The organism is Marinobacter sp. L-80, from assembly GCF_056859395.1.
In genome coordinates this window covers 173,015-229,144 of sequence record NZ_JBSXOI010000067.1, presented here as the reverse complement: position 1 = coordinate 229,144, position 56,130 = coordinate 173,015, and the positions used below count along the sequence as shown (strand labels likewise).

General features: G+C 57.5%; 59 protein-coding genes (2 of these 59 only partly in view). 31 read left to right on the top strand and 28 right to left on the bottom strand.

Annotated features, from left to right (window positions below; all coding sequences use genetic code 11):
• Positions 1-732: the 5' portion of a (Fe-S)-binding protein gene (locus AC13E3_RS11975; protein ID WP_405418045.1), read on the bottom strand. Its footprint begins 108 nt before the window's first position; only the first 732 of its 840 coding nucleotides appear in the window; it begins with the start codon at positions 730-732; its stop codon lies off the left edge, out of view.
• Between the two features lie 220 nt (positions 733-952).
• Here AC13E3_RS11975 and AC13E3_RS11970 point away from each other — a divergent pair, with 220 nt between their 5' ends.
• Entirely contained in the window at positions 953-1,729 is a 777-nt protein-coding gene (locus tag AC13E3_RS11970) for a GntR family transcriptional regulator (RefSeq protein ID WP_069182721.1), read from the top strand.
• Positions 1,730-1,747: 18 nt separating this feature from the next.
• On the opposite strand, the gene AC13E3_RS11965 is transcribed toward AC13E3_RS11970, so the two are convergent.
• From AC13E3_RS11965 to AC13E3_RS11950, 4 genes are all read right to left on the bottom strand, one after another.
• The gene (locus AC13E3_RS11965) at positions 1,748-2,488 is read right to left on the bottom strand and encodes a ParA family protein (protein WP_209399169.1); all 741 of its coding nucleotides are present in this window, start codon (positions 2,486-2,488) and stop codon (positions 1,748-1,750) included.
• Positions 2,489-2,653: 165 nt separating this feature from the next.
• The gene (locus AC13E3_RS11960; protein WP_405418041.1) at positions 2,654-3,409 is read right to left on the bottom strand and encodes a putative 4-mercaptohistidine N1-methyltransferase; all 756 of its coding nucleotides are present in this window, start codon (positions 3,407-3,409) and stop codon (positions 2,654-2,656) included.
• 37 nt (positions 3,410-3,446) lie between these two features.
• Positions 3,447-4,277, bottom strand: a complete 831-nt coding sequence (eutC, locus tag AC13E3_RS11955) for an ethanolamine ammonia-lyase subunit EutC (RefSeq protein ID WP_405418039.1) — start codon at positions 4,275-4,277, stop codon at positions 3,447-3,449.
• On the bottom strand, positions 4,270-5,673 hold the full coding sequence (locus AC13E3_RS11950; RefSeq protein ID WP_405418036.1) for an ethanolamine ammonia-lyase subunit EutB: 1,404 nt from the start codon (positions 5,671-5,673) through the stop codon (positions 4,270-4,272). Before AC13E3_RS11950 ends, eutC begins: the two co-directional genes overlap by 8 nt.
• A 76-nt stretch (positions 5,674-5,749) precedes the next feature.
• Here AC13E3_RS11950 and AC13E3_RS11945 point away from each other — a divergent pair, with 76 nt between their 5' ends.
• Positions 5,750-6,526 carry a crotonase/enoyl-CoA hydratase family protein gene (locus tag AC13E3_RS11945; RefSeq protein WP_405418034.1) on the top strand — a complete coding sequence of 259 codons (777 nt, stop codon included), beginning with the start codon at positions 5,750-5,752 and terminating at the stop codon, positions 6,524-6,526.
• Here AC13E3_RS11945 and AC13E3_RS11940 read toward each other — a convergent pair.
• Complete coding sequence (locus AC13E3_RS11940; RefSeq protein ID WP_405418031.1) at positions 6,492-7,364, bottom strand: Nmad3 family putative nucleotide modification protein; 873 nt, start codon at positions 7,362-7,364, stop codon at positions 6,492-6,494. The genes AC13E3_RS11945 and AC13E3_RS11940 overlap by 35 nt on opposite strands.
• Positions 7,365-7,461: 97 nt before the next feature.
• Between AC13E3_RS11940 and AC13E3_RS11935 the strand changes: the two genes are divergently transcribed.
• Positions 7,462-8,091, top strand: coding sequence for a metallophosphatase domain-containing protein (locus AC13E3_RS11935; RefSeq protein ID WP_194838955.1), 630 nt, complete (start codon positions 7,462-7,464; stop codon positions 8,089-8,091).
• An 85-nt stretch (positions 8,092-8,176) separates the two neighbouring features.
• Positions 8,177-9,184 (top strand): LLM class flavin-dependent oxidoreductase, encoded by a 1,008-nt coding sequence (locus AC13E3_RS11930; protein ID WP_136630720.1) that lies wholly within the window; start codon positions 8,177-8,179, stop codon positions 9,182-9,184.
• Here AC13E3_RS11930 and AC13E3_RS11925 read toward each other — a convergent pair.
• A complete protein-coding gene (locus tag AC13E3_RS11925; protein ID WP_405418027.1) occupies positions 9,181-9,732 on the bottom strand; it encodes a glutathione peroxidase in 552 nt (183 codons plus the stop codon). The two genes, AC13E3_RS11930 and AC13E3_RS11925, sit on opposite strands and share 4 nt — an antisense overlap.
• Before the next feature lie 141 nt (positions 9,733-9,873).
• On the opposite strand from AC13E3_RS11925, the gene AC13E3_RS11920 reads away from it, so the two are divergent.
• The 5 genes from AC13E3_RS11920 to AC13E3_RS11900 all read left to right on the top strand — a co-directional run bounded on the left by AC13E3_RS11920 (position 9,874) and on the right by AC13E3_RS11900 (position 14,083).
• A complete protein-coding gene (locus AC13E3_RS11920) occupies positions 9,874-10,413 on the top strand; it encodes a YqiA/YcfP family alpha/beta fold hydrolase (protein WP_136630719.1) in 540 nt (179 codons plus the stop codon).
• Positions 10,414-10,554: 141 nt separating this feature from the next.
• A complete protein-coding gene (locus AC13E3_RS11915) occupies positions 10,555-11,583 on the top strand; it encodes a TRAP transporter substrate-binding protein (protein WP_136630718.1) in 1,029 nt (342 codons plus the stop codon).
• A gap of 108 nt (positions 11,584-11,691) precedes the next feature.
• A complete protein-coding gene (locus tag AC13E3_RS11910; RefSeq protein ID WP_069182710.1) occupies positions 11,692-12,285 on the top strand; it encodes a TRAP transporter small permease in 594 nt (197 codons plus the stop codon).
• A 35-nt stretch (positions 12,286-12,320) separates the two neighbouring features.
• The gene (locus tag AC13E3_RS11905) at positions 12,321-13,604 is read left to right on the top strand and encodes a TRAP transporter large permease (protein ID WP_069182709.1); all 1,284 of its coding nucleotides are present in this window, start codon (positions 12,321-12,323) and stop codon (positions 13,602-13,604) included.
• 38 nt (positions 13,605-13,642) lie between these two features.
• Positions 13,643-14,083 (top strand): universal stress protein, encoded by a 441-nt coding sequence (locus AC13E3_RS11900; protein WP_405418021.1) that lies wholly within the window; start codon positions 13,643-13,645, stop codon positions 14,081-14,083.
• Between the two features lie 4 nt (positions 14,084-14,087).
• Here AC13E3_RS11900 and AC13E3_RS11895 read toward each other — a convergent pair whose 3' ends face one another.
• The 11 genes from AC13E3_RS11895 to AC13E3_RS11845 form a co-directional block, all read right to left on the bottom strand.
• Positions 14,088-16,349: a sensor domain-containing diguanylate cyclase gene (locus AC13E3_RS11895; RefSeq protein ID WP_405418018.1), complete on the bottom strand. Its 2,262-nt coding sequence runs from the start codon at positions 16,347-16,349 to the stop codon at positions 14,088-14,090.
• Positions 16,350-16,445: 96 nt separating this feature from the next.
• Complete coding sequence (locus tag AC13E3_RS11890) at positions 16,446-16,781, bottom strand: antibiotic biosynthesis monooxygenase family protein (protein WP_069182706.1); 336 nt, start codon at positions 16,779-16,781, stop codon at positions 16,446-16,448.
• Between the two features lie 62 nt (positions 16,782-16,843).
• A complete protein-coding gene (locus tag AC13E3_RS11885; RefSeq protein WP_273018144.1) occupies positions 16,844-17,695 on the bottom strand; it encodes an ABC transporter permease in 852 nt (283 codons plus the stop codon).
• Positions 17,696-17,711: 16 nt separating this feature from the next.
• Positions 17,712-18,572 (bottom strand): ABC transporter permease, encoded by an 861-nt coding sequence (locus tag AC13E3_RS11880; RefSeq protein WP_482902061.1) that lies wholly within the window; start codon positions 18,570-18,572, stop codon positions 17,712-17,714.
• Positions 18,569-19,663, bottom strand: coding sequence for an ABC transporter ATP-binding protein (locus tag AC13E3_RS11875; RefSeq protein WP_273085319.1), 1,095 nt, complete (start codon positions 19,661-19,663; stop codon positions 18,569-18,571). The genes AC13E3_RS11880 and AC13E3_RS11875 overlap by 4 nt, the downstream gene beginning before the upstream one ends.
• A 5-nt stretch (positions 19,664-19,668) precedes the next feature.
• The gene (locus AC13E3_RS11870; RefSeq protein ID WP_414673512.1) at positions 19,669-20,748 is read right to left on the bottom strand and encodes an extracellular solute-binding protein; all 1,080 of its coding nucleotides are present in this window, start codon (positions 20,746-20,748) and stop codon (positions 19,669-19,671) included.
• A 156-nt stretch (positions 20,749-20,904) separates the two neighbouring features.
• On the bottom strand, positions 20,905-21,945 hold the full coding sequence (locus AC13E3_RS11865) for an extracellular solute-binding protein (RefSeq protein ID WP_482902060.1): 1,041 nt from the start codon (positions 21,943-21,945) through the stop codon (positions 20,905-20,907).
• The gene (gene potC / locus AC13E3_RS11860) at positions 21,942-22,712 is read right to left on the bottom strand and encodes a spermidine/putrescine ABC transporter permease PotC (RefSeq protein WP_482902059.1); all 771 of its coding nucleotides are present in this window, start codon (positions 22,710-22,712) and stop codon (positions 21,942-21,944) included. Before potC ends, AC13E3_RS11865 begins: the two co-directional genes overlap by 4 nt.
• Positions 22,712-23,569 (bottom strand): spermidine/putrescine ABC transporter permease PotB, encoded by an 858-nt coding sequence (potB, locus tag AC13E3_RS11855; protein ID WP_053113782.1) that lies wholly within the window; start codon positions 23,567-23,569, stop codon positions 22,712-22,714. Before potB ends, potC begins: the two co-directional genes overlap by 1 nt.
• Positions 23,562-24,683: a spermidine/putrescine ABC transporter ATP-binding protein PotA gene (gene potA / locus AC13E3_RS11850; protein WP_053113780.1), complete on the bottom strand. Its 1,122-nt coding sequence runs from the start codon at positions 24,681-24,683 to the stop codon at positions 23,562-23,564. The genes potB and potA overlap by 8 nt, the downstream gene beginning before the upstream one ends.
• 141 nt (positions 24,684-24,824) lie before the next feature.
• On the bottom strand, positions 24,825-25,889 hold the full coding sequence (locus AC13E3_RS11845; protein WP_482902058.1) for a TRAP transporter substrate-binding protein: 1,065 nt from the start codon (positions 25,887-25,889) through the stop codon (positions 24,825-24,827).
• Positions 25,890-26,049: 160 nt separating this feature from the next.
• On the opposite strand from AC13E3_RS11845, the gene AC13E3_RS11840 reads away from it, so the two are divergent.
• The gene (locus tag AC13E3_RS11840; protein ID WP_069182697.1) at positions 26,050-27,228 is read left to right on the top strand and encodes a response regulator; all 1,179 of its coding nucleotides are present in this window, start codon (positions 26,050-26,052) and stop codon (positions 27,226-27,228) included.
• Here AC13E3_RS11840 and AC13E3_RS11835 read toward each other — a convergent pair whose 3' ends face one another.
• Complete coding sequence (locus tag AC13E3_RS11835) at positions 27,229-28,905, bottom strand: methyl-accepting chemotaxis protein (protein WP_405418004.1); 1,677 nt, start codon at positions 28,903-28,905, stop codon at positions 27,229-27,231. It abuts the gene before it with no gap.
• Between the two features lie 225 nt (positions 28,906-29,130).
• Between AC13E3_RS11835 and AC13E3_RS11830 the strand changes: the two genes are divergently transcribed.
• From AC13E3_RS11830 to AC13E3_RS11820, 3 genes are all read left to right on the top strand, one after another.
• Entirely contained in the window at positions 29,131-30,483 is a 1,353-nt protein-coding gene (locus tag AC13E3_RS11830) for a CHAD domain-containing protein (protein ID WP_405418001.1), read from the top strand.
• Positions 30,467-30,841: a thiol-disulfide oxidoreductase DCC family protein gene (locus AC13E3_RS11825; protein WP_405417998.1), complete on the top strand. Its 375-nt coding sequence runs from the start codon at positions 30,467-30,469 to the stop codon at positions 30,839-30,841. Before AC13E3_RS11830 ends, AC13E3_RS11825 begins: the two co-directional genes overlap by 17 nt.
• Positions 30,842-30,924: 83 nt before the next feature.
• Entirely contained in the window at positions 30,925-31,305 is a 381-nt protein-coding gene (locus AC13E3_RS11820; RefSeq protein WP_349343977.1) for a rhodanese-like domain-containing protein, read from the top strand.
• A 7-nt stretch (positions 31,306-31,312) separates the two neighbouring features.
• On the opposite strand, the gene AC13E3_RS11815 is transcribed toward AC13E3_RS11820, so the two are convergent.
• Positions 31,313-31,771, bottom strand: coding sequence for a YchJ family protein (locus AC13E3_RS11815; RefSeq protein ID WP_482902057.1), 459 nt, complete (start codon positions 31,769-31,771; stop codon positions 31,313-31,315).
• Positions 31,772-31,870: 99 nt separating this feature from the next.
• Between AC13E3_RS11815 and AC13E3_RS11810 the strand changes: the two genes are divergently transcribed.
• Positions 31,871-32,602 (top strand): sulfite exporter TauE/SafE family protein, encoded by a 732-nt coding sequence (locus AC13E3_RS11810; RefSeq protein ID WP_136630705.1) that lies wholly within the window; start codon positions 31,871-31,873, stop codon positions 32,600-32,602.
• Here the strand turns inward: AC13E3_RS11810 and AC13E3_RS11805 are convergent.
• Positions 32,599-33,279, bottom strand: coding sequence for a hypothetical protein (locus AC13E3_RS11805; protein WP_136630704.1), 681 nt, complete (start codon positions 33,277-33,279; stop codon positions 32,599-32,601). The genes AC13E3_RS11810 and AC13E3_RS11805 overlap by 4 nt on opposite strands.
• A 163-nt stretch (positions 33,280-33,442) precedes the next feature.
• On the opposite strand from AC13E3_RS11805, the gene AC13E3_RS11800 reads away from it, so the two are divergent.
• Both AC13E3_RS11800 and AC13E3_RS11795 read left to right on the top strand, forming a co-directional pair.
• The gene (locus AC13E3_RS11800) at positions 33,443-34,780 is read left to right on the top strand and encodes a cyclic di-GMP phosphodiesterase (RefSeq protein ID WP_405417993.1); all 1,338 of its coding nucleotides are present in this window, start codon (positions 33,443-33,445) and stop codon (positions 34,778-34,780) included.
• Between the two features lie 76 nt (positions 34,781-34,856).
• Positions 34,857-35,810, top strand: a complete 954-nt coding sequence (locus tag AC13E3_RS11795; RefSeq protein WP_405417990.1) for a GGDEF domain-containing protein — start codon at positions 34,857-34,859, stop codon at positions 35,808-35,810.
• Positions 35,811-35,825: 15 nt separating this feature from the next.
• Here AC13E3_RS11795 and AC13E3_RS11790 read toward each other — a convergent pair whose 3' ends face one another.
• From AC13E3_RS11790 to AC13E3_RS11770, 5 genes are all read right to left on the bottom strand, one after another.
• Entirely contained in the window at positions 35,826-36,254 is a 429-nt protein-coding gene (locus AC13E3_RS11790; protein ID WP_405417987.1) for a hotdog fold thioesterase, read from the bottom strand.
• A gap of 70 nt (positions 36,255-36,324) precedes the next feature.
• Positions 36,325-38,592: a putative bifunctional diguanylate cyclase/phosphodiesterase gene (locus AC13E3_RS11785; protein WP_405417984.1), complete on the bottom strand. Its 2,268-nt coding sequence runs from the start codon at positions 38,590-38,592 to the stop codon at positions 36,325-36,327.
• Between the two features lie 119 nt (positions 38,593-38,711).
• Positions 38,712-39,467: a substrate-binding periplasmic protein gene (locus tag AC13E3_RS11780; protein WP_153634306.1), complete on the bottom strand. Its 756-nt coding sequence runs from the start codon at positions 39,465-39,467 to the stop codon at positions 38,712-38,714.
• 49 nt (positions 39,468-39,516) lie between these two features.
• Positions 39,517-40,899 carry a ribonuclease J gene (locus AC13E3_RS11775; RefSeq protein WP_405417979.1) on the bottom strand — a complete coding sequence of 461 codons (1,383 nt, stop codon included), beginning with the start codon at positions 40,897-40,899 and terminating at the stop codon, positions 39,517-39,519.
• Positions 40,896-41,699 carry a substrate-binding periplasmic protein gene (locus AC13E3_RS11770; RefSeq protein WP_482902056.1) on the bottom strand — a complete coding sequence of 268 codons (804 nt, stop codon included), beginning with the start codon at positions 41,697-41,699 and terminating at the stop codon, positions 40,896-40,898. The genes AC13E3_RS11775 and AC13E3_RS11770 overlap by 4 nt, the downstream gene beginning before the upstream one ends.
• Before the next feature lie 188 nt (positions 41,700-41,887).
• Between AC13E3_RS11770 and AC13E3_RS11765 the strand changes: the two genes are divergently transcribed.
• Positions 41,888-42,571: a type 1 glutamine amidotransferase domain-containing protein gene (locus AC13E3_RS11765; RefSeq protein ID WP_405417975.1), complete on the top strand. Its 684-nt coding sequence runs from the start codon at positions 41,888-41,890 to the stop codon at positions 42,569-42,571.
• 72 nt (positions 42,572-42,643) lie between these two features.
• Here AC13E3_RS11765 and AC13E3_RS11760 read toward each other — a convergent pair whose 3' ends face one another.
• Complete coding sequence (locus AC13E3_RS11760; protein ID WP_405417973.1) at positions 42,644-43,090, bottom strand: acyl-CoA thioesterase; 447 nt, start codon at positions 43,088-43,090, stop codon at positions 42,644-42,646.
• 95 nt (positions 43,091-43,185) lie between these two features.
• On the opposite strand from AC13E3_RS11760, the gene AC13E3_RS11755 reads away from it, so the two are divergent.
• Together AC13E3_RS11755 and AC13E3_RS11750 are read left to right on the top strand one after the other, a co-directional pair.
• Positions 43,186-43,914: a MotA/TolQ/ExbB proton channel family protein gene (locus AC13E3_RS11755; RefSeq protein ID WP_064229170.1), complete on the top strand. Its 729-nt coding sequence runs from the start codon at positions 43,186-43,188 to the stop codon at positions 43,912-43,914.
• Positions 43,911-44,936 carry a peptidoglycan -binding protein gene (locus AC13E3_RS11750; RefSeq protein WP_069182680.1) on the top strand — a complete coding sequence of 342 codons (1,026 nt, stop codon included), beginning with the start codon at positions 43,911-43,913 and terminating at the stop codon, positions 44,934-44,936. The genes AC13E3_RS11755 and AC13E3_RS11750 overlap by 4 nt, the downstream gene beginning before the upstream one ends.
• Before the next feature lie 44 nt (positions 44,937-44,980).
• Here AC13E3_RS11750 and AC13E3_RS11745 read toward each other — a convergent pair whose 3' ends face one another.
• Positions 44,981-46,093: an S-(hydroxymethyl)glutathione dehydrogenase/class III alcohol dehydrogenase gene (locus tag AC13E3_RS11745; protein ID WP_405417970.1), complete on the bottom strand. Its 1,113-nt coding sequence runs from the start codon at positions 46,091-46,093 to the stop codon at positions 44,981-44,983.
• A gap of 115 nt (positions 46,094-46,208) precedes the next feature.
• On the opposite strand from AC13E3_RS11745, the gene AC13E3_RS11740 reads away from it, so the two are divergent.
• From AC13E3_RS11740 to AC13E3_RS11685, 12 genes are all read left to right on the top strand, one after another.
• A complete protein-coding gene (locus tag AC13E3_RS11740) occupies positions 46,209-46,796 on the top strand; it encodes a TetR/AcrR family transcriptional regulator (RefSeq protein ID WP_405417968.1) in 588 nt (195 codons plus the stop codon).
• 69 nt (positions 46,797-46,865) lie between these two features.
• Positions 46,866-47,987, top strand: coding sequence for an alkene reductase (locus tag AC13E3_RS11735; RefSeq protein WP_305965552.1), 1,122 nt, complete (start codon positions 46,866-46,868; stop codon positions 47,985-47,987).
• 31 nt (positions 47,988-48,018) lie between these two features.
• Positions 48,019-48,768, top strand: a complete 750-nt coding sequence (locus AC13E3_RS11730; RefSeq protein ID WP_069182655.1) for an SDR family oxidoreductase — start codon at positions 48,019-48,021, stop codon at positions 48,766-48,768.
• A gap of 215 nt (positions 48,769-48,983) precedes the next feature.
• Positions 48,984-50,306 (top strand): DASH family cryptochrome, encoded by a 1,323-nt coding sequence (locus AC13E3_RS11725; RefSeq protein WP_405417965.1) that lies wholly within the window; start codon positions 48,984-48,986, stop codon positions 50,304-50,306.
• 17 nt (positions 50,307-50,323) lie between these two features.
• On the top strand, positions 50,324-50,824 hold the full coding sequence (locus tag AC13E3_RS11720) for a DUF6231 family protein (protein ID WP_222465925.1): 501 nt from the start codon (positions 50,324-50,326) through the stop codon (positions 50,822-50,824).
• Complete coding sequence (locus AC13E3_RS11715) at positions 50,815-52,476, top strand: phytoene desaturase family protein (RefSeq protein WP_153634292.1); 1,662 nt, start codon at positions 50,815-50,817, stop codon at positions 52,474-52,476. The genes AC13E3_RS11720 and AC13E3_RS11715 overlap by 10 nt, the downstream gene beginning before the upstream one ends.
• A 6-nt stretch (positions 52,477-52,482) precedes the next feature.
• Complete coding sequence (locus AC13E3_RS11710) at positions 52,483-53,076, top strand: tRNA-uridine aminocarboxypropyltransferase (protein ID WP_227514451.1); 594 nt, start codon at positions 52,483-52,485, stop codon at positions 53,074-53,076.
• Positions 53,077-53,148: 72 nt separating this feature from the next.
• Positions 53,149-53,406 (top strand): TIGR03643 family protein, encoded by a 258-nt coding sequence (locus AC13E3_RS11705; RefSeq protein ID WP_482902055.1) that lies wholly within the window; start codon positions 53,149-53,151, stop codon positions 53,404-53,406.
• A gap of 74 nt (positions 53,407-53,480) precedes the next feature.
• Complete coding sequence (locus AC13E3_RS11700) at positions 53,481-53,900, top strand: YkvA family protein (RefSeq protein WP_069182650.1); 420 nt, start codon at positions 53,481-53,483, stop codon at positions 53,898-53,900.
• 69 nt (positions 53,901-53,969) lie between these two features.
• Entirely contained in the window at positions 53,970-54,740 is a 771-nt protein-coding gene (pomA, locus tag AC13E3_RS11695; protein WP_069182649.1) for a flagellar motor protein PomA, read from the top strand.
• Between the two features lie 2 nt (positions 54,741-54,742).
• The gene (locus tag AC13E3_RS11690) at positions 54,743-55,660 is read left to right on the top strand and encodes a flagellar motor protein MotB (RefSeq protein ID WP_069182648.1); all 918 of its coding nucleotides are present in this window, start codon (positions 54,743-54,745) and stop codon (positions 55,658-55,660) included.
• 223 nt (positions 55,661-55,883) lie between these two features.
• Positions 55,884-56,130 carry the beginning of an ammonium transporter gene (locus tag AC13E3_RS11685; RefSeq protein WP_405417961.1) on the top strand. The gene runs 962 nt beyond the window's last position, so 247 of the gene's 1,209 nt are visible here — the first part of the coding sequence; its start codon is at positions 55,884-55,886; its stop codon lies off the right edge, out of view.

The following is a 56,130-nucleotide window of genomic DNA, read 5'->3' as shown; positions in this document are numbered from 1 at the left end:
CATCAGGCAGCCGCCATCGGCGGTGACCATTTCCACCGCGCCGGAATCCATCAACGAGCGCGTCTTATCCTTGACCATGGCTCCTGACACTTCCGGCATCCGCACCGAGAAAGTGCCGCCGAACCCGCAGCATTCGCTTTCATGGTCGTGATCGACGCGCTCAACACTCTCGAGCTGCCTCAACAGTTCACGGGCGTGGAGATGAGTGTTCATTTCCCGCCGCGCAGAGCAGGAGGTGTGCAGGGCAATCTTGCTGGGTGCACCTCGGTCCGACAGCTGCACCTTGCAAACCTTCAGGAGAAACTCGGTCAGCTCATAGGTGCGCTCGGCCAGCGCTTCCACCCGCTTGAGCGTGTCCGGCTCGTCGGCAAACAGCGCCCGGTAATGATGTCGGAACATGCCGGCACAGGAGCCGGATGGCACCACCACTGGCAGACCTGATCGATCGAGTAAATCCAGCTGGGCACGGGCCACGGCTTTGGCCTCATCCCGGTATCCCGAAGTCCAGGCAGGCTGTCCGCAGCAGCTCTGCTCCTGAGGGAAATGCACGCGGACGCCTTCACGTTCCAGCAGGCGAATGGCGTCCAGCCCGGCTTCCGGGAAAAACAGATCCACCACGCAGGTGCCAAACAGGGTGACGGCCTCGGGCTTTTCCGGGTAATGCCTTTCGGGTTCCCGCTCCGGGGCTACACGGGTGGCATTGGGGGCGGCATCGTAAAACAGGTCGCTCATTGACTGGTGCCTCAATACACTCTCAAACTGACCAATTTATAAATTGGTAATACCAATTGACATCGATAGTTAACCAAGGTATGGGAAAAAGACCGCCAATGTCAAAGGTTTTTGATGCAGAAGGCACACTTTACAGGTCTTATTCAGGCTAACCCTTGGCCGAGAGAGACCTATGTGATATTGGTATTACCAATAAATTTTTGATACGGGTACATCAGGAATGGCCATCGGACAGATCGCGCCGAAAAGACTCGCAGACACCATTGTTGAACAGCTGGAAACCATGATTCTGGAGGGCACCTTGCAGCCTGGCGAGCGACTGCCGCCAGAACGGGTGTTGTCGGAGCAATTCGGAGTGTCACGCCCTTCGCTGCGCGAGGCTATCCAGCGACTGACGGCCAGGGGCCTGCTGGTGAGCCGCCAGGGCGGCGGTAACTACGTCACCGAGTCCCTGGGTGGCAGCTTTAGTGACCCGCTGATTCCATTGCTGGAAAACCGGCCGGATGCCCAACGGGATTTGCTGGAGTTCCGACGCACCCTGGAAGCGGACTGCGCCTACTACGCGGCATTGCGGGCCACCGAGGTGGACCGCGCCCACCTGAAAACCGCCTATGAGGCGCTGCAAGCCTGCTACAGCACCGAAAAGGAGCGGGATCTGGAAGCCGAAGGCGCGGCGGACGCACGCTTTCACCTGGCCATTGCCGAGGCCAGCCACAACGTGATCCTTCTGCATACCATTCGCAACCTCTTCAACATGCTGAAGAGCAATGTGGTGACCAACATTGGCGGCATGTACCAGAGGGAGGCGGAGACCCGTCAGGGCCTGGTGGAGCAGCATCGAATGCTATACGAGGCCATCACGGAAGGTAGGGCCGACGAAGCCCGGGAACTGGCCGGCAAGCACATTCTGTACGTTCAGCAGGTGCTCTCGGAACGAAGCGAGAATAACCGTCGACTGGAGCGGTCCCTGCGGCGGGACAAACTGGCGCGAACCTGAACAAGCCCTGGCCGGTGCTCAGAGCATTCGATTGATCTCTTTCCAGAGCCTGCGATAGGCATCGGCAGCCACGGAGCTGGGCGCGAGCAGTTCCACAGGTGTGCCCTCCTCGCCCATTTTCTCCACCACACTGGCGTTCGGGATGATGGTTTTCAGGCCTTTGGGCAGGATCTCATCCTGGGCATTGATCAGTTCCCGATGCAGACCTTTGCGCCGATCGGCCATGGAATAAAACGGGTGCAGCTTACCCGGCTTCAGCTTTTTATCCTTCGCAAACTCCGCCAGCTGCTTCCAGCTGTTCAGGGACAGCCAGGTGGGAATGACCGGCACAAACACCTCGTCCGCCGCTTTCAGCACCTGTTCGGAAAGCCGGGACAGCGAGGGCGGGCAATCCAGTATTACCAGGCTGGTTTCCTCCGATAGCGGCGCCAGCCACTGTTTGATCAGGTTACTGCCATCCTCCTGGTCCAGTTTGACGTCGAGATTACGGAAACTCGTGTGGGACGGGATGAAATCCAGGTTTTCATAGTCGCTCTCGTGAATGAACTCGGCGATGGGCGTCTTCCCCTTGAGCAACTGCGACAACTTGTGCCCTTTGATCTTGTCGGCACCGGCCAGGTACCAGCTGGAGGCGCCCTGGGGGTCCAGATCCCACAAAAGCGTCGAATACCCGGCCTGGCTGGCCAGATAAGCGATGTTCACGGCAGCGGCGGTTTTGCCAACACCGCCCTTAAGACTGTAAAACGCAATGGTCCTCATCCTGTCAGATCCTTTTATCCAGGCATAAAAAAACCGGGGAAGTCCCCGGTTAAAGCATTCACACGATGCACAACACAATGCATGTCGTCCTGATGAGCTCTCAGGTTAGGCTTTTCCGGTGACAGTTTGATGACAGCGTGCGGGCCATCGTCAAACTTTCCCTGTTCACTGACTTACCTTCTCCCAGACGGTCAGCTCGGAGAAGCTGTGCTGAAACTTGTTTCTCGTCTCCCGTATAACAAAGGGCAGACTCCAGGGCTCGAACAGCAGGCGGAAATGTGGCGCCAGCATTTCCCTCAGACCGTCGAACGTCGAGAAGTCCTCACCATCCTTTTTGAAACCACCGACCCAGTGTTCCCTGGGCGTGTATTCCTCCAGCCAGGTGTAGGGTGAGGCAATCACCAGAAGCCCGAGCTCGTTAATCCGTTCGTGGATGGTCTCCAGAAACAGCGATGGCTGGTACAGCCGATCGATCAGGTTGCCCGCGAGCACCAGATCATACCCCTTGAACTGCGATGGAAGATCGCAGGCATCGCCCTGGTGAAAAGCCACACGGTCGGCGGCCTCCTCCAGCCCGAGGGATGCCAGGCTCTGATCCTGAAAACTCACCAGCTCACCTTCTTCCGGACGGGCATAGCGCACTCGTTTATCCCGGGCCACTTCCTGACCTTTGTTAAGGAAGGAGTTGGAGAAATCAATGCCGTCCACGTGCCGGAAATGCCGGGCCAACTCGAAGCTGGTGCGACCAACGGCGCAGCCAATATCCAGTGCGCGCTCAAGCGGCCGGCCATCCATCGCATGCATAGCAGCATCGGCCAGGGCCTTGGGAAAGTTGGCCTCACCATGCCACCGTTCGCCAAAGTGAAACTCCAGGTATTGGGCGAGAGTGGTGTCGTTTTCATAGTACGCGGCTTGCTGCAAGGGAATTCTCCTACCCTGAATGGTTGAACGGTTATCGCTAGCCTAACAGGAAGTTGCCAATACCCTGATCAATAACCGCTTCTTCCGAGCGGTCCTTTAGGGGCACCCCGGAAATCTTATGACGGCGAGCCTCCCTGAGGAGATACATCAGCCGCCTGCTCGCCTCTGCGCACGACAGCCCCGCCGGCCTAATGTTCGATATACAGTTCCGGCTGGCATCGGTCAGCCCGGGCTCAGGCGCCCAGGTCAGGTAAAGCCCGAGGCTGTCCGGAGAACTCAGGCCGGGGCGTTCGCCAATCAACACCACCACACAGCGGGCGTTGAGCCGGTGACCCACATCGTCCCCGATCGCAACCCGTCCTTGAGAGACAACCGTCAGGGGCGCCAGTTCCCAGGTCTGATCGTCGGCTTCAAGGTCAGTCAGTAGCGCATCGAGAAGGCCGAGGACGCTTTGCTGCACACCGAAGGAAGACAGGCCGTCTGCTATCACCAGTGCCAGGTCGACGGGCGAGTCGCCGGTGTGGCCCAACCGATCCAACTGCTCACAGGACTGAGCGCTGAGCCTGCGACCAAGGTCCGGGCGCTGAAGGTAGGTTACCCGGTCGTCGGCCTGACTGTGCAGATGAACCGGCTTATGTGGCAGCAGTGTTTTTCCTGGCTCGCTCAGTTCCCCCAGCCCCGCCATTAACGCAGCGGTGTCCAATGGCAAATGCACCGCGTCCCTGGCCTGGGCATGGGCCAACTGAAACTCCAGCATCTCTCGGGTGGGCAGGCTCACACCTGCGCGCCCCAGACCAATCCGGGCATCGGTCCAGGCTGACAGCCGGCGCCACGGGTTCTCAATAACAACCGGTTTGCGCTCAGTCATGGCCCTGCCCCTCCGGCAACCGGCCCAGGCTCTCCCGAAAGGCTTCCGGCAGAGCGTCTGCGGGCACCTTACCTTCGGCATCGCGGAAGATCTGCATCCTGGTCAGCCACTGTTCGAACTCCGGCGCCGGTCGCTTGTCCAGAACCCGTCGCAGATACAGGGCATCGTGAAACGACGTGGTCTGATAGTTCAGCATGATATCGTCCGAGCCGGGTATGCCCATGATGAAATTGCAGCCGGCTACGCCCAGAAGTGTGAGCAGGTTGTCCATGTCGTTCTGGTCGGCCTCGGCATGATTGGTGTAACAGATATCACACCCCATGGGCAGGCCCAGCAACTTGCCACAGAAGTGATCTTCCAGACCGGCCCGGGTAATCTCCTTGCCGTCAAACAGGTATTCGGGGCCGATGAATCCAACCACCGTGTTCACCAGAAGCGGCTGGAATTTGCGGGCCACGGCGTACGCCCGGGCTTCACAGGTCTGCTGGTCCACACCGTGATGGGCATCAGCGGACAGCGCACTGCCCTGGCCGGTCTCGAAATACATCACATTGTTGCCCACGGTGCCTCGGTTCAGCGAGAGCGCCGCATCCCGGGCCTCGGCCAGAGTTGCCAGATCAAATCCGAAGCTGCGGTTAGTCGCCTCGGTACCGCCGATGGACTGGAATACCAGATCCACAGGCGCCTTCTGTTCGATGGCTTCCAGGGTGTTGGTAACATGGGTCAGGACGCAGGACTGAGTCGGAATCTCGTATTGTCGGATCACCTCATCCATCATCTGCAACAGCCGGACACTCTGGGACACGCTGTCAGTCGCGGGATTGATCCCGATAACGGCATCGCCACTGCCGTAAAGCAATCCATCCAGGATGCTGGCGGCGATGCCGGTCATGTCGTCGGTTGGATGGTTGGGTTGGAGCCGTGTCGACATTCGCCCCGGCAAGCCGATGGTGCTGCGAAAGGCAGTCTGCACCTGGCACTTTGCCGCCACCAGGATCAGGTCCTGGTTGCGCATGATCTTGGAGACCGCCGCTGCCATCTCCGGTGTGATACCCGCCCGGATGCTTGCGAGCATCTCCGGAGTGGCGTGGTCGCTGAGAAGCCAGTTGCGGAAATCGCCGACGGTCAGATGCGACACCGGCTCGAACGCCACAGGATCATGATCGTCGAAAATCAGTCGGGTGACTTCATCCTGCTCATAGGGAATAAGCGCTTCGCTCAGGAAGGTTTTCAGAGGCAGGTCCGCCAGGGCCATCTGGGCCACCACCCTTTCCTCCGCCGTATGCGCGATGACACCTGCCAGGCGATCACCAGAGCGCGCTGGCGTGGCCCTGGCCATCAACTCCGCCAGCGTTGCGAACTGCCAGCGCCGGTCACCCAGACTGTACCGATACATATCCCTCTCCCTGAGACGCGTTGTTCTACTATCTTAGGTGAATATCACCTAGACAGATCAACTGCAGGGTAAAGCAATGACCGAGCACGCGGTTCTGACCAGTATCAATGACGGCATCTGCACCATCACGCTCAACCGGCCCGACAAACGCAACGCCGTGGACGGCCCGACAGCCGATGCCCTGCGCAGGGCATTCATCGAGTTTGAGGAAAACGATGCCCTGAAGGTTGCGGTGCTGTGCGGCACCGGGGGAAATTTCTGCTCCGGCGCCGACCTGGAAGCGATCGGCGATGAGCGGCGGCGCAACCGGATTGCCCCCCACGGCACCGGCCATGGCCCCATGGGCCCGACCCGTATGCACTTTTCCAAACCGGTGATCGCTGCCGTCTCCGGCTATGCCGTGGCCGGAGGTCTGGAGCTGGCCCTGATGTGCGACCTGCGGGTTGTGGAAGCCTCTTCGGTATTTGGCGTTTTCTGCCGGCGCTGGGGCGTTCCCCTGATTGATGGTGGCACCGTCCGGCTGCCCCGCATTGTCGGCCATGGGCGAGCCATGGACATGATACTGACCGGGCGCCCCGTCAAGGCGGAGGAGGCCCTGGAAATGGGACTCGCAAACCGCGTCGTTCCGGACGGGACGGCACTGCAAGCGGCCCAGGAACTGGCAGCAACCATTGCCGGATTCCCGCAACGCTGCATGCGGGCAGACAGGGCGTCTGCCATTCATCAATGGGATCTGGATACCCGGGAAGCCCTGGAAGCCGAGGGGGCCGCGGGCTACCCGGTGGTTTTCGAAGAGGCCATTGCCGGGGCCCGGAAATTCAAAGAGGGGGCTGGCCGCCACGGCCAGTTCTGAGCAGGCTCGCAAGCCAGTCAATCAGATCCGGATAGGCATCCAGATCCAGCACAAATTCCTGTCCGCGGGCCGCGCAAGTCAGGTAGCACCAGGGTGAATCGAGCTGCCAGCGGTCCGCTCTGGTGTGGTAGCTCAGGGGCGGGCGGTCCTCGCCCGGAAAAAATGCAGCCGGCAGACGCCATCGGGTCGGCAGCCGGCTTTGCGGATCAGTAAGGACAAGATCATCCCGCAACTCCGGGAACACGCCACTGCCGGGAAAGACCTCCGTCCCGGTTGCCAACTGGCAGGCATCAGAAGACTCATAGAGTGTGTTGCCAGCGTCCGGCTGGCCGTGGAAATGCGGATGATATCGGGCCCAGGGCGACGCATCCGGTGCCAGTTCATCAATGGCATGTATCTGGCCAATCTGCAGCCACCCCCAGATGGCATGAAACGGACGTGAACCGGGCACAAAGCGCCAGCGACGGTTATGCAGTTCAGCGTGCCGGAAGACCCCGAAGAATAGGAACAGGTCTCCGGGCTCAACCCCCTGATTACGCAAATGCCCCTGGGCAGAACCGGTTTGCCCCAATAAAGGTCGCCAGCCATTCTCACGTGGGTAGGCATCGGCCACCAGGTCCGGGTCCAGGTGGGCGCCATGCCCTCCTCGAATTCTGCCGCCGGTGAGATCCCGGGCAATTTTGCCCAGACGGCGCTCTTCGAAAACGACTTCGCTATAACGGATTCGGGACTGGGCATCCGGAATGGGCAGCACACACAGGGAACCGTCCGGTAAAACCGGGCTGGGACAACCTCCGGCAGAAGAATCGAACCCCTTCCGGCTCAGAATCAATCGCATGGCATCACAGGAAAAGCATGAGGGCTGAACGGGTCGTAAATGCTATCTTAGTTTCAACAATAATGCGCGAATGCCACCGATCGGAACCTTCAATACCATGAGAATAGTCTGCATCTCCGACACCCACAGCATGCATCGCCAGATCCAGGTGCCTGACGGCGACCTGCTGATTCACGCCGGCGACTGCCTCGGCGTCGGGACCCTGGATGAACTGGAGGATCTCGACCGGTGGTTTTCCGAGTTACCCCACAGAAACAAAATCCTGATTGCCGGCAATCACGACTGGTGTTTCCAGGATGAGCCGGCCGAAGCTCGCGAACTGATACGCCATGCTCATTATTTGCAGGACAGCCCGGTGGAACTGGAAGGCCTGAAGTTCTGGGGAAGCCCATGGACGCCAGTGTTCTTCAACTGGGCGTTCAACCTTGAACGGGGCGATGCTCTTGCCGAGCGCTGGGCCCGTATTCCCGAAGACACCGACGTGTTGATCACCCACGGTCCTCCGGCGGGTATCCGGGACAAAATCGATTCGCCCACGGGTATTATTCGTCCCGGCTGCGAGGCACTGGCCGAACGCGTAGCCAGCTTGACTCTGAAACTGCACATTTTCGGCCATATTCACGAAGACCACGGTCGGGAACAGATCGGTGACTGCCTCTACGTGAACGCCAGCACCTGTAACGGGAGCTTCAAGCCTCTGAACCCGCCGATTGTGATCGATCTGTAGCACCTATTGGGGCTAATCTTGAAACAAGCGCCCACAGGCACCATGGTTGCAAGCTCGCGAATGACTTTTCTGCAACGGGAGCTCCATGCCTGACTGTCCTGAATACTCACTGCTCGAACTGGCCTCCGTCCGCGAAGGCGATTCGGTCGGCACCACGCTTGCCAACAGTGTGGCCTATGCCCAACGGGCTGAGAAACTCGGCTTCAAGCGCTTCTGGCTGGCCGAACATCACAACATGGAGGGCATCAGCAGCTCCGCTACTTCAGTGTTGATCGGGCACATCGCGGGCAAGACGGAAGCTATCCGGGTCGGTTCTGGCGGCGTCATGCTCCCAAACCATCCCCCATTGGTGATCGCCGAGCAGTTCGGAACGCTGGAAAGTCTGTATCCGGGCCGGATTGATCTCGGACTCGGCCGCGCACCTGGCACTGACCCGGTAACCGCACGGGCTCTCAGGCGTGATGGCCTGGGGGCAGAACAGTTTCCGGAGGATGTCGCACGGCTTCAGTCGCTGCTTGGCCCTCTGCAGCCTGGCCAGCCCGTGAAGGCGATACCGGGGGCCGGCACCAACGTGCCTCTGTGGCTGCTGGGTTCAAGTCTTTACAGTGCCCAGCTTGCCGCCATGCGAGGCTTGCCCTATGCCTTCGCCGGGCATTTTGCCCCCAGACTGTATCGGGAAGCCCTGCGAGTCTACCGCGACAACTTCCAACCTTCGGAGCGGCTCGAAAAGCCCTACGCCATGCTCGCACTGCCGGCCATTCCGGCGGACTCGGTGCAGGAAGCCGAGCATCTGGCCACAACCAGCTACCAGCGTATTCTCGCGCTGTTCCGGGGCCAGCCACTCTGGATGAAGCCTCCCGTGGACACCATGGAGGGATTGTGGAACGCCGGCGAAAAAGCCAGCGTAAAGGATTTTCTCGGGCTCCAGCTGCTCGGCGATGCCAACATCATCCAGCGCCAGCTTGAACAGATCCTTTCAGGCATTGAGGTCGATGAATTGATGTTTACCGTGGACATTTACGATCCCGCGAAGCGCAGGCATGCGCTCGATATCCTTGCTCAAACCAGAAAGGCCCCGCAGGCACTCTCCTAGAGCACAGACTCCACCGAATCGATCAGCTCCGGATCCTGGGGACGCACCCGGCTTGGAAAGCTCTCCACCACCGTGCCTGATCGATCAATCACATACTTGGTGAAATTCCAGCGCGGGGGCTGACTCTGCTCGTTAATGGCCTGGAACACAGGGTTTGCCTCGGGTCCGGTAACAGCACCCGGGGCAATCATGGTGAAGGTCACACCGAAGTTCTTGAAACAGACAGTCGCTGCTTCGGCTTCCGAATCTGCCTCCTGCCGGAAATCGTCGCTGGCAAAACCGACCACCACCAACCCATCCTTCGCGTATTGCTTGTGCAGGGCCTCGAGCCCCTCAAACTGGCCGGTGTAACCGCAACGGCTGGCGGTATTGACCACCAGCATCGGCTTGCCGGCCGCCAGGTCGCAGAGATTAACGGTGTCGGAGGAGTGCAGTTTGCGCATTTCATGATCGAGAAACGCCGGGCAGCTATCGGCTTGCGCCACAGGCGCGCCCACAAGGCTGGCAATCAATACCGGCATCATCAGAAGGCTTTTAAGGTGTTTCATGGATCCCGTTTCCCTGTTCGCTTCGCTGATTTTTTTATACGCGCCGATCGGACGGCTGGCTCAGCCTGCAAAGTGGACAGAAAGGGTTTGGCTGCTCATCATCCTGGGTAAACAGTGTTCAAAGCAGGAGCCATTTTCATCATGACCGATACCCCGATCCATGTGTTCCTCTCCCACGGCCTGGAAAGCGGCCCGGGCAGCACGAAAATCCAGGCCATGAAAGCCGAAGCCGAAACCTTCCCGAACATCAAGGCCCATGCGATTGATCACAGGAGTACCAAGGATCCTTCTACCCGCCTGAAACAAATGCAGGCGGCCATGGCTCAGAGCGGCGCCAATCCGGCAAACACCATACTGGCCGGATCCAGCATGGGCGGCTGGGTGTGCGCTCAAACCAGCTCCGACACCCCGGTTCGGGGCTGCTTTATCCTGGCGCCAGCCCTTGCCATGGCCAGGTACCCCCAGTCCAGCCCGATCATCCGGGCCCGCCACTGCCAGATCATCCACGGCTGGGAGGACGACGTGGTACCGGTCGCGCCGGTGCTAGACCTGGCACGGGACCAGGGCCTTCCCATACTGGTTGTGCCCGATGGCCACAGGCTGGAAAACAGTCTCGATCGGGTTGTCAGCGAGTTCCGCGGATTCCTCCAAACCTGCCTTTCAGATGTGAATCAGCCGTGATTTCATGAACTTGCGAAATCGCGAAAACGACCGCCTCGGAATTTATTGTTTTGGCCATTTTCTTGCGAAAACCTCTTTGTTTTGCCAGTCTTTATTAATGTAACAATAAATTTCAGCAAAAAAACGAACGGAGAAAACCCGATGAGCAGCATGAGCAAGTTCAAAAAACTGGCCGGAATTTCAGCGTTCGCGTTCGCTGCGATGACCATGGCGAATTCTGTAAACGCCGCAAACTGGCGGTACGCGCACGAGGAATACGAGGGCGACGTACAGGATGTGTTCGCCTACAAGTTCAAAGAATACATTGAGGAAAATTCCGACCACACCCTGCAGGTTTACCGTTTTGGCGAGCTGGGTGAGTCCGACGACATCATGGAGCAGACCCAGGCGGGCATCCTCAACTTCGTTAACCAGTCGCCCGGCTTTACCGGTTCCCTGATTCCTGAAGCCCAGATCTTCTTCATTCCTTACCTGATGCCGACCGACATGGATACGGTTATCGAGTTCTTCCGCACGAGTGAAGCCATCAACGAAGACTTCCCGGAGCTCTACGCAGAGAAGGGCCTTGAGCTTCTGAAGATGTACCCGGAAGGTGAAATGGTTGTGACCGTGGACGAGCCGGTCACTGAACCTGCGGACTTTAACAACAAGAAGATCCGGGTCATGACTAACCCGCTTCTGTCAGAAACCTATTCTGCCTTCGGCGCGACACCGACCCCGCTGCCCTGGGGTGAAGTCTATGGTGCGCTGCAGACCAACATGATCCAGGGGCAGGAAAACCCGATCTTCTGGATCGAGTCCGGCGGTCTTTATGAAGTGTCCCCGAACCTGGTCTTCACCAAGCACGGCTGGTTCACCACTGCCATGATGGCCAACCAGGATTTCTACAACGGCCTGTCTGATGCAGACAAGAAACTGGTGCAAGACGCCGCTGACTATGCCTTTGAAGAGATCATCGTGCACATCGACGGTCTCGCCGATGAAGCCCTGGCCAAGATCCAGAAAGCCAGCGATGAGGTCACCGTTACCCGTCTGACCGATGAGCAGATCGAAGCCTTCAAGGCCCGTGCGCCCCAGGTTGAAGAGAAGTTCATCGAAATGACTGGCGAGAGCGGCAAAGAACTGCTGAACCAGTTCAAGGAAGACCTGGAAGAAGTTCAGAACAACTGAACCTGATGGAACCACTCCCGCCGGCTCCGGCCGGCGGGTAGCTGTACTAACCCCGCCCCGCCGGGGACTTCCTACCGGCCGGGAGCGACATTCTCTGGAGCAGACCCCATGTCCGAGAATTCCCCGGATCTTGAAGACGATACCGGCATCTACGAGTCCGGCCTGCCCGGATTTCTTGGAACCATCGATGAAATAATTGCCAAGGTCGAGGCGTTCATGCTGGCCGTTGGCGTCATCCTGATGGCCATCAATACCTGTGTGAATGTTATTGCGCGGTATGTGTTCGGCGAAGGCCTTTTCTTCTCCGGTGAAATCAACCGGATTCTCATTATCCTGATCACCTTTGCCGGCATCGGCTATGCGGCCCGCCATGGCAGGCATATTCGGATGTCTGCAATTTACGACGCCATTCCGGTCAAGGGGCGAAAAGTGCTGATGATCATCATCGCTTTGTTCACCTCTGTGGTTATGTTCTTCCTTTGCTACCACTCGTTCGAATATATCCAGACCCTGTACAGCCGAGGCCGCATTCTGCCTGCGCTGGGTTTTGAAATCTGGTGGATCTATATCTGGGTGCCCATCGGTTTTGCCATTACGGGAATTCAGTACCTCCTCACGGCCATCAAGAACTTCACCAGCAAGGACGTGTACCTCTCTACCGGGGTGGTAGACGGTTACGCGGATACCGAATCAGAAGTATGAACCCTGCAGCTGACATAAAGGAAGGATAAGAAATCATGGCAACTATAATGATGTTGATCATGATCGGGCTATTGCTGCTGGGCTTCCCGATGATGATTCCCCTGATCACCGGCGCTGTGGTCGGCTTTGTAATGATGTTTGATGGCTTCGGCCAGATGGGCACCTTCGTCCAGCAGATGATGGGGGGTATCCGGCCAGCCTCACTGATTGCTGTTCCGATGTTTATCCTGGCGGCGGACATCATGACGCGCGGGCAGTCTGCCGACCGCCTGATCAATATGGTTATGGCCTTCATTGGCCACGTTAAGGGTGGGCTGGCAATCAGTACCGCCACCTCCTGCACCCTTTTCGGTGCCGTATCAGGTTCTACCCAGGCAACGGTTGTGGCGGTTGGCTCGCCATTGCGGCCCAAGCTGCTCAAGGCCGGCTATTCGGATCCGTTCTCGCTCGCGCTGATTATCAACTCCAGTGACATTGCGTTTCTGATACCCCCGAGCATCGGCTTCATTATCTACGGGGTTATTTCCGAGACCTCCATTGCCGAGCTGTTCATTGCCGGTATCGGGCCAGGCTTGATGATTCTGATAATGTTTTCGATCTACTGCCTGATCTATGCTCGCGTCAACAACCTTCCGACCGAGGAGAAGTCCACCTGGAGCCAGAGAGCCGTAGCCATGCGCGAGGCTTTGTGGCCGCTGTTCTTCCCGGTCATTATCGTAGGCGGCATTTACGGAGGTATCTTCAGTCCGACAGAGGCTGCAGCAGTTTGCGTACTCTACGCCTTCCTGCTTGAGTTCGTGGTGTTCCGATCACTCAAGCTTGCTGACATCTATCGAATCGCGAAGTCCACAGGCTTGATCACCGCTGTCGTATTTATTCTGGTAGCCGTGGGCACCGGCTTCTCCTGGATTATTTCCTTTGCCCAAATCCCCCAGGCTATTCTGGACGCGGTCGGAATCAGTGACATGGGCCCGATTGGCGTGATGATTACCATCTGTATCGCCTTCTTTATTGCCTGCATGTTCGTTGACCCGATTGTGGTGATCCTGGTTTTGACGCCAATCTTTGCACCGGCCATCGAGGCCTCTGGCATCGACCCGGTACTGGTCGGCGTGCTCATTACCCTGCAGGTAGCCATCGGCTCGGCAACGCCGCCGTTCGGCTGTGACATCTTTACCGCCATCGCGATATTCAAGCGCCCCTATCTGGAGGTTATTCGCGGCACGCCGCCGTTCGTAATCATGCTGATAGCCGCTGCCGGGTTATTGATTGCGTTCCCGCAAATTGCTTTGTTCCTGCGCGACCTGGCCTTCAGGTGATCTGATCGCCCTGAAGGGTGAATACAAAGGAGAGCAAGATGTTCAAACGGATTCTGGTGGCAGTCGATGGCTCGATGACCTCCTTCGATGCTCTGAACAAGGCCATCGAGCTGCAAAAGCTGACCGACGCAGAGATTTTTCTTCTTTGCGTCTACAAACACCACAGCCTATTTGAGGCGTCGTTGTCGATAGGACGCCCGGACGACATGGATATTCCGGACAAGGTGCTGTCGGAATACGCCAAGGAAGTCGTCAATCACGCAAAGGAACTTGCCAAGGAGCGTGGCGCCACCCACGTTCGGGGCTTTGTGAAGGCGGGCAGGCCGTCAAAAGTTATCATCGATTTTGCCAAAGACAAGGGCGCAGACCTGATCGTCGTGGGCACCAAAGGAACGCACAGCGACAAGGATGGCATGTTCCTTGGCAGCGTTTCCCACCGGGTTGCATCCCACGCCAAATGCCCGGTTCTGGTGGTGTAACCGTCTAAACCGAGATTTCGACCCGGTTGCGGCCGGCTTCCTTGGCGCGATACAGCGCCTTGTCGGCCAGGGTCAGAATTTGAAATGGCTTTTCAGCATCGTCGGGCCAGTTGGCAACACCCACCGAAACCGTCAGTGCCCCAAGATCCTGCTCCCGATGGATAATAGCTACTTTGCGAACAGCTTCACACAGCTGGTTCGCTTTGTCCCTGGCGGCGTCGGAGGTTGCTCCCGGCATGACCACCACAAACTCTTCACCACCGTACCGGCAAACAATGTCACTCTCCCGGAACTGCTTTTGAAGAATGCCAGCGACGATCTTCAGGGCATCGTCTCCCGCTTCGTGGCCGTGGGTATCGTTGAACCGTTTGAAGTGATCGATGTCGACAATCAACAGGGATAGCGACAAATCGTTACGCTGCGCGACGGCGCTTTCATGTTCGAAAAGCTGATCAAAGTAGCGGCGGTTTTTCAGACCGGTGAGTGCATCCTCGTAGGAAAACTTCTGCAACTCTTCCCGCAGGGCAATGCTTGAGAGGGTGATACCGATTCTCTGGATGGCCTGATCCAGCGCCGTAAGCAGACGTGCCGAACCATACTCGCTCTCTGCCTTTCCGAAAACGCCATCGCCCTCGAGCAGAAGCACACCTTCAGTCACATTGCCGGCACTGGCCGACTCCACATTTACCCAGAAACACAAGGTATCGCTCTCGGCCTCTCTCCCCTCCCCATCGGCGCCCTGCCACTGTTTCAGTTGCGGCAGCCTGGAGGGCTCCGGGAGGCCTTTGCGGGCATCCAGAATCACCGGAAGCGGAACCGGGCGACTGAATCCCCAGACGGCAACCCGATCATACCGCTCTCCCGAGCCCCGCTGATAAAAGGCGCCTTTAAGCGGGCTGCAAATATCCGGGAGCGCCCGGACAAGCAACCCGAACGCCTGCTTCAGGCCCAGACAGTCCTGCAGCTCGGTAATCACGTCGCCCAGAATCCGGTTTTTCTCATTTTCAAAGGTCAGCATCCGGACCCGCGCCTGCTCGCGCCGGGCCAGAGCCTCCGCCTTGGCGGTACGTTCGGCAACCTTTTCTTCCAGTGACACGTTCAGCCGCTTCAACGCCTCCTGGGTGCCTGCGTAATGCCACAGTGAAATAATCACCACCGCCAGAGAGAAGAGGAGCATTCCCCAACTGACCGGGACTCGGCCCCAGGGAAGCACACCATGGGCCACTGCCATATCCACAATCAGCAACGCGCAGAAAAAGCCGAAGGCTAAAAGCAGTACCTGTTGCTCGCGCAACATTTTACCGATACGACGAAGCACGACGGCAAAAATAATAACCAGAGAAACGAGAAACATGGCATCAAATGGCGGGAACGTAGACGAGAGATCAAACACGCCCGCTAGCGCGCCCAGCAATGCACCCACCAGGTAAACAAGATGAACTTTCCAGATCAGATTTATCACCCAGGGGCGATGATTGGTCAGCCATTGCTCCAGCAGCAGTGCCAGTGCCACCGGCAGCATGTAATAGGAGCCGGCAGCCAGGTAATCCCACATCAACGGCTGGTAAGCAATCAGTAGACTGGCCTGGCTCTCAGAAACCAGCATCAGGGCAGATGAGAGAGTGAATAGAGAGATAGTCGCAAAGGTTTTCTTTTCCGCCTGCAACAGCGCAAAGATGATCGCCAACAACGCAATCAAGGTGGCGAAACCCGCAATGACCAGTGCTTCGAGGGAATTCTTGAGAATGTAGAGAACCAGATCCGGATGATCCATGATGGAGACTTCGCCCCACAGCCCGATATCCGTGTAATTGGAGAAAATCCGGAAATACACCGGCTTGCCTTCATAGCCCTCGGGCAGCACGATTTCATGCCACGGCCAGCCCTCAAACCGGCCCCGGCCCTGGTCATCAAACTCGCCATACTGGTAGATTTTTTCACCCTCAATCCAGACCTGGACGATCAGATCGACACTGAAGATGTAAAGGACGGGCTCCTGCCACTCGCCGGTTGGCAGGGTGACCCGGAACCAGACATTCTCACGCCCTTCACGGCCGGGTGGATTGGAGGGAAAACCAATGCTTTGCCATTTTTCGGGTGCATCCTGCACCACCCACTCCGGAACACCGTCCTCGGTAAAGGGAGAGTCACCCCAGCGATACTCCCAACCTTCGGCTACCGGCTGAGACGCTCCATAGGTAAGTGCAGGCAGTATCAAGGCCAGAACCAACGCGGTAACCAGACGTAGCAGGCTAATCTGTGGCATCAGGAACGCAAACCTGAGTTGTGGGGCGATCAGATCTGATTATAGTCCAGTCCCCGCAAATTCGGAGCACTCTTTCGGGGCATACGACCGGTGCGCTCAAGGCGATTCGTGACCATGCGATGATCGAGGCGGCTCCACTACCCATTCCGGGTCTTCAAACTCACCGATGGGCTTGATATCCACGAAAGGCGCAGCGCTGCGGATGATCGCGGCCACCTCGGGGTTATGCTGCCCTTCCATGGCATCCCGCTGTTCCTTGCTCTCCCAGGAGGCGATGGCAATCAGGGTGTTGGGGTCGCCAATCTTGCGGTGCAGTTCAGTACCCCGGGCCCCGGGCGCCTGCTGTATAATTTCGCTCGCTCTCACCCAGGCATCCGCGTATTCCTCGGCAGTATGGCCTTCCCGGATATGCACTTCGAAAATAAACTTCATGAGACCTCCCGGCGACTGCCAGTTCAATCCGGTCGCGCATCCCGTGATTGCGGCGAACACCGTTAACGTGAGGAGCGGCCCATCACCAGCAACGCCAGTAGCGCAGAGCCCACCATCAGCAACAGTGCCACCGCATTGAGCACAGGCGTCGACCCTTCCCGGAGGCGATTGAACAGTGCCACCGTCAGCGGTGTATCACTACCTGTCAGCATAACGGTGGTATTGAAGTTTTCAAATGACATCAGGAAAGCCATGGCGGCGGCCCCGAAAATAGACGGCAATAGCCAGGGCAGGGTCACGGTAAACCATGCCAGCAGGGGCGTGGCGCCCAGGTTCAGGGCGGCTTCTTCCAGCTGGGGATCAAACTTGCGCAGGCGGGCCGCGATCACCAGAGTGCTCAGAGTCGCGATGAAGGTCACCTGCCCCATCACCACCAGAGTCATTCCGGGCCGGAACAGATCCAGCTCGATTCCCCAGGCTGCCGACATATCATTGGCCATGCCGCTGTAGAACACCAGTATGGACACCCCCAGAATGACACCGGGAATCACCAATGGCAGCAGCATGAGCAGGTACAGGAATTCCTTGCCCCGGAACTGCACCCGTTCAAACAACACGGCATTAACACACCCCAGGGCAACGCTCACCAGAGTCACCCAGAAAGCAATTTTGGCACTGACCCAGAGCGCCGTAAGCAGCCCATCGTCGTGGAATAGTCCGGTACGGCCCTCACTGCCATCTGCGAAATACCAGTCCAGGGTGAAGCCTTTCCATGGCAGTGACGGGAAAGGCGCGTCGTTGAAAGCAAACACGGCCGTGACCAGCAGCGGCAAGGCCAGGTAAACGAAAAATGCCACCAGGTAGGCCAGATAGAGGCTGTCGAACAGACGGGACCGGGGTACGGAACGGATCATGGCTTCACCCTCACCTTCACCCCATCACCTTGCGCAACGACTGACCAGAGATTTTCAGCCCGAGCCAGACGATGACCGACGACAGTACCAGCAGCAGAACACCGAGTGCCGCGCCCTGCTCCCAGTTAAAACGGGTAATGAACTGGGTGAAGATCTGCTCGGTAAACCAGGCACTGTCCTTCCCGCCCATGAGCACCGGCGTCAGATAGCTGCCAAGAGTGAGCATGAACACCACGATGCAGCCGGAAACGATACCGGGCATGGCCCAGGGCACAACGATTTCGCGCAACACAGTGCCGTGACCGCCACCCAGGTCGTAACCGGCTTCCACCAGGTTTTCATCCATGCCATCAAGGGTTGTCACCAATGGGACAACCATGAACAGAAGGCCGTTGTAGACAAGCCCGATGATGACCGCCACATCGTTGTAGAGCATCTCCACCGGGCCATCCGCCCAGCCCAGCGCCTGAAGCCAGGAACTGAACAGCCCACTTTCGCGCAGCAGAATCATCCAACCGTAAGTACGTACCAACTCACTCGCCCAGAACGGGATCAGGCAGGCCAGAAACAGGAAGCCCTTGGAGCGGCCCCGGGCTAGTCGTGCAATATACCAGGCAATGGGGAAAGCGATGATCAGCGTCAGAAAGGTGGTGAACAGCGACATCACCCCGGTGCGTACAAACGTCCGCCAATAATAGGCCTCGGTAAAGAAATTCTGGTACTGCTCAATGCCCCAGGCAATGGTGTCCCAGCTTTCCCGGACCTGGAACGAGACCCGGAGCATCTGAAGATGGGGCAGGAGCACCAGCAATACGATCCATAGCAGGAACGGAGTGAGCAGCAACCAGAGGGATAGGCGACTGACCGACGACCTCACAGACTGTCGGCTCCAAAGACCCTGGCCAGGGCCGGATTCCAGGCCAGACGGATTGAACTGTCGGCAGACAGCCTGGGTGCCGAGCCATCCTGAGGCAGGCGGGCGTATACCGGTTGCCCACAGTTCTCTGCCTCGACGCGGCTGTTGGCGCCATCGAACAGAGTGGTGCGCACTTTCGCCTGCAGCGATGAGAAGCCCGCACTGAGCGCATCCCCAGACAGCACCAGGGATTCAGGCCGGATATACAGTTCGGCCCGATGGCCGGTTCGAAGGTTGTCCGATGCCACTCTGCCCTGAACCAGCACACCATCATCCAGACGAATTTCGGCCAGATCATCCCGCACGGACACCAGCTCTCCGGACAGGCGATTGTTATCGCCGACGAACCCGGCGACGAACGGAGTGGCCGGTTCCCGATAAAGCTCTTCCGGCGGCGCTACCTGATCAAATCGGCCGTCCCGCATAACCGCCACCTGATCCGACATCACCATGGCTTCCGACTGGTCGTGGGTGATGTACACGAAGGTGGTTCCGAACTGTTTCTGGAGGTGTTTAAGCTCCACCTTCATCTGCTCACGGAGTTTCAGGTCGAGCGCGCCGAGGGGTTCGTCCAGCAGCAGGAGCGTGGGCTCCAGTACCAGGCAGCGCGCCAGGGCCACCCGCTGTCGCTGTCCGCCGGAAAGCTCCTGGGGGTTGCGGTGCTCAAGATCTGGCAGGCCGACCTGCTCCAGCACCCGGGCAATGCGCTTTCGCCGCTCTGCCAGAGGCATTTTCCGGCGCTTCAGCCCATAGGCGATGTTGTCACCGACCGTCATGGTGGGAAACAGGGCCAGATGCTGGAACACCATGTTCACCGGTCGACGATTGGGGGGCACATCGTTCATACGCTGGCCACGGATGTGGATGTCTCCCTGATCGGGTTTATCGAACCCGGCGAGGAGTCGCAACAACGTGGTCTTGCCGCAACCGGAGGGTCCCAGAATCGAGAAAAACGTGCCCGCAGGCACGTCCAGGGACACATGATCCACCGCGGCATTGCTGCCGAACCGGCGGACCAGTCCCTCACAGAACAGGTCCGAATCCATTCCCATGAGAATCAGTTCGCGGCCTGGACGCGATCCAGCACCTGACCTTCCATGGTTTCCAGCCCCGGCGGAACCGGCGGATACCACTTGATATTGTTGATGGCGGCGTCATTAAAGCTTTCGCGGTAAGCGTCCCGGAGATCGGCTTTGACAAACTCATCGGCACCTTTCGAGGCGGTGAAGTTGCCCGATGCATTGGTGATACGGGCCGCAATCTCCGGCTGCATCACAAAATTGATCCACTTGTAGGCGGCTTCTTCGTTCTCGCTGCGACGTGGAATCGCAAAGGTATCAATCCAGCCCAGGGCACCGGATTCGGGAGCCACAAACCGGATGTCCGGGTTTTCGGCGTTGAGCTTCCAGCCGCCGGCATCCCAGGCCATGGCCGCTTTGACTTCACCGGTGCGCAGCAGGGCCAGCAGTTGATCGCCGCCGGTCCAGTAGGTTTTCACATTGCTCTTGCAGTCAATCAGCTTGTCCTCAACCTTTGTCATGATGGTCTCGTACTCGTCGCGATTGTCATAGGCCGCAAACGGGTCCATCCCCATGGCAAAGGCAAAACCGATCAGGGTCGGCCGCTTGAGTCGGTAGCTGACCTGGCCTTCAACAGCGGTATCACAGAGATCGATATAATCAGTCACGGTATCGGCCACCGAACTGTGGACGATCAGACCACTGGTTCCCCACACCGAAGGCACCCCATAAAACTTGCCATCCAGTTCAGTGGAGTCCTGGGTCGCCTTGACCATGGACGGCTGCAACTGATCGGTGTTAACGCGGCTGAAATCAATAGGCTTATAGATGTTGAACTGGCGCTGCACGCCAACAATGCGGTCCTGGCTAGGCTGGGCAAGATCAAAACCCGCTCCGCCAGTGGCTCGGAGCTTGGAGATCATGTCCTCGTTATTGGAGAGGGTTACCTTCACATCGATGCCGGTCTCCTCCTCAAACTGGGCGACCACATCGTCGGGGGCATAGCCACCCCAGGTAATCAGGCGCAGCTCTTCAGCCAGGGTGTTGGCAGAGAAGCTGGAAGAGGCCAGGGCTGCAGACAGCAAAAAAGCACGGTTCCGTGTCGAGCGAGAGGGCATGATCATAACGTGTCCTTACTGATGGCAAGTTCAAGAGTTTGCTAACCATTTGTTATCAGGAAGTTATAGACCATGTATTGCAGTTTTGTGAAACCCGATGCAAAAAACGGAGGCCGAAGCCTCCGTTTTCCGTAGCGCGATGCGGTATCCGCGCCCTTAGCGACCGGACTTCAACATTTCCCAGTACTTGGCATACACCTGCAGGGCATCGTCGCCGATATCGGTCTGGAACTCGGCATTGATCATATCGGTGGCGTTCGGATAGCTCGCACGGTTATTCGCAACCTCGTCCGGCAACAGATCCCGCGCCGCCAGGTTTGGTGTGGCGTAACCGATTTCCTCACTGATAAGCGCAGAGATTTCAGGTTGCAGCACGAAACTGATGAACTGATGGGCCGCTTCCGGATTCTTGGCGTTTTTCGGAATAACGAAGCTGTCCAGCCAGGCAATGATACCCTCTTCCGGATAGACATATTCGAGCGACTCCATGGTGTCCTTGCCCATCACGGCCTCGCCGTTCCAGATCATGCCAACATCGGTCTCGCCTTCCAGGTAGGGCATGCGGGGCGCATCGGAGTTGAAGGTGCGAACCGAAGGCATCAGCTCGGCAAGCTTTTCATAGGCTGCCTCGATCTCGTCCGGATTGGTGCTGTTGCCGGAATAGCCCAGCACCCGCAGGCCAACGTGGAAAACTTCCCGCATGTCGTTGGTGAGCATCACCCGGCCATCGAAGCGATCTTCCCACAGGTCTCCCCAGGCAGTAACAGGCCCGCCTTCGATGTCTGCGGTGTCCACGGCCAGCCCTGTGGTACCCCAGAGGTAGGGCACGGAGAATTTGTTCGCCGGATCGATATCCAGGTTCACCAGCTCGGGATCCAGATTATCAAACCCTTCGATCTTGCTGCGATCGATCGGCATCAGCAGGTCTTCCTGGCGCATCTTGCTGACGTAGTAGGTAGACGGCACCGCCAGGTCATAGGCTGCGCTGTCATCCAGCAGCTTCAGACGGGCATACATGGCCTCGTTACTGTCGTAGGTCGTGTAGACCACCTGAATGCCCGTTTCCTCGGTAAAACGGTCGAGGACTTCCTGAGGCATGTATTCGGACCAGTTATAGAGGTTGAGAACCTGGGGCTCCTCGGAACTGCACCCCGTCAATCCCACTGCCAGCAAGCCGGCCAGTGCCAGTTTCTTCATCGTTTGCTCCTTACCAGAATCCATTGAGACAACATCAGCATAACCAGTGAAAACACCAGCAACAGTGTGCCCAGGGCATTCACCTCGGGTTTCAGGCCCACACGCACCATGGAATAGATGCGCAGGGGCAGAATTTCATAGCTCGGGCCACTGACAAACGTACTGACCACCACATCATCGAGAGACAGTGTAAACCCTAGCAGCCAGCCTGCCAGTAACGCCGGCATGATCACCGGGATCAGCACGGTGCGGGTCATCGTAAAATCAGAAGCGCCCAGATCCCGGGCGGCCTCGGGCAGGCTCTCGTCGAAACCACTCAACCGGGCCATGACCGTGATCACCACAAACGGGAGGCAGAAGGTGACGTGGGCCAGCAGCAGCGATACATAGCCGAGCTGCAATCCCACCAACAGGAACAGGGCCAGCAACGAAATAGCCAGGACAATCTCCGGCGACATCATCACCACAAACAGCATGCCGTTGAGCAGCTTCTTGCCCCGGAATCGGTACCGGTGCAGGGCCAGGGCCGTCAGGGCACCGATAACCGTGGACACCGTGGCGGCAGACAGCGCCAGCCAGAGGGAATTCCACATGGCGGTGACCATGGCCCGGTTGTTAAACAGCGACTCGTACCAGCGCAGGCTGAGGCCACCCCAGGCATAGCCGGTGCGGGACTCGTTGAACGAGAACACCACCAGCACCACGATGGGAACATAAAGCAGGAGGTAGACCAGTGTGAGATAGGTTCGGGGCAGCCACTTTGTCATCACGCGCCCTCCTCACCGATACGCCGCTTGCTCAACCGGTGGGCAAACATGAGAAACGCCATGGTCACGGTCAGCACGATGCTGGCGGCGGCCCCGAAAGGCCAGTTGCGGGCATCGAGGAACTGGTTCTTGATCACGTTGCCTACCAGCAGGTTTCTTGAACCGCCCAGAATATCCGGAACGAAGAACAGGCCCATGGCCGGCAGCAAGACCAGCATCACGCCGGCCAGCACTCCGGGCAATGTGAGCGGAACTATTACGTGCACAAAGGTGGAAAGCCGACCCGCGCCCAGATCATGAGAAGCCAGTAGCAGCTCCTGCTTCAGATCCTCAAACACCGAATACAGTGGCAGGATCATGAACGGCAACAGCAGATACACCAGGCCAATGATCACTGCGCCCTCGGTGTAAAGCAGCTGCAGCGGCTCATCGATAAGCCCGACCGACATCAAGGCGCTGTTCAGCAGCCCATTGGTGGCGAGGATCAGCTTCAGTGCGTAGGTGCGCACCAGAGAGTTGGTCCAGAACGGCACGATCAGAAGGAAGATCAGGACCAGCTGACGTTGCTTGCCCACTTTGGACAGGGCCCAGGCAAACGGATAGCCAATCAGCAAACACACCAGCGTGGTCATCGCCGCCATGTACAGGGAATGCAGGAAGACGTCCAGATACAGGGGATCAAACAGCTGGCGATAGGCATCCAGATTCAGGGGCAGAGACAGGAACGAGACCGGGTCACGGGTCATGACACTGGCGCCTACCACCAGCAGATTCGGCGCCAGTACCAGGAACAGGAGCCAGCCCCAGACCAGAATCAGGACAGCGTTTTTGAACGGCTGCTGCATAATGCTATGCATCGGCCGGCAGTTCCTCTTCGCTCCTCTGGCTGGCTTCTTCTGGAAGCAGCCATTCCCAACCATCAACCCAGCTGACTTTTACGGGCTCTCCAAGCCGGTAATCAAACGCCGGGTCATCTTCATCAAAGAATTCACTGGCCAGAACTTCGGTGCCATCGGCGAGATGGATGACCGAATCCAGCGTGCTGCCCTTGTAATTGCGCTCGACAATCTTGCCTGCGACGCCGTTCTCGTCGTCAGGGTCGAGAACCCGGATATCTTCCGGTCGAAGCAAAACGTGCAGGCGCTGGCTTTCGCGAACCGGGAAATCCGGACGGCGCAGGGTTCGTTTGAGGCCGAAGACATCCACGGTAATGGAACCGTTCTGAACCGACTCAACGGTGCCCGGAAAAAAGTTCGTCTCACCCACAAACCGCGCGGTGAAGAGATTCGCCGGTCGCTCATAGACTTCCCGGGGCGTTCCCAATTGCTGAACGAGGCCATCCTTGAGCACCACCACCCGATCCGACATCGACAGCGCCTCTTCCTGATCGTGGGTCACAAAGACAAAGGTGATGCCGAGCTCCCGCTGCAGGCGCTTCAGCTCCACCTGCATGGTGCGACGCAGTTTGTAATCGAGGGCCGAAAGGGGTTCATCCAGCAGCAGCAGGCGTGGGCGTTTGACCACCGCGCGGGCAATGGCGACCCTCTGCTGCTGTCCGCCGGACAACTGATGGGGCTTGCGCCGGGCAAAATCCTGCAACTGCACCATGGCCAGGGCTTCATCGACACGCTGGCGAATCTCGTCCTTGGGACGTTTTTCCATCTTCAGGCCGTAGGCCACGTTGTCGAACACTGACATGTGGGGGAACAGCGCGTAGTGCTGGAAAACGGTATTCAGCGGCCGGTTTTCCGGGGCGGTGTGAGTGAGATTTTCTCCCGCCAGGGTAATGGTGCCCTCGTCAGGATGCTCAAAGCCCGCCATCAGGCGCAGCAGCGTAGTCTTACCGCAGCCGGAAGGCCCCAACAGGGTAATGAACTCGCCGTCGTAGATCTCAAGATCCAGACCGTCGAGCACCGTTTTGCCACCGAATTGCTTGGAAAGATTGCTCAGGGATAGCAGTGTCTGTTTCATCGGCGCTGCCCAAAGAATGAGCGGCCTATTTTTCCAGAAACCGACGCAAACAAAAAGGGGCGCCGGGGTATTACAGCCCCGGCGCCCCTTTGACTGACAAAGCCCTCAAGCCTTCGACGGGCTCTCAGGTATTGTCAGGCTTCAGTCTTCAGCCACACTGTTCAGATAGGCCTTGTCGGAAATGTTGGTCCACTGACGAACCTGCTTGAGGTAGTCACGCTGTGAATCGATAATTTCTTTCGCAAGCGGATCCTTCTCAGCGGCTTCGGCCAGCAAACGGTTAGTGGTGCTGCGCAGGGCATCAATGACTTCCGGCGGGAATACCTTGTGAGTTACATCCGGGTAGTCTTCTTTCATGCGATCCCAGGCCACGCCACTCTGGTGGGTGCTCTGGATGTACATGTCATAGGCAGCGGTGCGCATGGCAACCCGCAGGATCTCCTGAAGATCCTTTGGCAGCTCTTCCCAGGTCTTCTTGTTGATCAGGAACTGAACTTCCGCGCCCGGCTCCTGCCAGCCCGAATAGTAGTACTTGGCGATCTGGTGGAAACCCATCTGGAAATCCAGGGCAGGACCGACCCATTCAACGGCATCCACGGTGCCACGCTCGAGTGCGGTGTACAGCTCACCCGGCGGCAGGTTGGTCACGGCAACACCCAATTCCGACATAACCTCGCCAGCGAACCCCGGGGTGCGCATCTTCAGGCCCTGAAGATCCTCAAGTGAATTGATCTCCTCGCGGAACCAGCCACCCATCTGGTTACCGGTATTACCACCCGGGAAGGACAGCATGCCATAGGGTTCATACACCTTCTGCATCAGCTCCATGCCCTCACCGTGGTAGAACCAGGCGTACATCTCGGGCGCGATCAGCCCGAACGGAATGGTGGTGAAGTACATAGCGTTCGGGATTGAGCCCTTGTAGTAATAGGACGCGGTATGGCCCATGTCGTACTGGCCGTTGCGAACGAGATCGAAGATTCCGAAGGGGGCCTTGTGCTTGTTGGATGGATCTATGCGAATCAGCAGACGGCCATCCGACATGGTCTCTGCCATGTCCGCCATATGCTGAACAGTCTCCCCCAGTACCGGAGAGTTTGGCCCCCAGGTTTGCGCAAGGCGCAGAGTATAGTTTTCCTCGGCGAGGCCGATGCTGCTTGCGAGAAGCAGCGCCGACGCTACCGTTGCTTTCAGCAGGTGGGTCATTGTCGTTGAACCTCTATTTCATTGTTATGTTGTGATTTTTGATGCCTCGGAGATAGTAACCTGAGAGTTTAAAAAAGGCCAAAATCTGTTCATCCGGGCGTTTATTGGCTATGTTGAATACCACTGATTGCAGTAATTCCAGGGATCCGGGATACAGTCCATGCCAGACAACGAGCTTTCCAGACATCGGGCACAGTTAGAGGCCCTCCGGGCCGCCTACGTGGAAAAGTTGCCCGAGACGTTTGAACGTCTCGAAGCGCTCATCGACGCGATACCGACCGACCCGAGTGATGCATTCGGGCTCGACAACCTGAACGCCTCACTCGGACTGCTATACCAGGAGGCCCACAAGCTCGCTGGCACTTCCGGTTCTCTCGGTCTTGAGTATGTTTCTACAGCAGCAAGGCAGTTGCTGTCTCTTGCCGAGAACTGGCACACGCATCCTCTCGACGCTCTTTCGAAAAGAGAAACGATGGATACGCTGGTCGAGACCATGCGAAATTGCGACCTGAAGCCGGTTGAGGAAAGCCCTGGACCCAGTAAACGCGGCTCTCGGAAAATCCACATTGTGGACGATGACGAGTTGGTGGCTCAGGAAATGCTTACCTGGCTTATTGAGGCCGGATTTGATGCGGAAGTTTTCCTGTCTTCGTCGGTTTATCTGGATATATTTGAAACGCTTGCCCGGCCAGACATGATTATTATGGACGTCGCCTTTGGCGAGGACATGAGCGCGGGGCCGGACATCATTCGACAGCTTCGCAACCGGCTGGGGAGAATGCCGGCGGTTATCTTTCTTTCCATCCATGACGAAATGCCCGCCAGGCTTGCAGCGCTCCGGGCGGGTGCCTCGCGCTATCTGGTCAAACCGGTCACCAAAGACCGCCTTATGGACCTCGCCCATGAATTCGCCGAGCGCAAGCACACGACAACCTACCGCGTTCTGCTGGTAGATGACGATCAAACCGCCCTGCAGGCCGCAAAAATACAGCTGGAATATGTTGGGCTTGAGGTACATGCCTGCGAGGAACCTCTGCAGGCATTGACAGTTGCGCGGGCGATCAGGCCAGATGTCATCATTCTGGATATTGTGATGCCCAACGTCTCCGGGACGGAACTCGCTGCCATCCTCAGGGAGGACCGTGAATTCGATGCCACTCCCATCGTCTTCCTGACGTCACAGTCTCATCAGGATGAGAAAACCTTGAGTGTTGCCCTCGGAGGCGACGACTACGTCCTGAAGCCGTTCGACACCGACTACCTGACCGCCACGGTCCGCGCCCGTGCCAAACGCTCCCGAAGGTTGCGCGAGCTCATCAATGCGACCGACAGCCGCTGATCAGACCTTGAACTGACCAACTAGCTCCCGAAGGCTCTCCCCCAGGCGCGCCAGTTCGTGGCTGGCTTCGTTGGTCTGGTTTACGCCGGTATCACTGCGTTGGGCAGCATCGACAATACGGACCACGTTCTGGTTAATCTCTTCGGCGACCTGGCTCTGCTGCTCTGAGGCTGTGGCGATCTGAGTCACCTGATCATGAATCTTGCCGACCGATGTCTCGATGGTTCGCAACGCGCTGGTTGCATGATTGATTCTTTCGACGGTTTCCGTCGAGCGGTTGCGTGATTTGTTCATCCGCTCAACCGATGCCTTGGATTCGGTAACAAAGCCGTCAATCATGGTGCGAATCTGATCAGCAGACTCGGCGCTGCGTTTCGCCAGCTGGCGAACCTCATCCGCAACCACTGAGAAACCACGCCCATGCTCACCAGCCCGTGCAGCCTCGATGGCGGCATTAAGGGCCAGCAGATTGGTCTGCTCAGTCACAGCATGAATGACATCCAGCACCTGCTGGATCTCATCGGACTTTTCCGCCAGGGCATTGATGCTTCGGGCGGTATCTTCAATCTCTTCGGACAGTTTGTTCACGGCGCCCTGAGCACTGCTGATGGTTTCGCCACCTTCCCGGGCCATGCGATCGGCGTCTGAGGCCGAACTTTCAACTTCATTGGCATTACCGGAAATCTGCTGGATGGTGGCGGCCATTTCGTTGATGGCTGAGGCAATCTGATCCGTCTCGGACCCCTGCTCCTGAACCGAAGCCCGGGTCTCGTTTGCAACCCGGCTCAGTTCTTCCGCTGCAGAAGCCACCTGGTCTGTTGTCGCGCCCACCTCACGCATGGTGTCCTGGATCTTGACCACGAAGGCGTTAAAACGCCGGCCCAGCTCGGCCAGTTCGTCATTGCCTTCGTCTGGCAGGCGCTGGCGCAGGTCACCCTCACCGTCGGCGATTTCCTGCATCATGTTGCTGACGCTCTTCAGTGGCCGGGTCACACTACGACCCACGAAGATGCCGATTACCAGGGCAATCACGACCACCAGCACTGTCACCAGCAGGATAAAGCCCAGGGTTTCGGCCATACCGGCTTCAATTTTTTCGCGAGCTGCTGCTACCTGGCGATCAATGTCGGTAATGTAGACGCCAGCACCGATCATCCAGTCCCAGTCCGGGATGATCGTGGAGTAGGACATCTTGGGTTCTTCATTGCCAGAGGCCGGGTTCATCCAGTCATAGCCATAGAAGCCCTCACCGCGGGCCGCGTCGAAAAGATTGCCAACCAGTTTCCTGACAACCGGGTTTGACGTGGGGCCTTCTTTCGAAGGATCTGGAGCATACGCCAGGTTGAAAACATCCCGGGTGTAGGCGAATACATAATTGGTTTCGTCAAAACGGATAGAACGCAGACGCGCGGCAGCCGCCTCCTTCGCCTCCGCTTCTGTCATTGAAGGGTCGTTCTTGGCCTCCAACACCACTGCCTCAGCAGCATCAATCAGGTTCTGCAGCCCGGTCTTACGTGCATCGAGAAGACTGGTCTCCAGGCGTTTGAGTTCGGCTTCGCCATTTGCCTGAATCTGATTGGCGGTGATCCAAGCGAGGGTTGCCGCCGTTATAAGTACAGGCACAAGTACAGCGATAAGTAAGCGGCTTCGGATTTTTAACCGACTCAGAACATTCATGCTTTCAAACTCCCGGGAACTTGCTATTGATGCGGATTATCCACAGACCAACTCAGACGATCTGTTCCAGTTTGTTAAAAGAGATTTCACTGACTCTCTCTGCGCGTGTTCAGCGCTACGGATAAACGGACCTTCCGCCAATGTTTTCAGACAAGTAGAGTAACGGCAGTAACGTAAATGTCTTGAGCAAGCGTCAGACTAAAGGACCACTACGAAGGTAGACCAATGAAGCACCTGTTTCTGGTACGCCATGCCAAATCCAGCTGGGCCGATGAAACGCTCTGTGACCGGGAGCGGCCACTGAACGCCCGGGGCGAGAGTCAACTGGTACCTCTGGGCAGGGCTCTGGAAGCATCGGGCGCGCTCCAGGGCGAGATCTTCAGCAGTGATGCCACCCGCGCCATCGCCACACTTGAGGGGGCAGCGCCTGAGATGGCTGCTCGCGAGCGCTGCCAGCATCTTGCCGAGCTGTACACCTTTGACTACCGGCGTCTGCTCGCCTGGCTAGAACATCGCGACGCTGATTCCGGAATCACGCTTGTAGGTCACAATCCTGCCTTGCTGGAACTGGCCCAGTGGCTGCTGAAACATCCTCCCGAACAGCTACCTACCGCCAGCTTCATTCACATCCGCCTCCCGATCAAACATTGGCACCAGCTAGACCGGGGCAAGGGCAAGCTGGTGGCTCTGATGACGCCACAGGATTACAGCTATGCCCACTTCGAACGGAAACTTAAAAAGAAAGCCAGAACCGAGGGAGACGACCCGGCAAGGGACATCCCCAAGGCCCTTCACCACCAACATGATCGGCTAAGGCAACTGGAGCGTGGTGTTATCCTGGGCCTGGACGACGAATTCCTGCACCAATACCGGATTGCGATTCGGCGCAGCCGGGCCATTGCCGAATCGGTGCAGGAAGTGACCGGTGACAAGACGCTGGCAAAAGCGGTTAAAACCCTGAAACGTCATGCCCGTGCGACGGGACCGTTACGCGATCTGCATGTTTTTCTCCAGGACTTGCCTGAATTGTGTGGCGACAATTCGGAAATCCGGGCAGCCCTGCAGATCTGGTTCGAACAGGAAACCGCCAACCGCCACAAAAAACTGGTCAAGCGCCTGCAGAGCAAGCGCTATCACGACAGCATGGAGCACTGGCTGAACCTCATTGAGTCCCGAAAGTTCCAGAAGTTGGCGGAGACGCTGAGGGCAAAAGACATCCGAAAGGCGGTGGAGAGCCGTATAAAAGGGTTCAACAGATTGACCGCTGAGCTGATGCATACCTCCCCGGATGAGGATATTCATCGGCTTCGCAAGCAACTCAAGCGAATCCGTTACCTGATGGAGCTGGACTCGAAAATCTGGAAGCCCGAGCTGAAAACGATGAAAGCACGCCAAAAGCTGTACGGCCGCTTCCAGGATCTCCATGTTCAGATCGAGCTGCTTGACCAGTTCCGCAAGGCGGCCCCGGAGGTCTTACCCGCTGCCCTCGACGGGATCCTGGAAACCCTGGAAGAGTGTAAAGCGGACGCCCGGAAACAGATTCTGACCCTTGGAGGACTTGATGGAGCCCCGTTATGACACCCTGTTTTACGACGGACAATGCCCACTGTGTGCCAAGGAGATTCGCACTTTGCGCAAACTCCAACGGGGCAACCTGATTTTTGCAGACATTCACGAACAGCGTGATGGCAGCGGCAATTTGCCGAGCCATGAAACCCTGCTGCGACGCCTGCACCTGATGACCTGGACCGGGGAATGGGTCATCGGCTTGCCTGCAAACGTTCGGGCCTGGTCCCACACGCCCTATGGCTTTCTGTTCAAGCCCCTGCTGTGGCCCGGCATTTTCCAGATTGCCTCGCGTATCTACGGGAGATGGGCAGATAAGCGCTTTGAACGTAAGTACGCCTGCGCCTTCGGTAACAACGAGGCGGCTTAATCGTACATATGCGGAGTGACGCTCGGCGGTCGAACCCTTATCCTGAGGCATAACCTTATTCCATCAGTTTGAGGAGCTCAGCCATGAAAACTGCCCATGACCTTGTAGAAGCCGCCAGGAAAGAAATCCAGGAAGTGCCCCTGGATCAGGCGGACGATGCCATCAGGAATGCCGATCTTCTGCTGGATGTGCGGGATGCGGATGAATACCGGGCTGGCCATATACCGGGCGCGGTGAACATTTCCCGCGGCTTGCTGGAGTTCAAGTTTACCAACGATCCGGCGTTTGAGAGCCGCGACATGAACATTGTCTGCTACTGCAAAACATCCGGGCGAGCCGCCCTGAGCGCCAAGGCCCTGAAGGAAATGGGCTACATGCATGTGCAGTCCATCGCCGGTGGATTCGATGCCTGGCAGGAAGCAGGCAAACCGGTCGCCAAGCCGGAACTGCCCTCGTTCGAGTAATGGATACCTACAGGCAGCAGGTCTTGTACTTCCGGCCACTGCCACAGGGGCAGGCGTCGTTCCGACCGGGCTTCAACTGGCCCTCGCTGGTGTCTCCCCGAAGGTAATACCAGCGGCCCTGCTCCTGAACGAAATCGGATTTTTCTTCGAGAAAGCCCCAGCCCTTGCCCAGGCGGTAGAGCGCTCGGAAATGAACCCTGCCGCGATTGCCCGACTCACTGGTGTCCAGGATCTGCAAACCGGTCCATTCCGGCGAGTCTGCCAGAGTGAGCGTCTGTGGTCGTGTGCTCTGGTGCCAGGTGGCTCGCAGGTAATCCGGAAGATCGAGAACGAACGCTGCGTAACGGGACCGCATCAATGCCTCCGGCGACGGAGCCGGTTTATCCTGATGGAACGGCTGGCAGCATTCGGGGTAGGATTTGCCGCTGCCACAGGGGCAACTTTGGTGTTCAGGCTGCTGGGTCATCGGGGATCATTCTTTTCGACTTTGCTCCTGGCCCCGCAGTGTATCAATATCTGACCGGTACTGCTCCGGCCTTTTCCAACGACTTCCTGGTGATTTCCTTTGACGGATGTATCGCTGTTACAGATTCTTCTGGCCAACCTTGCCATTCTCGCCGGGGCCTGCCTGCAGGGCGTGGCCGGCTATGGCATTGGTACACTGGCTGCGCCATTGCTTTTTCTTATCAGCCCGGTGTTGGTCCCCGGCCCCCTGATACTGAATGCCACTCTGCTTACTGTCTTCATGCTGATACGCAATCGAGGCGCATTGCAGGTCCGGGAAGTGCGCTTTGCCATTGTGGGCGGAGTTGTCGGCGCAATTCTGGCGGCTCTGACATTGCTGGTGATCTCGACGGCGGGCTTCGAGCTGATTTTTGGTGTGCTGATTCTCGCCGGGGTAGCGCTCAGCATTGGTGGGCTCAAGCCAGCGCTGAATGCCCGAAACAGTGTGATGGCCGGAGCCGCCTCGACCTATATGGGCACGATTACCGCAGTGGGTGGGCCACCGATCGCCTTGATCTACCAGAATGAAAAGGGGCCTCTGGTCAGGGCCAATATGTCCGCGTTCTTTCTGGCGGCCAGCGTCCTGAGCCTGTCAGGCCTGCTCGCTTCCGGCTACCTGGGAACGCGGGAGCTGTTCCTGTTCGCAGTGACCTTCCCGGGCGTATTCCTGGGCTTCTGGCTTTCCGGCAAACTCGTCAACCGCATGCCCTTTGAAGGCCTTCGCCCGGTCATTCTCGGCATCGCGGCCATCGCCGGAACCGCAGCCCTCATTCGCGGCCTGCTCCCGCTCTAGGAATCGGCCCAGAGCCGGACACGGAACCGATTCTTGCGCCAGAGCAGCGCCAGCCAGATGGCATTGGCGTTGATCAGGAAAGCCAGGATCCACTCGAAAGCATCGTCCTTGCGGCTATAGAACTCCGGGGCCACGCCATTCAGGATCACTGAAAGAATCCCCACAGCGAGGGTCAGTTGGCAGAGATTCAACAGCCTCATGCCCGTGTGTTTCCAAAGTGGATGGCTGCGCAAGCCGGCGCTAACCAGCAACTCACAGATGAAGGTGAGCGAAAAATACAGAACCACACCAACACGGCGGACCAGATTGAAGCCGTCGCCGGCATGGCCCAGCGCCAGGGTATAGGCGGCAAGCGACACACTGGCCACCATACCCAGCCACGGGATCCAGGCAACCCCGGACGAATGTACGCCGAGCTGGCGCAACCACCGGCCGTTGAGCCACCAGAACAGAATCCCGAGCAAGGCCGCCGGCAGCATGGTACCTTTGAAAATGAAGTAAGATGTTCCGTGACGGCCGGTACGACTGATGCTGGTACAGCTATCCCAGTAGGGGTTGCACAGCTCCACATACCCTTCCAGCACCGATACGGTAAACGTGGTGTGTATGGTCAACAGCGGAATAAGAGCCGCTGCCAGAGCCAGCCACCACAGATGAAAGGAACGATGGTCATTCATTGGAAAAATCCCTCTGACCGACTCCTTGCCCGGCAACGCAACACCGGCGAACTTGTTCGCCAATGCATTGAATGAACATTATTTGACCAGATTTTGCAATCCGGTCCATCCTGTTAGAGCGATTTTGCCTCAAAATAGTGCTCCAGGGATTCAGGATTAGAGTATGAGTGCACCCCATCAGGAAATTGTTGAAAGCCAGATCGACGTGTCAGAACTCGCCATCGGCATGCACGTCACACGCCTGGACCGCCCCTGGGAAGATACGGACTTCCTGATTCAGGGGTTTGTTATTCGTGACCAGACGGAGATTGATGCGCTGCGGGCACAGTGCAACTTTGTCTTCATTGAAGGACGTATCGATGGGGCACCGCTGCCACAACACGGCAACGGCAACGGGCGACAGCCTTCAGGCCTGATGGGACTCTTCCGCAGGAAACAGACGTCCGAACCGGTGCAAAATCACCCTAAATCTGTACCACCCCGAAAGCGTGTCAGATACATCAACAAGATCGACCCTGGCCGGGAGATGGAAACGGCGATCATACGCTTCGAGGAGGCTCAGAAGACGGCCAAGTCGATCATGTCGGGCCTGAGGGTGGGCCGCACACTCGACCTTAACAATGCCCGGACAGTGGTAAACCACTGCGTGGAAAGCGTCCTCCGCAATGAAAACGCGCTGTTGTTACTCACAAAAATCAAGCACCAGGATGAATACACCGCCGAGCATTGCATCAACGTGTCCATTCTGGCGGCGGCCTTTGGCAAGCATCTGGGATTGCTTGAAGGAGAAATCCGCAATCTGGCCCTGTGTGGCCTGCTCCATGATGTCGGTAAGACCCGGATTCCCGATGAGATCCTGAACAAGCCGGGAGCACTGACGCCGAAAGAGTTCGACGTGATGCGTCACCACACCACCCACGGCCGCACTATCCTGATGGGTACCAGCAACTCCCTGAATACCGCCGTGGATGTGGCATTCAGCCACCATGAGCGGATGGATGGTTCTGGCTACCCTCGCGGACTTCATGCCCAGCAGATCCCCTACTTTGCCAAGATCATCGGGTTGGTGGACACCTACGATGCCATTACCAGCAACCGGGTCTACGACAAGGGTCGAGCCTCCATGCAGGCACTAGAAATCATCCACAAGCACCGCGGCACACAGTTCGATGAAGAACTGGCAGATGCCTTTATCCAGATGATTGGTGTGTATCCGCCGGGCTCCATCGTGGAAATGGTGAACGGCGAGGTTGGCATCGTTGTGGAGAGCAGGCCAGAGCACAAGCTGAAGCCCTGCGTTCTTCTGGTCAGAGAGGCCGATAAAAGCCTGATGACCCCCTACCGGACAGTCGACCTGAAAGTCAGTCCTGAAGACGCCGCGGGTGAAACCTATCGCATCGCCCGGGAAGTCCCTGACGGCACCTACGACATCGTGCTACAGGAGTTTGTTGACCAGGGTCTGATTGTAACCAAGCCAAATCCGGGCACTGACGCCACATAAAAGGGACAGCCTGTTACTTTCTAACCCGAAATGCCCTGCTATACTGCGTTGCAAATAAATTCCGGCACAACAAGACATGAAATCCGGCATCCCCTCCCTCAATCTTCCTGCCGCACCAGAAGCTGGTGGCATTTCGGAGGTTACTCCCGCCGAGGGCCTCAGGGCCGTGCTCGACAACCTGGACGCCCTGGTTTACGTATCAGACCTTGAAACCCATGATCTTCTGTACATGAATGCTTATGGCCGGAAAATCTGGGGTTCCATAGATGGCAGAAAGTGCTGGGAAGTCCTGCAGGATAGCGCCAGCCCCTGCGACTTCTGCACCAACCACCTGCTGATTGACTCAGCAGGCAGTCCTTCCCCCCCGCACATCTGGGAATTCCAGAACCGACTGGACCAACGCTGGTACCAGTGCCGGGACCAGGCGATTCCCTGGATAGATGGCCGGCTGGTCCGCCTGGAGATCGCTACCGACATCACCGAACGAAAAGAAATGGAGCTGGCACTCAAGGAAGCCCATGAGAAAGCCCGGGCTGCTGCCTTGGAGGACGACCTTACCGGACTTCGAAACAGAAGAGCCTTTTTCGAACTGGGAAACCAGCTTTTGAAACAGTCCCGCCGCAACAACTCGCCTCTGGGCATCATCATGTTTGACCTGGACCACTTCAAGCAGATCAACGACAACCATGGCCACGAGGCCGGGGATGAAGTGTTGCGGGCCATCGGGAATCTGGTCCGTCGCAACGTCCGGGAGGCCGACATTGCCGCGCGCATTGGCGGAGAGGAGTTCGCAATCCTTCTCGCCGATGCTCATGCAGCTGAGGCCTCAGAAATGGCAGAACGACTGCTGGGGCTCATGCAGGGAATGCCAGTCCAGTATCGTGATGTCCGTCTCCTGCCAGCGGCCAGTTTCGGCATTTCAGAACTACACCCCGAGGAGCCAGACCTGAAGAATCTTCTGGCCAGGGCCGATAACGCAATGTACGAATCCAAAGCGTTTGGCAGGGGAAGGGTGCGAATCAAGCCCTGAACGCACCCGGGCAATTCAACCGGGACGCCTGGTAACCGCCATGGTCAGCCGGGAAATACAGGTGGTTTTACCTTCTTCGTTCTCAAGCAGAATTTCCCATACCTGAGTGGCGCTACCAATATGGATGGCCCTGGCCGTGCCATACACCCAGCCTTTGGTAACCGGACGGATGTGGTTGGCGTTGATATCCAACCCAACCGCAACGGTTTCCGAATCCTTCAGACAGCAATTGGCCGCCATGCTTCCCAGGGTTTCCGCCAGCAACACCGACGCTCCTCCATGGAGAATGCCAAACGGCTGGACTGTGCGTTCATCCACGGGCATACGGCCCTTCACATAATCATCGCCAATTTCCAGGTATTCGATACCCATGTGACTAACGGCCGTGTTCTGACTGGACTGGACAAGTTGTTCGAGGTTCGGGGTACGGGACCAGATTGCCATGGGGGAATTACTCTCGATGTTGTTTGAAAAGAAATCTCGGAAAGGCTAGTGTATACAGATAGGATGCGAACTACCAAGCCCTTCTTCTGTGTCCCACGCCTGCCTTTTCGATCAATCCCTCAAACTCCCGCACAGGCACCGGCCTGCTGAAATAATAGCCCTGAAACCGGTTGCACCCCATCATAACAAGGCGTTCCAGCTGCCCTTTCGTTTCCACGCCTTCCGCCACCGCCGATAGTTTCAGTGACGAAGCGAGGGCCAGAATGGTCTCTGCGATGGCAGCATCATTGGGATCATCGAGGATGTCTCGCACAAATCCCTGGTCAATTTTAAGCTCATCCAGCGAGAGCCGTTTCAGGTAACCAAGGGATGAATAGCCCGTGCCGAAATCGTCCAGGGAAATTCGTATGCCCATGCTTCTCAGGGTTCGCAGTGTTTCTTCCACCAACTCAAGATCGTAAGCCAGTGCACTCTCGGTGATTTCCACTTTCAGGTTTCTGGGGGATGCCCCCGTTTTTCTGAGCAATGCCATCACAGTTGAGCAAAAAGACGGCAGATGGAACTGCCTCGCACTCACGTTTACCGACACCTGGAGCCGTGCCAGAACACCGCCCCGTTTTTTCCAACTGGCTATCGTGGACATGACCTCTTCGAGTACCCAGTAGCCAACCGATTCAATGAGGCCCGTTTCCTCTGCCAGCGGAATGAACTCGGCGGGAGACACCATGCCACGGCCCGGACAACGCCATCGAAGCAACGCCTCGGCACCTATCGGCTTACCTTTCTCGTCAACAAGAACCTGGTAGTGCACTGCCAACTGGTTCTTCCGAATGGCCAGTCGAAGGTCGGATTCCATGGCCAGGCGTTCGGACACCTTTTTCTGCATCATGGCATCGTAGAAACGGATGCAGTTGCGACCGTCTTCCTTGGCACGAAACATGGCCATGTCGGCCTGACCAAGGAGCTCTTCGAGGGAATCATCGTGATCAAAAAACAGGGTGACACCAATACTTGGCGTACCGGTGTACTCAAAGCCATTCAGTTCATAGGGTTCGTTCAGTGCTTCCCGGACTTTCTCACAGACCTTTTCCACGCGGGCGGCAGCGCTGGAAGCATCGGCCGGAAACCCCTTCAGAATGAGAACAAACTCATCGCCACCAAGCCTTGCGACGGTATCCCACTCCCTGACTGTCTGCTTGAGCCTTTTGCCGACCTGAATCAACAGCTCATCTCCTGTCATATGGCCCGCCGAGTCATTGATGTTCTTGAAGTGATCCAGATCGATAAAGACCAGGGCGCCGTGGCTATGATCCCGGGTGCTTCCAGTTAACGCCTGGGCCAGGCGATCCCGCAACAGGCGCCGGTTTGGAAGGCCCGTCAACGCGTCGTAGAACGCCAGTTTCTCTATCTCTGATTCCGATTGCTTGCGGTCACTCACATCGTAGAAGTACCCGTGCCAGATCATGCTGTCATCGGCCAACCGGGCAGGAACCGACCGCGCTTCCATCCAAGCCGTTGTTCCGTCCTGTTTCCTGGCCCGGAAGTTTGTTTCAAACGGCGTCATTTGCCGCCTTGATTCATCTACATCTTCGTCGAAGGATTTCTTGTCTTCTGGATCAATGAGGTCTAAAAGGGGCTTCGCATCCAGGCTGAGTGCATCGGCCGGGAGTCCGAACAGCTCCTTCACTTTTTCACTGATGAAGGGAAACGTGGTTTGCCCGTCGGGGTACATCCTGAACTGGAAAATAACCCCCGGAAACTGGTCGGAATACCGATAGAGGCTGTTTTCGAATCGCACATTGCGACTGGCCAATATCTGTCGGTGCACCGAAGCCCCCAGAACTTCGCCTACCTGGAGCAGAAATTCCTCTGTACCCGGATCCAGTGCACAGGAATGGTCAAGAAAATCGAACCCCAGAATACCGCTGACTTGTCCCTCCAGCTTCAAACCAACGAGAACCAGACTCCGGATACTTTCAAGAAGGAATTCCAGTTTCTCTTCTTTTGCATCCGGGGGAAGTTGTTCGACTTCGGGGATCACCAGAACCGGAAGGATCTGAAGCTGCTCCATAAGCCAGGGATATCGGTCCTTCGGAACATTTTGAATGGCATCCCGTTGGGGTGTGACGCCGTCTCTGCAGGTTTCATGGGAGATTGAAATTGTCTGGGTGGCTTCTTCGAAATTGATCAGGTAGGCGCGATCAGATCCAAGCCAATCGCCAAGCTCAGCAATAACCCCGTGGATGCAACCATCCAGTTCGTCAATCTTCGAGCGGGCAAGGTTGAGCGACAACCTGTACACGAAATCCCTGTGGCCCGAGGTAACTGCCTTTGCCATTGCTACGGACTCCTTCCCAGCAATACTGCCCATGAATTTTATTTTATACCGGGAGTACCTGTACTGAGTTACGACGGGTGCGCCTCAAAAGTTCATGTGCTAGCACTAACGGTAGCCTCTCAACTCGCTTTTGTATAACGAGCTTTATACTGCAGGATCAGCTCATCGACCCTGCCAGAGTTCACAAGCTCATAAAGCCGGTCCGCAATGCGCTCTCTTAGTTCAAAGGAATTACACGGCGAAGCCTTGGAAAAAGTCAGAAACAGGCCCTCACGGCTAACCGGCGTTTCCAGCGGAACGAAATCGTCAGCAATGCCCATGTATTCAAGTTTCACCTCTCCCTGAAGGACTTCATAGAGCACATAATCAACACGATCAACCAACGCCATCTGGAAGGATTGCTCAATGGACCGGACACCTTCAATGCGCAGATTCTGCTCTGCATACCGGTCGAAGTTCTGGCCAAAGCTGTTGTTGATCAGGGTACTGCCGCGCTTGCCCTTCAGGTCTGGCCAGTGGCGATAGACGAACTCCCGCCCGATGGGCACCCAGACCGCTGTTGGCAAGTGCGTGACCGGAGGAAGCAGATAATCCATGTAGCGAATGCGTTCCGACGTGATGAACGCCCCGGCTACCATATCAATCTCCCCCTCGCGCGCCATCCGTTGGACCCGGGCCCAGGAACCGATATCTTTCACTTCCACGGTTACGCCGAGGGGTTGGGTAATTTCCCGGAGCAAAGCAGGTACGGCGCCATTCAGGAAACCAGGATTTTGCTCGTCTCGCCAGAGCAGGGGCGGATACTCCGGATTACCACTCACGGTGAGTGTGTCGCACGGGGTTACTGCCGTGGCATTAGTCGGCGAAAGAATCATCGCGGCTGCAAAAAAGATAAGTGACTTACCAACAACAGAAGACAATAGCTTATTCAACTCTGACAAGACCTTCTTTGTGCCAGCCCAGACGGCCGGTTTCGACAACCTGGCGACGTATCCCCGGCACTGGCCGGATCATGAAAAGATCGCCGTTTCTGCCCACCATGGCTCGGGGTACACCAGTTGCTTTGGCTATGTCAGCGTGCGTTTCCATGTGTTCAGCCTCACCATGCACCGGAATGGCAATGGCAGGCCTGACCCACTTGTACATTAACTCCAGCTCTTCCTGCGCAGGATGACCTGAGGCATGAATTGGCAAATCCGCATCTTCGGCGGTGATTACCCGGACACCCAACTCTTTGAGTCTCGCCACCAGTGCTTCTATGGCTTCTTCATTGCCGGGAATAGCACGGGCGCTGAAGATGACTGTATCGCCGGTTTCCAACTCGAAATCCGGATGCGTACCAGCAGCCAGTCTGCGCAGGGCCGTTCTGGGTTCACCCTGACTGCCGGTGGCCACGGCCATGACTTCATCCCGGGGCAGATAGCCAAGATGAGCGGGATTGATCAACTGGTCAGCCGAATCCCACAGCCCGGCGGCCTTGGCGGCACCACTCATATTGATCAGCGAACGGCCCAACAGCCCCATATAGCGCCCTGTTTCTCGCGCAATCGAAGAGAGCGTATGCAGGCGGGCAATATTGCTGCCGAAACAGGTCACTACAACGCGCCCCTCAGCGGATCGTATAGCCTGCAACAATCCGGCATGCAAGGCTCCCTCGGAGACCGAGTGACCTGAGACCGTTGCGTTGGTGGAGTCGCATACCATGGCGTTCACGCCCTCTTTCGCCAGATCGGTAAAGGTCTGTGGCGAATAGCCATGGCCGACCAGCGGCTGCTCATCCAGCTTCCAGTCTCCGCTGTGAAAGATGTTACCTGCGGCGGTTCTAATCATCAGGGCGTTGGGGTCCGGGATGGAATGCGTCAGCGCCAGCCATTGCACGCTGAAAGGCCCGATCTGTTTGCTCTGGCCCGTCTCCACCTCAATGATCGGAACCCGGTGCAGCAGATCGAACTCCGCAAGTTTTCGTCGCAGAATTTCCGCAGTGAACCGACTGGTGTAGATCGGACACTGCAAAAGCGGCCAGAGATAGGGTACGGCTCCAACGTGATCCTCATGGGCATGGGTTATCACCAGACCCGCCAGGTGGTCACGGCGGTCAGCGATGAAAGCGGGGTCCGCCATTTGCACCGGGGGTTCCCCCCGGTGGTGCACGGTTCCGTCAGCGGCAATTCGGCCGGGCTTTGGAAAGGTGACGCCGCAATCCACCATCAACCAGGCTCCGTCGTGGCCATAGAGGTTGAGGTTCATGCCGATTTCGCCGGTACCCCCCAGGGGCAGAAACCAGAGATCAGACTGCGCAGGAATCATTCGGCGACTCGGTCCATATACTTCAATACCAGATCCTCGTGTATGCCTTCCATTTCAATCAGTTTCAGAGCCGCCCGGATATCGTCGGCGTACTGAATCACCGGCGAGTTTTTCGCAACGGCGATGTAAGAGCGCTCTCCGGGCACAAAGAACGGTGAGACCTCAACATCCAGCCCCAGTTTCTCAACCGTGTACAAACCCACCAGTTCTGGCGCAATCACCACATCCACCCGGCCCTTCTGAAGCATCAGCATCAGGTTTTCATATCGAGGCGCTGGTTCTTTGAGCAGGTCCTCATCATTATCAAATCTCGGGAAATACGACGCGCCTTCCAGCACGCCAATGGCCCTGCCGTACAGATCGGCATAGCGGTCAATGCGGTGCTCTTTGTTCAGATAAAAGAACAATCGTCGTTCTGGCGGAAACGCCGGTGCCACGAACTCCATCAATTCGGATCGCTCCTCGGTTTCCAGAGGACCAAGCATGACATCAACCTCACCCTGCTGGACCATTCTCAACACGCGCCTGAACGGGGCTTCCCGGTAATGCACTTCCCAGCCCAGCCGCTGGGCAATTTCCTCGAAGATCTCCACGTAGAGGCCGGTTCGCTCACCACCCTGGAGAATCCGGTATGGGGGGGCATGATTGGCACCTACGGTGATGGTAAGAGGTTCCACAGTTTCTGTGCCCTGCTGGGCCCAAGCGGGAAACACCAACACCATCAGAAGGGCGGCTGTTAGCACTCGCATTCCTGTCGTCCTTGCCTGTGAGCCTTTCAGGTTCTTATGCAGTCTGGTCATCTGTGTCCAGTATAGACGGTTCAAGATCCGGGAACGTCGGATTTACGTAATCACGGTTGAAATCAACCACCCGTGGCACAAGGTCGGTTACCAGATCAGTAAAGAAATGATTCACTAAACCGGCTGCACGTTATTTACCGATAGCTGTCGAAAGTGCCATACATTCGTCAACAGAAAGGACGGACACCATGAAAATTCTGATGGTTCTTACCTCACATGACCAGATGGGCGACACCGGCCATAAGACCGGCTTCTGGCTCGAAGAGTTCACCGCGCCCTACTATGTGTTCCGGGATGCCGGTGCCGACATCACCATCGCCTCGCCGAAAGGCGGCCAGCCTCCCGTAGATCCCAACAGCGAGACGGAAGAGGCGCTCACGGAAACCACCCGTCGTTTCCAGCAGGATGCCCACGCCAAGGAATCCCTTGCCAGCACCAAGAAGCTGAGCGATGTGGACATGAACGAGTACGACGCAATTTTCTATCCGGGCGGCCACGGCCCGCTGTGGGACCTGGTCAATGACGAAAAGTCCATTGCCCTGATCAAAACGGCTTACGAGCAGGACAAGGTTATTGGAGCCGTCTGTCATGCGCCAGCCGTATTCAAGAACGTGGAAGTCAAACCGGGCCAGAACATCGTTGGCGGCCGGGAAGTCACCGGCTTCAGCAACAGCGAGGAAGAAGCAGTAGGCCTCAGCGGTGTGGTGCCTTTCCTGCTCGAGGACATGCTAAAGGAAAATACCGCCACCTACACCCGCGGTGACGACTGGGCTCCGCACATCGTGGTGGACGGCAAGCTGATCACCGGGCAGAACCCGGCATCCTCCGAGGGCGCGGCGAAAGCCGTCGTGCAGGCTTTGCAGGAGGCCTGATCCGGTAAAGACCGGAAGATGAACCCAAGGCCAGGTGAGATTCTCATCTGGCCTTTTTCTTACGCTTCGAGTTCATTCCCCCGCGTGACTGATCAACTCGCCAGGAGCGCCCTGCTCCAGCAGTTCACGAATATGATCCGGTATCGTCACTTTTCCCATCACTGAAGGCTGAATCACCACGTAGGTCACATCGGCATCGGCGATAAACGCCCCATCCCCATACCTGAAGAATTCAAGATGCAACGTGAATGAAGTGTTGCCGATTCGCCCCGCCCGAATACGCGCCTCCAGCACATCATCGAACTTTGCCGGGGCTTTCCAGTTCACGGTGAGGCTCACAACCTGAATATCCAGATCCTGATCCAGCAGATGCTGGTAATCGCCAAACAGCGTGCGAATATACTCATTCACTGCAATATCAACGAAATCCGCATAGCGGGCGTTGAACACCACACCCTGGGCATCGCATTCGCCATAGCGAACCCGGAAGCGAAAGCGGAAAGGCAGATCACCAGCCATGAAGCGCTCCGATTAAAGTTCAGTTACTGTCGCCAACAGCTTCTCATATCTGTGCTAACGTTTTGAGGAATATCTCAAAAAAGCTGGCCACCGCTATGAGCAACCCGAAGCACACCCTTTTCTGGATGACGCTGTTCCTCGGCGTGGTCGTCATCGTCGGCGCCCTGATCCACAAACCTCTGATCTCGGCCTTCATGGCCAACTGGGTTTTCAACCTGCTGATTCTCGGCGTATTGATCGTCGGTATCGCCCTCACTTACCGGCAGGTATTTGTCCTCTTTCCGGAATTGAAGTGGATTGCACAGTTCCGGACCGGGCATGCCGGACTGTCGGTGGTCCAGGAGCCTAAACTGCTGAAGCCACTGGCAAGACAGCTCGGAGAGGATGCAACCAAGGATCGATTCACGCTGTCGACTCTCTCCCTGCGAACCGTGCTCGATGGCATTCACTCCCGCATGGATGAGCAGCGGGAGATCACCCGTTACTTCATCAGTCTTCTGGTTTTCCTCGGCCTGCTGGGTACCTTCTGGGGCCTGCTCGGCACCATCAACTCGGTCGGCCAGGTCATCACCGGACTGGATATGAGCCAGGAAGACTTCGGCAAGGTGTTTGCGGAGCTTCAGGAAGGCCTGCTTACGCCGCTTGAGGGCATGGGCACCGCGTTCAGCTCCTCTCTGCTGGGATTGGGCGGCTCACTGATACTGGGCTTCCTGGATATCCAGGCCGGCCATGCCCAAAACCGCTTCTATGACGGCCTTGAGGAGTGGCTGACCGGCGTGACCAATCTTGTAGACCGCGTAGACAGCGAGAAAGACCTGTCATGATCGGATCCAGGCGCCGAAGCCGAAGCACCACCAACGTCTGGCCGGGGTATGTGGATGCCCTGTCGGCACTGCTGATGCTGGTGATCTTCATGCTACTGGTATATGTGGTCAGCCAGCTCTATCTGTCCCAGACGCTGTCTGACCGGGATACCCAGCTGGCCCGCCTGAATGCCCAGTTGAACGAACTCTCGGAGCTGCTTGGCCTGGAAGAAAGCCGGAGCGAGGCGCTGGAAGCTCAATTGACCAGCGTTCAGGACCGCAACAACAGTCTGGTTGACCAGCTGGAATCCACCCGTGAACGGCTGATGCAGCAGACCGCCGTCGCCGATGCGCAATCGGAGCGACTGGCCGGTATGGAAGAATCCATTGACGAAAAAGACGAGATGTCCGCCAGCCAGCAGGCCATGATCCTGCGGCTATCCAATCAGATCGCCTCACTGAGGGAACAGCTCAGACAGATTGCCTCGGCCCTGGAGCTGCAGGAACAGATGACTGCGGAAAAAGAGCAGGAGCTGGAACAGGTGAGCCGACGGCTGAACACCCTGCTCGCCGAGCGGGTCAGCCAGCTGGAACAGTACCAGTCGGAATTCTTTGCCCGGCTTCGGGATATTCTGGCCGGTAACGAGAACGTGCGGATTGTCGGCGACCGTTTTCTGCTACCTTCGGAACTGCTGTTTGCCTCCGCCTCGGCGGAACTTGGAGAGGAAGGCCGGCAGGAGTTGGACAAGCTTGCGGATTTGCTGCTTGATGTTTCAGCCAGGATTCCTGATGACGTTGACTGGATTCTGAGAATTGACGGTCATACCGATGTCATACCTATCAATACCCCGAGATTCCCTTCCAACTGGGAGCTGTCCACCGCGCGGGCGGTTGCAGTCGTGCGCTACCTTGCAGCGCAGGGTGTACCGGAACGGCGCATGGCGGCTGCCGGCTTTGGCGAGTTCTTCCCGGTGGCGGAGGGCACCTCACCGGAAGCGCTTCAGAGAAACCGGAGGATCGAGCTCAAGCTGACGGATCGCTGATAGGAGGGAGGCAGTCGCCCTGCCACCCTCAAGAAGTATTGCGGTCAGAAATGAATAACCGTCCGAATGCTCTTACCCTCATGCATCAAATCAAACGCCTTGTTGATGTCTTCAAGCGGCATTTCATGGGTAATAAACACGTCCAGAGGAATCTCACCTTTTTCGGCTTTCTCCACGTAGCCAGGCAGTTCGGTACGGCCTTTCACGCCGCCAAACGCTGAGCCTTTCCAGACCCGGCCGGTGACCAGCTGGAACGGACGGGTGCTGATTTCCTCGCCGGCGCCGGCGACGCCGATGATGACGGATTCGCCCCACCCCTTGTGGCAACACTCCAGGGCGGCGCGCATCACCTTGACGTTACCGATACACTCGAAGGAATAGTCCACGCCGCCGTCGGTCATTTCAACGATCACTTCCTGGATCGGCTTGTCGTAGTCGTTGGGATTGACCACATCGGTCGCACCCAGCTGTTTGGCGATGTCGAACTTTCCCGGGTTGATGTCGATGGCAATGATGCGACTGGCCTTGGCCATGGTGGCACCGATGATAGCCGCCAGGCCGATACCACCCAGGCCGAAGATGGCTACCGTTGCCCCTTCTTCCACCTTGGCCGTGTTCATCACCGCACCGATGCCGGTGGTCACGCCGCAACCGAGCAGACACACCTTCTCAAGGGGCGCTTCCTTGGGAATCTTGGCCAGAGAGATCTCGGGCAACACGGTGTACTCGGAGAAGGTGGAGCAACCCATGTAGTGGTACAGCGGCTTGCCCTGGTAGGAGAAGCGGGAGGTGCCGTCCGGCATCACGCCCTTGCCCTGGGTGGCCCGAACGGCGCCGCACAGGTTGGTCTTGCCGGAGGTGCAGAACTTGCACTCGCCACACTCGGCGGTGTAAAGCGGAATCACGTGGTCACCCACTTCCAGGTTTTTCACGCCCGGGCCCACGGCCTCCACAATACCACCGCCTTCGTGGCCGAGGATGGTCGGAAACAGGCCTTCCGGGTCGGCGCCCGACAGGGTGTAGGCATCAGTATGGCAGACGCCGGTGGCAACGATGCGCACCAGCACTTCACCTTTTTGCGGCGGGGCGACATCCACTTCAACGATTTCCAGCGGCTTGTTGGCTTCAAAGGCCACCGCGGCACGGGATTTGATCACTGGCATGCTCCTCTGGTTCTGTCAGGAATCTCGGGCATTGCTGATTCCCTTTGTATGATGAATTGACAGATTGACGGTTTGACGATTCCTAGACGACTGGTCTACTATAGCAGATATGACGTCAACCGACACCCGCACTCACATTATTCACACCGGCGCCGACCTGATCGGCCATAAAGGCTTTGGTGCGACAGGCATCAACGCCGTGCTGACCGCAGCTGGCGTACCCAAGGGGTCGTTCTACCACTACTTTAGCAGCAAGAATGATTTCGGCCTGGCGGTCATTGATACCTTCGCGGAGGAATACGACGCCAAACTGGATCGGATTCTCAATGACACCAGCCGCTCCTGCGTCGACCGGCTGCGCGCCTACTTCGACACCGGCTTTGAAACCATGACCAGCTGCGAGTACACCCGGGGCTGTCTGATCGGCAACCTGGGCCAGGAACTGGCGGGACAGAACGAAGCCTTCCGGCAGAGGCTGGACTCGGTCTTCGCCAGCTGGGAAAGACGCTTTGAGCATTGCATCCGTGCTGCCCAGCAGGCCGGAGACATCAGCGCCGACATCGACGCGGCAGACGCCGCCAGTTTTTTTCTGTCCGGCTGGGAAGGCGCCATCCTGCGTTCGAAGGTCCTCAAGTCCACCGAACCCATGGAGAGGTTCGTGCGAGTCTTTTTCAAACACTGCCTGAACATCGGCTGAAATTTTTTTCGATTGCCGACTAGTAGACTGGTCTAATTAATATCATTTGATCCTGAAGGAGGATGCCCGATGAGCAACCAGAACGATCCACTTTTTCAGCCGCACCATCTGGGCGAACTGGCCCTGCCCAACCGGATTCTGATGTCACCACTGACACGTTCCCGCTCAAGCCAGCCCGGGGATATCCCCAACGACATGAACGCCCGCTACTATCAGCAGCGGGCCAGCGCTGGCCTGATTCTCAGTGAAGCCACCCAGGTTTCGCCGCAAGGCAAGGGCTATGCCTTTACCCCCGGCATTCATTCGCAGGAACAGATTGAAGGCTGGAAGAAGGTAACCGGGGCGGTGCACATGGCCGGCGGCCGAATTCACATGCAACTGTGGCACGTGGGCCGGATTTCCCATCCGGACCTGCAACCGAACGGTGAAAAGCCCGTTGCGCCTTCTGCCATCAAGCCCGAAGGTGCCAAGACCTTCATCAGTGCCAACTCCGGCATGGTGGATATCCCGGAGCCCCGGGCCCTGGAAACCGCGGAAATGACCGACATTGTCGAGCAGTACCGCCAGGGTGCGCTGAACGCAAAAGAAGCCGGCTTTGACGGCGTTGAAGTCCATGCGGCCAACGGCTATCTGCTGGACCAGTTCATCAAGAGCGGCAGTAACCATCGCACTGACGAATACGGTGGCTCGGTGGAAAACCGTCTGCGCCTGCCATTGATGGTCGTCGAAGCGGTTATCGACGTCTGGGGCAAGGACAAGGTCGGCGTCCGCGTCAGCCCCACGGGTAGTTTCAATGCCATGGACGACGACAACCCGGCCGAAACCTTCGGTACCTTCGCCCGGCACCTGAACGACCTGGGCATTGCCTACATCGAAGTGGTGGAAGACTCCTTCCAGGGCAATCACGCGAACGGCCGCCCGGAAGAAGTCATCGACGCGATCCGCGCCGGCTTCAAGGGCACCTACATTGCCAATGGCGCCTACACCGCCGACGAGGCCCGAAAGCGTATCGACGAAGGCCGGTGCGATCTGGTCACCTTCGGCCGCCCGTTTATCGCCAACCCGGATCTGCCGGAGCGCTTCCGCCAGAACGCGCCCCTGAACGACTGGGACGACAGCACCTTCTATGGCGGTGATGAACACGGTTACACCGACTACCCGACACTGATAGAACTCGAAAAAAGCGCCTGAACAGCGCTTTTATTCCCAAAGGAGACAAACCATGAGCAACACCAATGACCCGATCAACAGCAAAGTAGTGATTATTACCGGCGCCAGCAGTGGTCTCGGTGAAGCCACGGCCCGCCGCCTGGCAGACCGGGGCGCCAAGCTGGTACTCGCAGCACGCCGGGAGGACCGCCTGAAAGACCTGACGGAAGATCTCAAGTCCCGGGGCGCCGAAGCCATCTGGCAGGTCACCGACGTGACCGACCGCAATCAGGTTGAGTCTCTGGCCGCCGCGGCAAAAGAGGCGTTTGGCAGGATCGATGTGCTGGTCAACAACGCCGGGCTGATGCCCCTGGCACCGCTGGACGCCCTCAAGGTTGATGAGTGGGAACAGATGGTAGACGTCAACATCAAGGGCGTGATGTATGGTATCGCCGCTGTACTGCCGACCATGCGGGAACAGCACAGCGGGCACATCCTCAACCTGTCGTCGGTCGCCGGGCACAAGGTCTTCCCCGGTGCCGCCGTCTACTGCGCCACCAAATATGCGGTGAAGGCGCTGTCCGAAGGCGTTCGTATGGAAGGCGGCGACGAGATCCGCAGCACCAACATCTCGCCGGGTGCCGTCGCCACCGAGCTCACCAGCACCATCACTGATCCCGACGCGAAAAAGGCGGCGGATGAGCTCTACGAAGTCGCCATTGATTCCGATGCCGTGGCCCGGGCAGTTGTCTATGCCATCGAGCAGCCGGCGGATGTCGATATCAATGAAATCATCCTGCGGCCGACGGCTCAGGAGCTGTAGAACTTCTCTCGATCCTCGAACCCTGCACCATGCTGCCCCGCAAGGGCAGCGTTGGTGCAAGAGATCCACGGCCAGTCTCATCAAAATCCTCGAAAGATCACCACCTACCTGCGAAGTTCCCACGCACATCACATATCTTTGTTGCGCCCCCAAAAACTTTTCCGAATCTGGTACGTATCTGAAGGGTTGAATCAAAAGGCCAAGGAGCATCAACCTTGCATACGCTTTACTGGTTTACCCGGGATCTTCGCCTGCACGACAACGCCGCGTTGCTGGCGGCCTCGAAGTCCGACGTGCTTTTATGTGTCTACGTTGTTGATCCCCGCTGGTTCGCACCGGGGCCACTGCAAAGCAAAGCCATGGGCGATCATCGCTGGCGCTTCCTCTGGCAGAGCCTGATGGCGCTGGAGCGAACCCTGCGGACGCTTGGCCAGCGCCTGCATATTGCCTATGGCGAGCCGGAAGCCGTGGTCCCCGAGCTGGTGCATGCCCACTGTATTGCCCGGGTTGTCCGGTCGCGGTTGCCGGGCACCCGGGAAGCTGGCCAGTGGCGCGCGATCAAGGACAAACTGCCACAGACCCTGTTCCAGCAATTCGAAACCCTGAGCCTGTTTACCGAGGGCTCCCTGCCCATGACCCTGCAGGATCTGCCGGACACCTTTTCCCAGTTCCGCAAGCAGGTTGAGAAAACCGGAGAACGCTGTACCGAGCGTTTGCGTATCCGCACTCTGACAGCCCTGCCTCCGCCACCAGGGTTCCCGGAGGACAATCGCGGCGACTGCCCGCCGATACCAGAGCCGATGCATCCATTGCAGTTTATGGGGGGTGAAACAGCTGGCGTGGAGCGGCTTCGGGAATTCCTGTACGGCAACCACAGCATTGACCGCTACAAGGAGACCCGCAACGCCCTGGACTCCTGGGACGCCTCCTCAAAATTCTCGCCCTGGCTGGCCAACGGCAGTCTCTCGGTTCGCGAAGTGGCGGAAACCATCACAGAGTACGAAGCCAGTGAGACCAAAAACGAATCCACCTATTGGCTCTGGTTCGAACTGCTCTGGCGGGAATACTTTTACTGGTACGCCCTGAAACACGGCGCCAACCTGTTCCGCCGTGATGGCGTCCAGCGCAAGCGTCGACACGGCACCTTCTACGGCCACCGTTTCAAGGCCTGGTGCCAGGGCAACACCGAATACCCAATCGTAAACGCGGCCATGAATCAGCTGCGTGAAACCGGTTACATGAGCAACCGGGCCCGGCAACTGGTGGCAAGCTGTTTCATCAACGAACTGGGCCTCGACTGGCGATACGGAGCGGCATGGTTTGAAGAGCAGTTGATCGACTATGATGTAGGGAGCAACTACGGCAACTGGCAGTACCTGGCTGGCGTGGGGGCGGACCCGAGAGGCCTGCGGCAATTCAATCTGGAAAAACAGACGCAGCAGTACGATCCCACCGGCACCTTCATTGACCGCTGGGGCGGACACGCGGAACAGCCCGTAGGTCTACACACAGTGGATGCGGCAGACTGGCCCTTGTAGCAATAAGGCGAACCGCCATGACGGATAGGAAGGATAACGGCAATACGGCACGTGAGACCCTGGCTCGCATCATCGATACCAGCTCTCCCTCTACCTTGCTGAGTTGCGGCAACCTCGCGACCGAAGTCTCACGGATCTGGCAGAAACATCAGAAGGGCGTTGACGTTCACACACTGGACACCATCGACCCCAATGCCCACCTGTTCCTGGACCGGGTGGCAGACCTGGCCCTCGTTACCGAAACCCTCGAACACCTGCCCCATGACGAAGGCGCCCTTCTGCTGGGACAACTCAGGAACTATGGCACCCATCAGATTGCGGTTCTTGTGGGAGAGGCTCCCGACTGGGCGTTTACGGACTTCATCGGCCTTGGCTTCCGTCGCCATGCCGAACTGGAAAATGATAACGGTGCACTGACGCTGTACACCTACAATCTGGATACTTACAACCACAAGCGGGCCTGGAACAATCCAGAGAACTGGGCCAATCCGGAAATGTGGGGCAAAGCATGGTGGTAGAAAGCGCAGAAGTGAGCAGTCCGTCTTCCCGAAAACTCAAACCCAGTACGATCCGGATCGGCACCCGGTACCGGGCCAACCGACTGAAAGGCCCTTACGACGCCATTGTAATCGGCTCCGGCATTGGCGGCCTGACAACGGCCGCTTGCCTGGCCAAGGCCGGCAAGAAGGTACTGGTACTCGAACAACATTACACCGCCGGCGGCTACACCCACAGCTACGCCCGCAACGGTTACGAATGGGACGTGGGTGTTCACTATATCGGCGATATGGGCTCACCCCATACCCTGGGCCGGCGACTGTTCGATTACATTACCGACGGCAAACTGGAATGGGCACCCATGGATGAGAATTACGACCGTTTCTTTCTGGGAGACAAGGTCGTCAATCTGCGTGCCGGCAAGGAGGGCCTTCGGCTCTCCTTGCTGGATGCCTTCCCGGATGAACAGGGAGCCATCGACCAGTATGTAAAACTGCTGGGGAAGGTAGCCGACGGCATGCAGTGGTATACGCTTTCCAAGCTCACGCCCGGACTTCTGAGCCCGCTCGTTCATAAAGGCCTGGATATGGCCTTACCGGATTACTTCAACAAGACCACCTGGGACGTTTTGAGCGAACTGACCGACAACCAGGAACTGATCGGTGCGATCACCGGCCAGTGGGGCGATTGCGGCGTCACACCGAAGCAATCCAGCTTTATGGTTCATGCGCTGATTGCCAAGCACTACCTTTACGGTGGCTTCTATCCGGTTGGCGGTGCGTCGGAGATCGCAAAAACCATCATACCCGTCATTCAGCAGCCCGGTGGTGAGGTATTCACCTACGCCGATGTGACTGACATCCTGGTCGAGAAGGGCAAGGCAACCGGCGTGCGCATGGCCGACGGTGAGGAAATCCGGGCACCAATGGTCATCAGCAACGCCGGGGTGATCAACACCTTTGAAAAATTGCTGCCGGCTGAGGCCGCAGAAAAAATCGGCTACAAGCGCAAACGCCGGCACATTATTCCCTCCATGCCCCATATCGGGCTCTACATCGGCCTGAAAGGAACTCCGGAAGCGCTCGGGCTGCCGCGCACCAATTTCTGGATCTACCCGAGCGCCGATCACGACAGCAACGTGCAACAGTTCCTGGATGATCCGGAAAACACCGAGTTTCCGGTGGTGTATATTTCCTTCCCGGCAGCCAAGGACCCGGACTACCAGAACCGCTGGCCTGGCACCTCCACCATAGAGATTGTCGCACCAACCACCTGGGAGATGTTCGAGCCCTGGCAGGACACTACCTGGGGCAAGCGCGGGGAAGACTATGAGGTCCTTAAGCAGAAAATTACCGACCAATTGCTGGAAGTGATGTACGAGAAACTCCCGCAGCTTCGGGGCAAAGTGGATTACGTGGAGACCTCCACGCCGCTGTCTACCGCCTGGTTCTGCCGCTATGGTCGGGGCGAGCTCTACGGTCTGGACCACAACCCTGAGCGCTTCGAACAGGACTGGCTGAAACCGAAAACCGACATTCCCGGGCTCTATCTCACCGGCCAGGACATCCTTACCTGCGGCGTGGTGGGCGCGATGATTGGTGGGCTGGTCAGCACCCTGGCCATCCAGGGCTGGCGCGGCGCCGGGTTGGCAAAACGTATTTTTGTGGGGTAACAGGCGTTGCCCAGGCCGATCTGTGCCGATTGCGGCATGCACCTGAATATCTGTGTCTGTGAAGCCTGTGCCCCGGTGCCGAACAGTACCCGGGTTTCGGTCCTTCAACACCCAACCGAGGTGGGTCACCCCAAGGGTACCGTGCGCATACTGGCCCAATGCCTCGCCAGAGTCGACGTTTTCCAGGGCGAGACGCCAGACGATTTTGACCAGGCCGGCTTCAATCCACACACAGAAGCCGGACATTCCGCGCTGCTGTTCCCCGGTCCCGGCAGCGACACGCTCGAATGCGCAAACCTCCATGACATCCATCACTGGATCATTCTGGACGGAACCTGGCGTAAGGCCGCAAAGATCCTGCATCAGAATCCTGCCCTGGCGGCGCTGCCCCGCTTCCATTTGGCGGAACCTCCGGCGTCTGCCTACGCCATCCGAAAGGCCCCGGGCAAGCAACACCTGGCCACAGCAGAGGCGGTTGCCTATCTGCTGAACGTGGTCGAGCCGGGCCTGGATACCCGGCCCATTTCCAGAGCCGTGCGCTCACTGGTGGACAAACAGCTCGCCCAGATCCCGGCCCGGCTGCACAAGCATTATCAATAAACCGATGCGGGTGAGACGAGCGGCCGATGCGGACGTAATCTCCGGAAACCTGAACAAAACCGAGAGCACCCCATGTCCGCGCAATTCGACTCTGCAGACCTCTCCCGCATTATCGAGATGGCCTGGGAAGATCACACACCCTTCGAGGCCATCGAAGCCCTCTATGGCCTTCAGGAGAAAGACGTCATCCGCCTGATGCGACGTGAGCTGAAGACTTCAAGCTTCCGGCTCTGGCGCAAGCGGGTAACCGGACGCAGCACCAAACACCGCCAGTTGCGGCCCGAAGGGGTGAGTCGGGGCTATTGCCCGACCCAGTACAAGCATCGGTAAGCGTCGCACCATTGGCATTGCCGGCATGGCTGCGCGATCATGAACACTCAGGTAACAAGCAAGGAACCAACGCAATGGCAGTGTTCAACCAGAAAGATGCCCGGGAGCAACTCGATGCCGAGGCCAGCAAGGTACACCGGTCCGACCTTGAGACTCTGCTTGAAAGACAGCGCGCGATTGAAGAAAAGGTGAAGGGTAGCGGCAAGCTGGCACGCTTCAGCGGCGACATCAAGCTGATGTTTTCCATGATCCGCGACTACTGGTACGGCAATTACCGGAGCGTACCCTGGAAGACAATCGCGGCAGTGGCAGGGGCACTCCTGTACGTGCTGAACCCGCTGGATGTCATTCCCGACCTTTTGTTCGGCTTCGGATTTATCGACGATGCCGGCGTCGTGGCCCTGTGTCTGAAACTGGTAGAATCCGATCTGCTCCGCTACGCTGCGTGGAAGGAACATCAGGAAGAATCTGAAAACCGGGTCAGTGCGAATTGATTAATTTCTGAACTGACGGTATTCTCCCGCCCCTGCTGTAGGAACACCTGAATCAAATCTGGAGTTGTCGTGGATTTAGCCACTCTCATCGGTCTTGCCGGCGCTATTCTGCTGATTGCATCCGCCGTTATTCTTGGTGTTTCACCTTCTGTATTTATCAACCCTGCCTCGTTGCTGATTGTCGTGGGTGGCACCATGTTCGTGGTGTTGGCCAAGTTCAGCGTCGCCCAGTTTCTTGGCGCCTTCAAAGCGGCCGCCCGGGCCTTCAAGTTCAAGCTGCCGGAAACCCAGGCCAGCATTGAAGAGTTGGTGGATATCGCCAACGTGGCCCGCAAAGAGGGCGTTCTTGGGCTGGAGGATAGAGAGATCAGCAGCCCGTTCCTGGCCCAGGGTATACAGATGCTGGTGGACGGTCAGGACGGCAAGACCATCAAGGAGCTCTTGAACAAGGAGCGCCTGATGACCCTCGACCACAACCGTTCTGGCGCCAAGGTATTCACGGCCATGGCCGATGTGGCGCCGGCCATGGGCATGATCGGCACGCTGATTGGTCTGGTTCAGATGCTGTCGAACATGGAAGACCCGAAGTCCATCGGCCCGGCCATGGCGGTCGCACTGTTGACCACACTGTATGGCGCCATGATTGCCACCATGATCGCGACTCCGATTGCCGACAAGCTCTCCCTGCGGATGACCGAGGAAGCGCGCATGCAGTCGCTGTACATTGATGCCCTGGTGGCCATTCAGGAAGGCACCAATCCCCGGATCATCGAGCAGATGCTGTCGAGCTACCTGCCCCCCAAGGAACGCGAGAAAGCGGCTGCAGCTGAAGGCGCCTGACCATGGATGAATTGCCTGAAGAGGAAAAACCGGGGATTCCGGCGTGGGTAGTTACCTTCGCCGATCTCATGTCCCTGCTGATGTGCTTCTTCGTGTTGCTGCTGTCCTTCTCGGAGATTGATGCCCAGAAGTTCAAGCAGATCGCCGGTGAACTCTCCAAAGCCTTCGGCGTTCAGCGGGACGTGCCGGCCCTGGAAATACCCAAGGGTACCAGCCCCATTTTCGACAAGTTTTCTCCCGCACCGCCCGAGCCTACCGTGGTCAACGAGGTCAAACAGACCACCACAGAGGAAGCCCCCGAGCTGCAGACCCTGAAAAGCCCCACCGACATGGCCGTGGAGGCTGCCATGGAAGAGCAGCTGCAGGAAACCATGGACGAAATCCTCAAGGTGCTGGAGCCGGCGATCGCCGATGGGCGCATCAATGTAAGCGAGGATCAGCGGCGGATCGTGATCCGGGTGGAAGAAAAAGGTTCGTTTCCCTCAGGTTCGGCTCAGCTGACCTGGGAATTTGAGGGCCTGTTGCTGGACATGGCCGAGGTTATTGAGGGCATCCCCGGCGACCTGACCATTGAGGGCCACACCGACAACGTGCCTATCCGTACCGACCGCTTCTACAGCAACTGGGATCTGTCGGCTGCCCGGGCCGCCGCGGTGGCCAACGTGCTGGTCGCCCGGGACCAGGTTGAACCCACGCGACTTTCCGTCACCGGACTGGCGGATACCGAACCCAGAGTTCCGAATAGCTCAGCAGAAAACCGGGCCAAGAACCGGCGCGTGGAAATCATCATTGATCTCTCCGGCCCGATGCAGGAACAGGAGGTTCGCCTCCGGGAACTGATCCAGTCCGAATCGGACGATGACCAGTCGGCACTCGGGATCGAATCCGACAGCTCGACATCAAACGAAATCAGCTGGTAAGCGCACTCTATTTTGGTGCGCCCGACACCAAAACGCACAATGCTAGTGCACTTTGGCTCTAAAACACGTCTCCCACATCTGTCCAGAACCACCCAACTGCCCTTCCGCGCTTGAAATGCATTATTTTGGAACAGCTCTTGCTTTAGCTGCACCTCATCAATGCACATTTCAACGTAAAGCGGCCCGCTAGAGGCCGGACACACAACATCAGGAGCGAAAACCCGTGGACATCACGAGTGCAGTACACACCCTGACTGAAAGCGCCAACACGCTGTTCATCCTCATCGGCGCCATTATGGTGCTGGCCATGCATGCCGGCTTTGCTTTTCTGGAAGTAGGCACCGTTCGCCACAAGAACCAGGTCAACGCCCTGGTGAAGATCATGACCGACTTTGGCATCTCTGCCGTGGCCTATTTCTTCATCGGCTACTACATTGCCTACGGCAGCCATTTCATGAGCGGTGCCGCCG

Excerpts from the sequence above, each read along its gene's own strand:
- AC13E3_RS11700 (WP_069182650.1), top strand. The coding sequence starts at position 53,481 with ATGGCAGTGTTCAACCAGAAAGATGCCCGGGAGCAACTCGATGCCGAG.
- AC13E3_RS11945 (WP_405418034.1), top strand. The coding sequence starts at position 5,750 with ATGACCGAGCACGCGGTTCTGACCAGTATCAATGACGGCATCTGCACC.
- AC13E3_RS11940 (WP_405418031.1), bottom strand. The coding sequence starts at position 7,364 with ATGCGATTGATTCTGAGCCGGAAGGGGTTCGATTCTTCTGCCGGAGGT.
- AC13E3_RS11825 (WP_405417998.1), top strand. The coding sequence starts at position 30,467 with ATGGAGCCCCGTTATGACACCCTGTTTTACGACGGACAATGCCCACTG.
- AC13E3_RS11805 (WP_136630704.1), bottom strand. The coding sequence starts at position 33,279 with ATGAATGACCATCGTTCCTTTCATCTGTGGTGGCTGGCTCTGGCAGCG.
- AC13E3_RS11780 (WP_153634306.1), bottom strand. The coding sequence starts at position 39,467 with ATGATTCTTTCGCCGACTAATGCCACGGCAGTAACCCCGTGCGACACA.
- AC13E3_RS11965 (WP_209399169.1), bottom strand. The coding sequence starts at position 2,488 with ATGAGGACCATTGCGTTTTACAGTCTTAAGGGCGGTGTTGGCAAAACC.
- AC13E3_RS11815 (WP_482902057.1), bottom strand. The coding sequence starts at position 31,771 with ATGACCCAGCAGCCTGAACACCAAAGTTGCCCCTGTGGCAGCGGCAAA.
- potB (WP_053113782.1), bottom strand. The coding sequence starts at position 23,569 with ATGCATAGCATTATGCAGCAGCCGTTCAAAAACGCTGTCCTGATTCTG.
- eutC (WP_405418039.1), bottom strand. The coding sequence starts at position 4,277 with ATGACTGAGCGCAAACCGGTTGTTATTGAGAACCCGTGGCGCCGGCTG.
- AC13E3_RS11790 (WP_405417987.1), bottom strand. The coding sequence starts at position 36,254 with ATGGCAATCTGGTCCCGTACCCCGAACCTCGAACAACTTGTCCAGTCC.
- AC13E3_RS11845 (WP_482902058.1), bottom strand. The coding sequence starts at position 25,889 with ATGACCCACCTGCTGAAAGCAACGGTAGCGTCGGCGCTGCTTCTCGCA.
- AC13E3_RS11865 (WP_482902060.1), bottom strand. The coding sequence starts at position 21,945 with ATGAAGAAACTGGCACTGGCCGGCTTGCTGGCAGTGGGATTGACGGGG.
- AC13E3_RS11760 (WP_405417973.1), bottom strand. The coding sequence starts at position 43,090 with ATGGCTGGTGATCTGCCTTTCCGCTTTCGCTTCCGGGTTCGCTATGGC.
- AC13E3_RS11735 (WP_305965552.1), top strand. The coding sequence starts at position 46,866 with ATGAGCAACCAGAACGATCCACTTTTTCAGCCGCACCATCTGGGCGAA.
- AC13E3_RS11890 (WP_069182706.1), bottom strand. The coding sequence starts at position 16,781 with ATGAAGTTTATTTTCGAAGTGCATATCCGGGAAGGCCATACTGCCGAG.
- AC13E3_RS11775 (WP_405417979.1), bottom strand. The coding sequence starts at position 40,899 with ATGATTCCTGCGCAGTCTGATCTCTGGTTTCTGCCCCTGGGGGGTACC.
- AC13E3_RS11795 (WP_405417990.1), top strand. The coding sequence starts at position 34,857 with ATGAAATCCGGCATCCCCTCCCTCAATCTTCCTGCCGCACCAGAAGCT.
- AC13E3_RS11765 (WP_405417975.1), top strand. The coding sequence starts at position 41,888 with ATGAAAATTCTGATGGTTCTTACCTCACATGACCAGATGGGCGACACC.
- AC13E3_RS11720 (WP_222465925.1), top strand. The coding sequence starts at position 50,324 with ATGACGGATAGGAAGGATAACGGCAATACGGCACGTGAGACCCTGGCT.
- AC13E3_RS11870 (WP_414673512.1), bottom strand. The coding sequence starts at position 20,748 with ATGCCCTCTCGCTCGACACGGAACCGTGCTTTTTTGCTGTCTGCAGCC.
- AC13E3_RS11915 (WP_136630718.1), top strand. The coding sequence starts at position 10,555 with ATGAGCAGCATGAGCAAGTTCAAAAAACTGGCCGGAATTTCAGCGTTC.
- AC13E3_RS11705 (WP_482902055.1), top strand. The coding sequence starts at position 53,149 with ATGTCCGCGCAATTCGACTCTGCAGACCTCTCCCGCATTATCGAGATG.
- AC13E3_RS11755 (WP_064229170.1), top strand. The coding sequence starts at position 43,186 with ATGAGCAACCCGAAGCACACCCTTTTCTGGATGACGCTGTTCCTCGGC.
- AC13E3_RS11905 (WP_069182709.1), top strand. The coding sequence starts at position 12,321 with ATGGCAACTATAATGATGTTGATCATGATCGGGCTATTGCTGCTGGGC.
- AC13E3_RS11885 (WP_273018144.1), bottom strand. The coding sequence starts at position 17,695 with ATGATCCGTTCCGTACCCCGGTCCCGTCTGTTCGACAGCCTCTATCTG.
- potC (WP_482902059.1), bottom strand. The coding sequence starts at position 22,712 with ATGACAAAGTGGCTGCCCCGAACCTATCTCACACTGGTCTACCTCCTG.
- AC13E3_RS11920 (WP_136630719.1), top strand. The coding sequence starts at position 9,874 with ATGACCGATACCCCGATCCATGTGTTCCTCTCCCACGGCCTGGAAAGC.
- AC13E3_RS11750 (WP_069182680.1), top strand. The coding sequence starts at position 43,911 with ATGATCGGATCCAGGCGCCGAAGCCGAAGCACCACCAACGTCTGGCCG.
- AC13E3_RS11895 (WP_405418018.1), bottom strand. The coding sequence starts at position 16,349 with ATGCCACAGATTAGCCTGCTACGTCTGGTTACCGCGTTGGTTCTGGCC.
- AC13E3_RS11950 (WP_405418036.1), bottom strand. The coding sequence starts at position 5,673 with ATGTATCGGTACAGTCTGGGTGACCGGCGCTGGCAGTTCGCAACGCTG.
- AC13E3_RS11875 (WP_273085319.1), bottom strand. The coding sequence starts at position 19,663 with ATGGGAATGGATTCGGACCTGTTCTGTGAGGGACTGGTCCGCCGGTTC.
- AC13E3_RS11800 (WP_405417993.1), top strand. The coding sequence starts at position 33,443 with ATGAGTGCACCCCATCAGGAAATTGTTGAAAGCCAGATCGACGTGTCA.
- AC13E3_RS11925 (WP_405418027.1), bottom strand. The coding sequence starts at position 9,732 with ATGAAACACCTTAAAAGCCTTCTGATGATGCCGGTATTGATTGCCAGC.
- AC13E3_RS11830 (WP_405418001.1), top strand. The coding sequence starts at position 29,131 with ATGAAGCACCTGTTTCTGGTACGCCATGCCAAATCCAGCTGGGCCGAT.
- AC13E3_RS11740 (WP_405417968.1), top strand. The coding sequence starts at position 46,209 with ATGACGTCAACCGACACCCGCACTCACATTATTCACACCGGCGCCGAC.
- potA (WP_053113780.1), bottom strand. The coding sequence starts at position 24,683 with ATGAAACAGACACTGCTATCCCTGAGCAATCTTTCCAAGCAATTCGGT.
- AC13E3_RS11715 (WP_153634292.1), top strand. The coding sequence starts at position 50,815 with ATGGTGGTAGAAAGCGCAGAAGTGAGCAGTCCGTCTTCCCGAAAACTC.
- AC13E3_RS11900 (WP_405418021.1), top strand. The coding sequence starts at position 13,643 with ATGTTCAAACGGATTCTGGTGGCAGTCGATGGCTCGATGACCTCCTTC.
- AC13E3_RS11785 (WP_405417984.1), bottom strand. The coding sequence starts at position 38,592 with ATGGCAAAGGCAGTTACCTCGGGCCACAGGGATTTCGTGTACAGGTTG.
- AC13E3_RS11820 (WP_349343977.1), top strand. The coding sequence starts at position 30,925 with ATGAAAACTGCCCATGACCTTGTAGAAGCCGCCAGGAAAGAAATCCAG.
- AC13E3_RS11840 (WP_069182697.1), top strand. The coding sequence starts at position 26,050 with ATGCCAGACAACGAGCTTTCCAGACATCGGGCACAGTTAGAGGCCCTC.
- AC13E3_RS11770 (WP_482902056.1), bottom strand. The coding sequence starts at position 41,699 with ATGACCAGACTGCATAAGAACCTGAAAGGCTCACAGGCAAGGACGACA.
- AC13E3_RS11930 (WP_136630720.1), top strand. The coding sequence starts at position 8,177 with ATGCCTGACTGTCCTGAATACTCACTGCTCGAACTGGCCTCCGTCCGC.
- AC13E3_RS11835 (WP_405418004.1), bottom strand. The coding sequence starts at position 28,905 with ATGAATGTTCTGAGTCGGTTAAAAATCCGAAGCCGCTTACTTATCGCT.
- AC13E3_RS11970 (WP_069182721.1), top strand. The coding sequence starts at position 953 with ATGGCCATCGGACAGATCGCGCCGAAAAGACTCGCAGACACCATTGTT.
- AC13E3_RS11690 (WP_069182648.1), top strand. The coding sequence starts at position 54,743 with ATGGATGAATTGCCTGAAGAGGAAAAACCGGGGATTCCGGCGTGGGTA.
- AC13E3_RS11935 (WP_194838955.1), top strand. The coding sequence starts at position 7,462 with ATGAGAATAGTCTGCATCTCCGACACCCACAGCATGCATCGCCAGATC.
- AC13E3_RS11910 (WP_069182710.1), top strand. The coding sequence starts at position 11,692 with ATGTCCGAGAATTCCCCGGATCTTGAAGACGATACCGGCATCTACGAG.
- AC13E3_RS11730 (WP_069182655.1), top strand. The coding sequence starts at position 48,019 with ATGAGCAACACCAATGACCCGATCAACAGCAAAGTAGTGATTATTACC.